Origin of the sequence: Acinetobacter sp. FDAARGOS_494 (assembly GCF_003812225.1) — a bacterium.
GTDB classification, from domain to species: domain Bacteria; phylum Pseudomonadota; class Gammaproteobacteria; order Pseudomonadales; family Moraxellaceae; genus Acinetobacter; species Acinetobacter baumannii.
The window spans coordinates 688328-745998 of the sequence record NZ_CP033866.1 but is presented as its reverse complement, the minus strand read 5'-3'; the positions used below and the strand labels follow the sequence as shown (position 1 = coordinate 745998).

Annotated in this window: 63 protein-coding genes and 1 tRNA gene (2 of these 64 running past the window's edge); 30 read left to right on the top strand and 34 right to left on the bottom strand. The window is 38.8% G+C overall.

Going from position 1 to position 57671, the window contains the following annotated elements; all coding sequences use genetic code 11:
• From hda to EG365_RS03765, 3 genes are all read left to right on the top strand, one after another.
• Positions 1-695, top strand: the 3' portion of a protein-coding gene (gene hda, locus EG365_RS03775) for a DnaA regulatory inactivator Hda (RefSeq protein ID WP_001249535.1). The gene continues 4 nt to the left of window position 1, outside the view; only the last 695 of its 699 coding nucleotides appear in the window; its start codon lies beyond the left edge, outside the window; its stop codon occupies positions 693-695.
• A gap of 316 nt (positions 696-1011) precedes the next feature.
• Positions 1012-2862, top strand: a complete 1851-nt coding sequence (rbtA, locus tag EG365_RS03770; protein WP_000920012.1) for a rhombotarget A — start codon at positions 1012-1014, stop codon at positions 2860-2862.
• Between the two features lie 15 nt (positions 2863-2877).
• Positions 2878-5313 carry a CSLREA domain-containing protein gene (locus tag EG365_RS03765; RefSeq protein WP_000800962.1) on the top strand — a complete coding sequence of 812 codons (2436 nt, stop codon included), beginning with the start codon at positions 2878-2880 and terminating at the stop codon, positions 5311-5313.
• Between the two features lie 90 nt (positions 5314-5403).
• On the opposite strand, the gene EG365_RS03760 is transcribed toward EG365_RS03765, so the two are convergent.
• The 5 genes from EG365_RS03760 to EG365_RS03740 form a co-directional block, all read right to left on the bottom strand.
• Entirely contained in the window at positions 5404-5793 is a 390-nt protein-coding gene (locus tag EG365_RS03760) for a DUF3106 domain-containing protein (protein WP_000225919.1), read from the bottom strand.
• On the bottom strand, positions 5783-6103 hold the full coding sequence (locus EG365_RS03755; RefSeq protein ID WP_001015073.1) for a hypothetical protein: 321 nt from the start codon (positions 6101-6103) through the stop codon (positions 5783-5785). Before EG365_RS03755 ends, EG365_RS03760 begins: the two co-directional genes overlap by 11 nt.
• Entirely contained in the window at positions 6093-6707 is a 615-nt protein-coding gene (locus EG365_RS03750; RefSeq protein WP_000362312.1) for an RNA polymerase sigma factor, read from the bottom strand. Before EG365_RS03750 ends, EG365_RS03755 begins: the two co-directional genes overlap by 11 nt.
• A gap of 159 nt (positions 6708-6866) precedes the next feature.
• A complete protein-coding gene (locus EG365_RS03745) occupies positions 6867-7643 on the bottom strand; it encodes a TrmH family RNA methyltransferase (RefSeq protein WP_000268346.1) in 777 nt (258 codons plus the stop codon).
• Positions 7644-7699: 56 nt separating this feature from the next.
• Positions 7700-8671: a class 1 fructose-bisphosphatase gene (locus tag EG365_RS03740; protein WP_000067971.1), complete on the bottom strand. Its 972-nt coding sequence runs from the start codon at positions 8669-8671 to the stop codon at positions 7700-7702.
• 182 nt (positions 8672-8853) lie between these two features.
• Between EG365_RS03740 and EG365_RS03735 the strand changes: the two genes are divergently transcribed.
• Positions 8854-9042 carry an NF038105 family protein gene (locus EG365_RS03735; protein WP_000208542.1) on the top strand — a complete coding sequence of 63 codons (189 nt, stop codon included), beginning with the start codon at positions 8854-8856 and terminating at the stop codon, positions 9040-9042.
• Positions 9043-9096: 54 nt separating this feature from the next.
• Here the strand turns inward: EG365_RS03735 and pal are convergent, their stop codons facing one another.
• The 10 genes from pal to EG365_RS03685 form a co-directional block, all read right to left on the bottom strand.
• Entirely contained in the window at positions 9097-9660 is a 564-nt protein-coding gene (gene pal, locus EG365_RS03730) for a peptidoglycan-associated lipoprotein Pal (RefSeq protein WP_000836015.1), read from the bottom strand.
• A gap of 27 nt (positions 9661-9687) precedes the next feature.
• Entirely contained in the window at positions 9688-10968 is a 1281-nt protein-coding gene (tolB, locus tag EG365_RS03725) for a Tol-Pal system beta propeller repeat protein TolB (protein WP_000858386.1), read from the bottom strand.
• 93 nt (positions 10969-11061) lie between these two features.
• The gene (tolA, locus tag EG365_RS03720; RefSeq protein WP_001039143.1) at positions 11062-12408 is read right to left on the bottom strand and encodes a cell envelope integrity protein TolA; all 1347 of its coding nucleotides are present in this window, start codon (positions 12406-12408) and stop codon (positions 11062-11064) included.
• Positions 12409-12411: 3 nt separating this feature from the next.
• Positions 12412-12864, bottom strand: a complete 453-nt coding sequence (gene tolR, locus EG365_RS03715; RefSeq protein ID WP_001007562.1) for a protein TolR — start codon at positions 12862-12864, stop codon at positions 12412-12414.
• Positions 12864-13562 carry a protein TolQ gene (gene tolQ / locus EG365_RS03710; RefSeq protein WP_000224630.1) on the bottom strand — a complete coding sequence of 233 codons (699 nt, stop codon included), beginning with the start codon at positions 13560-13562 and terminating at the stop codon, positions 12864-12866. The genes tolR and tolQ overlap by 1 nt, the downstream gene beginning before the upstream one ends.
• A gap of 23 nt (positions 13563-13585) precedes the next feature.
• On the bottom strand, positions 13586-13993 hold the full coding sequence (gene ybgC / locus EG365_RS03705) for a tol-pal system-associated acyl-CoA thioesterase (RefSeq protein ID WP_001273591.1): 408 nt from the start codon (positions 13991-13993) through the stop codon (positions 13586-13588).
• A 210-nt stretch (positions 13994-14203) separates the two neighbouring features.
• Entirely contained in the window at positions 14204-15538 is a 1335-nt protein-coding gene (locus EG365_RS03700) for a M20 family metallopeptidase (protein ID WP_000276834.1), read from the bottom strand.
• Between the two features lie 205 nt (positions 15539-15743).
• A complete protein-coding gene (gene ruvB, locus EG365_RS03695) occupies positions 15744-16748 on the bottom strand; it encodes a Holliday junction branch migration DNA helicase RuvB (RefSeq protein ID WP_001154002.1) in 1005 nt (334 codons plus the stop codon).
• Between the two features lie 8 nt (positions 16749-16756).
• Complete coding sequence (gene ruvA, locus EG365_RS03690; protein ID WP_000578663.1) at positions 16757-17356, bottom strand: Holliday junction branch migration protein RuvA; 600 nt, start codon at positions 17354-17356, stop codon at positions 16757-16759.
• A 91-nt stretch (positions 17357-17447) separates the two neighbouring features.
• Positions 17448-18788, bottom strand: a complete 1341-nt coding sequence (locus tag EG365_RS03685; protein ID WP_000437078.1) for a deoxyguanosinetriphosphate triphosphohydrolase — start codon at positions 18786-18788, stop codon at positions 17448-17450.
• Between the two features lie 309 nt (positions 18789-19097).
• On the opposite strand from EG365_RS03685, the gene purL reads away from it, so the two are divergent.
• The 4 genes from purL (at position 19098) to EG365_RS03670 (ending at position 24932) form a co-directional block, all read left to right on the top strand.
• Positions 19098-22931, top strand: coding sequence for a phosphoribosylformylglycinamidine synthase (gene purL / locus EG365_RS03680; protein WP_000471068.1), 3834 nt, complete (start codon positions 19098-19100; stop codon positions 22929-22931).
• An 82-nt stretch (positions 22932-23013) separates the two neighbouring features.
• Positions 23014-24219: a multidrug effflux MFS transporter gene (locus EG365_RS03675; RefSeq protein ID WP_000836944.1), complete on the top strand. Its 1206-nt coding sequence runs from the start codon at positions 23014-23016 to the stop codon at positions 24217-24219.
• A gap of 201 nt (positions 24220-24420) precedes the next feature.
• Positions 24421-24546, top strand: coding sequence for a KGW motif small protein (locus EG365_RS19540; RefSeq protein WP_000977276.1), 126 nt, complete (start codon positions 24421-24423; stop codon positions 24544-24546).
• 68 nt (positions 24547-24614) lie between these two features.
• Positions 24615-24932: an NIF3 1 gene (locus EG365_RS03670; RefSeq protein WP_000916029.1), complete on the top strand. Its 318-nt coding sequence runs from the start codon at positions 24615-24617 to the stop codon at positions 24930-24932.
• On the opposite strand, the gene EG365_RS03665 is transcribed toward EG365_RS03670, so the two are convergent.
• The gene (locus EG365_RS03665; protein WP_000175542.1) at positions 24929-25729 is read right to left on the bottom strand and encodes an enoyl-CoA hydratase-related protein; all 801 of its coding nucleotides are present in this window, start codon (positions 25727-25729) and stop codon (positions 24929-24931) included. The genes EG365_RS03670 and EG365_RS03665 overlap by 4 nt on opposite strands.
• Positions 25730-25838: 109 nt before the next feature.
• On the opposite strand from EG365_RS03665, the gene EG365_RS03660 reads away from it, so the two are divergent.
• Positions 25839-26429, top strand: a complete 591-nt coding sequence (locus tag EG365_RS03660; RefSeq protein WP_162304011.1) for a nicotinate-nicotinamide nucleotide adenylyltransferase — start codon at positions 25839-25841, stop codon at positions 26427-26429.
• 70 nt (positions 26430-26499) lie between these two features.
• Here EG365_RS03660 and EG365_RS03655 read toward each other — a convergent pair whose 3' ends face one another.
• From EG365_RS03655 to dapD, 7 genes are all read right to left on the bottom strand, one after another.
• Positions 26500-27069, bottom strand: coding sequence for a CAP domain-containing protein (locus EG365_RS03655; RefSeq protein WP_001050703.1), 570 nt, complete (start codon positions 27067-27069; stop codon positions 26500-26502).
• Between the two features lie 121 nt (positions 27070-27190).
• Entirely contained in the window at positions 27191-27652 is a 462-nt protein-coding gene (locus EG365_RS03650; protein ID WP_001293530.1) for a peroxiredoxin, read from the bottom strand.
• Between the two features lie 17 nt (positions 27653-27669).
• Complete coding sequence (locus EG365_RS03645) at positions 27670-28356, bottom strand: diphthine--ammonia ligase (RefSeq protein ID WP_001157856.1); 687 nt, start codon at positions 28354-28356, stop codon at positions 27670-27672.
• Between the two features lie 90 nt (positions 28357-28446).
• On the bottom strand, positions 28447-28863 hold the full coding sequence (locus tag EG365_RS03640; RefSeq protein WP_000771345.1) for a hypothetical protein: 417 nt from the start codon (positions 28861-28863) through the stop codon (positions 28447-28449).
• 13 nt (positions 28864-28876) lie between these two features.
• Positions 28877-29548, bottom strand: a complete 672-nt coding sequence (gene queC / locus EG365_RS03635) for a 7-cyano-7-deazaguanine synthase QueC (protein WP_001247780.1) — start codon at positions 29546-29548, stop codon at positions 28877-28879.
• A 40-nt stretch (positions 29549-29588) separates the two neighbouring features.
• A complete protein-coding gene (gene queE, locus EG365_RS03630) occupies positions 29589-30299 on the bottom strand; it encodes a 7-carboxy-7-deazaguanine synthase QueE (RefSeq protein WP_000157724.1) in 711 nt (236 codons plus the stop codon).
• A 78-nt stretch (positions 30300-30377) separates the two neighbouring features.
• Positions 30378-31199: a 2,3,4,5-tetrahydropyridine-2,6-dicarboxylate N-succinyltransferase gene (gene dapD, locus EG365_RS03625; RefSeq protein WP_000080867.1), complete on the bottom strand. Its 822-nt coding sequence runs from the start codon at positions 31197-31199 to the stop codon at positions 30378-30380.
• Between the two features lie 294 nt (positions 31200-31493).
• Here dapD and carO point away from each other — a divergent pair, with 294 nt between their 5' ends.
• Entirely contained in the window at positions 31494-32237 is a 744-nt protein-coding gene (gene carO / locus EG365_RS03620; protein ID WP_000866523.1) for an ornithine uptake porin CarO type 2, read from the top strand.
• 90 nt (positions 32238-32327) lie between these two features.
• Here the strand turns inward: carO and EG365_RS03615 are convergent, their stop codons facing one another.
• From EG365_RS03615 to EG365_RS03590, 6 genes are all read right to left on the bottom strand, one after another.
• The gene (locus EG365_RS03615; protein WP_001011052.1) at positions 32328-33251 is read right to left on the bottom strand and encodes a CysB family HTH-type transcriptional regulator; all 924 of its coding nucleotides are present in this window, start codon (positions 33249-33251) and stop codon (positions 32328-32330) included.
• A 71-nt stretch (positions 33252-33322) separates the two neighbouring features.
• A complete protein-coding gene (locus EG365_RS03610; RefSeq protein WP_000027499.1) occupies positions 33323-34384 on the bottom strand; it encodes a sulfate/molybdate ABC transporter ATP-binding protein in 1062 nt (353 codons plus the stop codon).
• An 11-nt stretch (positions 34385-34395) separates the two neighbouring features.
• Entirely contained in the window at positions 34396-35280 is an 885-nt protein-coding gene (cysW, locus tag EG365_RS03605) for a sulfate ABC transporter permease subunit CysW (protein WP_001048807.1), read from the bottom strand.
• A complete protein-coding gene (gene cysT, locus EG365_RS03600; RefSeq protein ID WP_000083115.1) occupies positions 35277-36110 on the bottom strand; it encodes a sulfate ABC transporter permease subunit CysT in 834 nt (277 codons plus the stop codon). The genes cysW and cysT overlap by 4 nt, the downstream gene beginning before the upstream one ends.
• Before the next feature lie 80 nt (positions 36111-36190).
• Positions 36191-36799, bottom strand: a complete 609-nt coding sequence (locus EG365_RS03595; RefSeq protein ID WP_000149914.1) for an RBBP9/YdeN family alpha/beta hydrolase — start codon at positions 36797-36799, stop codon at positions 36191-36193.
• Between the two features lie 30 nt (positions 36800-36829).
• Complete coding sequence (locus EG365_RS03590; protein ID WP_001212600.1) at positions 36830-37837, bottom strand: sulfate ABC transporter substrate-binding protein; 1008 nt, start codon at positions 37835-37837, stop codon at positions 36830-36832.
• Positions 37838-38100: 263 nt separating this feature from the next.
• Between EG365_RS03590 and pabC the strand changes: the two genes are divergently transcribed.
• The 4 genes from pabC (at position 38101) to EG365_RS03570 (ending at position 41148) form a co-directional block, all read left to right on the top strand.
• Positions 38101-38913 carry an aminodeoxychorismate lyase gene (gene pabC, locus EG365_RS03585; RefSeq protein ID WP_000263425.1) on the top strand — a complete coding sequence of 271 codons (813 nt, stop codon included), beginning with the start codon at positions 38101-38103 and terminating at the stop codon, positions 38911-38913.
• Between the two features lies 1 nt (position 38914).
• Positions 38915-39985 (top strand): endolytic transglycosylase MltG, encoded by a 1071-nt coding sequence (mltG, locus tag EG365_RS03580; RefSeq protein ID WP_001125860.1) that lies wholly within the window; start codon positions 38915-38917, stop codon positions 39983-39985.
• Positions 39986-39994: 9 nt separating this feature from the next.
• Positions 39995-40594, top strand: a complete 600-nt coding sequence (tmk, locus tag EG365_RS03575) for a dTMP kinase (RefSeq protein WP_000470763.1) — start codon at positions 39995-39997, stop codon at positions 40592-40594.
• 137 nt (positions 40595-40731) lie between these two features.
• Complete coding sequence (locus EG365_RS03570; RefSeq protein WP_000842540.1) at positions 40732-41148, top strand: PaaI family thioesterase; 417 nt, start codon at positions 40732-40734, stop codon at positions 41146-41148.
• A gap of 54 nt (positions 41149-41202) precedes the next feature.
• Here EG365_RS03570 and nadB read toward each other — a convergent pair whose 3' ends face one another.
• Positions 41203-42846 carry an L-aspartate oxidase gene (nadB, locus tag EG365_RS03565; RefSeq protein ID WP_000367539.1) on the bottom strand — a complete coding sequence of 548 codons (1644 nt, stop codon included), beginning with the start codon at positions 42844-42846 and terminating at the stop codon, positions 41203-41205.
• Between the two features lie 230 nt (positions 42847-43076).
• Between nadB and EG365_RS03560 the strand changes: the two genes are divergently transcribed.
• The 12 genes from EG365_RS03560 (at position 43077) to EG365_RS03505 (ending at position 53396) form a co-directional block, all read left to right on the top strand.
• The gene (locus EG365_RS03560) at positions 43077-44453 is read left to right on the top strand and encodes a Do family serine endopeptidase (protein ID WP_000842416.1); all 1377 of its coding nucleotides are present in this window, start codon (positions 43077-43079) and stop codon (positions 44451-44453) included.
• 120 nt (positions 44454-44573) lie between these two features.
• Positions 44574-45026 (top strand): acyl-CoA thioesterase, encoded by a 453-nt coding sequence (locus EG365_RS03555; protein ID WP_000094834.1) that lies wholly within the window; start codon positions 44574-44576, stop codon positions 45024-45026.
• A 174-nt stretch (positions 45027-45200) separates the two neighbouring features.
• Positions 45201-47018, top strand: a complete 1818-nt coding sequence (lepA, locus tag EG365_RS03550; RefSeq protein WP_000035781.1) for a translation elongation factor 4 — start codon at positions 45201-45203, stop codon at positions 47016-47018.
• Positions 47019-47088: 70 nt separating this feature from the next.
• The gene (gene lepB, locus EG365_RS03545) at positions 47089-47916 is read left to right on the top strand and encodes a signal peptidase I (protein WP_000344900.1); all 828 of its coding nucleotides are present in this window, start codon (positions 47089-47091) and stop codon (positions 47914-47916) included.
• A gap of 23 nt (positions 47917-47939) precedes the next feature.
• Entirely contained in the window at positions 47940-48314 is a 375-nt protein-coding gene (locus EG365_RS03540) for a DUF4845 domain-containing protein (protein WP_001224039.1), read from the top strand.
• Entirely contained in the window at positions 48286-48978 is a 693-nt protein-coding gene (gene rnc, locus EG365_RS03535; RefSeq protein ID WP_000160699.1) for a ribonuclease III, read from the top strand. The genes EG365_RS03540 and rnc overlap by 29 nt, the downstream gene beginning before the upstream one ends.
• An 11-nt stretch (positions 48979-48989) precedes the next feature.
• The gene (gene era / locus EG365_RS03530; protein ID WP_001989841.1) at positions 48990-50012 is read left to right on the top strand and encodes a GTPase Era; all 1023 of its coding nucleotides are present in this window, start codon (positions 48990-48992) and stop codon (positions 50010-50012) included.
• Between the two features lie 18 nt (positions 50013-50030).
• Complete coding sequence (locus tag EG365_RS03525) at positions 50031-50231, top strand: NF038104 family lipoprotein (protein ID WP_000644486.1); 201 nt, start codon at positions 50031-50033, stop codon at positions 50229-50231.
• Between the two features lie 9 nt (positions 50232-50240).
• Complete coding sequence (gene recO, locus EG365_RS03520; RefSeq protein ID WP_000985105.1) at positions 50241-50954, top strand: DNA repair protein RecO; 714 nt, start codon at positions 50241-50243, stop codon at positions 50952-50954.
• Between the two features lie 13 nt (positions 50955-50967).
• Positions 50968-51693 (top strand): pyridoxine 5'-phosphate synthase, encoded by a 726-nt coding sequence (pdxJ, locus tag EG365_RS03515; protein WP_000729410.1) that lies wholly within the window; start codon positions 50968-50970, stop codon positions 51691-51693.
• A gap of 6 nt (positions 51694-51699) precedes the next feature.
• Positions 51700-52344 (top strand): tRNA-(ms[2]io[6]A)-hydroxylase, encoded by a 645-nt coding sequence (locus EG365_RS03510; protein WP_000095056.1) that lies wholly within the window; start codon positions 51700-51702, stop codon positions 52342-52344.
• A gap of 293 nt (positions 52345-52637) precedes the next feature.
• Positions 52638-53396, top strand: coding sequence for an SDR family oxidoreductase (locus EG365_RS03505; RefSeq protein WP_000880601.1), 759 nt, complete (start codon positions 52638-52640; stop codon positions 53394-53396).
• Between the two features lie 183 nt (positions 53397-53579).
• Here EG365_RS03505 and EG365_RS03500 read toward each other — a convergent pair.
• Positions 53580-53655, bottom strand: a tRNA-Asn gene (locus EG365_RS03500).
• Between the two features lie 58 nt (positions 53656-53713).
• Here EG365_RS03500 and EG365_RS03495 point away from each other — a divergent pair.
• Both EG365_RS03495 and EG365_RS03490 read left to right on the top strand, forming a co-directional pair.
• Positions 53714-53848 carry a hypothetical protein gene (locus EG365_RS03495; protein ID WP_085916973.1) on the top strand — a complete coding sequence of 45 codons (135 nt, stop codon included), beginning with the start codon at positions 53714-53716 and terminating at the stop codon, positions 53846-53848.
• A gap of 41 nt (positions 53849-53889) precedes the next feature.
• The gene (locus EG365_RS03490; protein WP_000855171.1) at positions 53890-54318 is read left to right on the top strand and encodes a hypothetical protein; all 429 of its coding nucleotides are present in this window, start codon (positions 53890-53892) and stop codon (positions 54316-54318) included.
• 14 nt (positions 54319-54332) lie between these two features.
• On the opposite strand, the gene EG365_RS03485 is transcribed toward EG365_RS03490, so the two are convergent.
• Positions 54333-54770 (bottom strand): PaaI family thioesterase, encoded by a 438-nt coding sequence (locus tag EG365_RS03485; RefSeq protein ID WP_000795398.1) that lies wholly within the window; start codon positions 54768-54770, stop codon positions 54333-54335.
• 185 nt (positions 54771-54955) lie between these two features.
• On the opposite strand from EG365_RS03485, the gene EG365_RS03480 reads away from it, so the two are divergent.
• Positions 54956-55366: a GFA family protein gene (locus EG365_RS03480; RefSeq protein ID WP_001014249.1), complete on the top strand. Its 411-nt coding sequence runs from the start codon at positions 54956-54958 to the stop codon at positions 55364-55366.
• Positions 55367-55418: 52 nt separating this feature from the next.
• Here EG365_RS03480 and EG365_RS03475 read toward each other — a convergent pair whose 3' ends face one another.
• Positions 55419-56654 (bottom strand): pyridoxal phosphate-dependent aminotransferase, encoded by a 1236-nt coding sequence (locus tag EG365_RS03475; protein ID WP_000383200.1) that lies wholly within the window; start codon positions 56652-56654, stop codon positions 55419-55421.
• Between the two features lie 207 nt (positions 56655-56861).
• On the opposite strand from EG365_RS03475, the gene EG365_RS03470 reads away from it, so the two are divergent.
• On the top strand, positions 56862-57041 hold the full coding sequence (locus tag EG365_RS03470) for a hypothetical protein (RefSeq protein WP_000139632.1): 180 nt from the start codon (positions 56862-56864) through the stop codon (positions 57039-57041).
• A gap of 34 nt (positions 57042-57075) precedes the next feature.
• Here the strand turns inward: EG365_RS03470 and EG365_RS03465 are convergent, their stop codons facing one another.
• Positions 57076-57671, bottom strand: partial view of a diguanylate cyclase domain-containing protein gene (locus tag EG365_RS03465; protein WP_000448850.1) — the 3' end only. 841 nt of this gene lie beyond the right edge of the window; only the last 596 of its 1437 coding nucleotides appear in the window; the start codon falls outside the window, past its right edge; the stop codon is at positions 57076-57078.

Here is a 57671-nt window from a genome sequence, read left to right as displayed (position 1 = left end):
GTCAACTCCAACTGGATATAGAACCTCAACTTGATGCCCGAATCAGTGATTTTTCGGGACCAGGTTGGGGGCATGTAGTGGATGCAGTGCGACAACTACATGCGGGTCTAGTAAATAGATTTTATATCTATGGTGGCGCAGGAACAGGCAAGAGCCATTTGCTTTCAGCGATTTGTGATTCTTATTTAGAGGTCGGTAAATCTGCAATTAAAGTTTCTTTGCTTGAACTTCTCGATGCTCCAATTGAGGCAATTACTTGCTTAGAGCACTATGATCTGGTGGCTTTAGATGATATTGAGTCAATTAGTGGGGTGCCTCACTGGCAAAAAGCTGTTTTTCATTTAATGAATAACCATGAAGGACAACTTGTTTTCTCTTCACGTGTTGCACCGATTGAATTAAAACTAGAGTTACCAGATTTACAATCGCGACTTACACAAGCAGTGAGTGTAAAAGTGCCGAGCGGAAGTTTATATGCTGACCGCTATGCTTTAGTCACTTCTGTAATGGCTAGACGTGGGATCCATTTTGATCAGCAGATTGTAGACTATTTACTTTTACATGGGCCTCATCAAGCTTCTATTCTATTGCAAACCGTAGCACAATTAGAAAAACTCCTTAAAGGTGAGAAGACTAAACTTTCAAATGCAACGTTAAGACAAATCTATGCTTTAATTGATGAATATCAACAATAATAATTTTCTAGCTTCTGGACTTTTAATTTATTAGCCTAAGTAAACTTTCCTTACTATAAAAATCATGAGCTATTTATTCTTTTAACCTTGAAAAATACTTTTAAATTTTTATAAGTAAAATTTTCATATATCAATAGATCTTTAATTGTACAAATATTTAGAAAGTTCCCTATCGAAAATGACGCTATAGACCGATCAAAACATCTTGAGAAATTCTGATTCCTGTGACAAAGTACGCACAAAGGATGCGTTTGCACAAGTGGAAACTTTGCAATATTGACAAAGAAAAATGAAAAAAATAGGTAAGGAGAAGGGTATGCTCAAACGGAGCATTGCTTTTGCATTATTGGCTGCTGCTGGGCACGCTTATTCTGCTGATATTGAAGTCACAAGTTTAGTGGATGAAGATAAAGATGATACTGTTTGTACTTTACGAGAAGCAGTACAGTTTTTGAATTATCGTGGTTCATCTAATGCAGCTGACGTTGAAAAATATGTGAATGGTTATCATGGCTGCGGAAATAAGGATGCTTCATCAAATATTATTTTACAGCGCGATAAAGAATATACGTTAAATAGCAGAATAACGATTACGGCACCCCTTACAATTAGTACAGCAAAAAACGATTCTACTTTATTAGATGATCAACCAGGTTCTCATAACGCGACAATAAAAATGGTCGGTAAAGATCAGCTATTTAAAATTGATGATGGGAACGTTGAAAAAGCGTCTTTTTCAGTTTCTTTAAGCGATCTTAATTTACAAGGAGCTGGGTCTAACAATACCGTATTAGAAGGAGGATTAATTTATAACCATGAACAATTAACCATTCGAAATTCACGTTTGATAAATGGTTATGCAACCCGAGGAGGTGCAATTTATAATGCAGGTAATTTATCCAACACAACAAATACAGCAGGTACAGTTAGTCTTGTCAATAATTTAATCCAAAATAATAAAGCGGCTCAAGGTGGAATTTTATATAGTGAAATGCCACTTTATTTTATTACTCAATCAGTTTTACGTGATAATGAAGTCACAACAGCAGATAATGCTTTATTTTATACACAGACTAAGTTTTCCGATGAAAGTACTGGAGGGTATTTAACTTCACGGGCTATCGGTATAAGTAATAGTACAATTTTTCATAATAAAGGCGGTTTTATTGCAAATGTTCGGGATGGGATGTTTGTTAATAACATTACTATGATTAAAAATGATAAAGGACTATTTCTTGATGCGCCTCAAGGTAATGCTTCGGTTTCAAATAGTATATTAGTAGGAAATACTATTAACTGTCAGGTAAGTACGACTGATAAAGCAATTATACAAAGTAATTTGGTTACAGCAGAGTGTAATCGTAATGCTACATCGAAGCTCCCTAATATTCTTTATCCTGCTAATGAAAAATTAATTGCCGGTGATAGCGATGAAGGTGCATGTGATATTACCTCTCAAACCGGGTTGTTGTGTCCTTACAATACGCCAAAAGATAGTTTTCTAGGTTTCTTTAGGCCACGCTTACTTGAAAGTTATCAATCTTTATCTGACTCTTTGATTATTAATAAAGGCCGTCTTTATAGTGATGGTTCTTCAATTGGTTTAGCAAGTTGTGAAAGATATGATCAACGCGGTAAAAATCGTAGTGGATATGATGAACTTTGTGATTTAGGTGCGATTGAATATATTTTGGATAGCCAAATTGCTCCTGTTGGCCAAGATATTAAATATGGTCAAGTTGCAAAATTTAGTATTCTGAGTTCTCTAAGTGAAGCAGATCTGGTCACTCCTACAACCTGTAAGCGTTTATTCGGTGAACGTCCTGATGGTAAAGAATGGCAACCTGGATGCCTTAAAGTTACACAAAGTACTGATACACCAACTTCTAAAGGTGTTATTACTTTAGATCAGAATGGAAATGTAGTTTATACGCCAAATGGAAATTGGCATGGTGCGGACATTTTTAGGATTCAAGTTGTTACGAGTGTATCTCGTTTTAATGATGGCATAGAGTTTCAATATGTCACTATCCCTGCAACTGTAGTCCAAGAACCTGTATCTGGTATTGAAGATAAATCTGTGAGTACGGGTGGAGGAGGAAGCGTCGGTAGTGGATTAATTTTAGGATTATTTGGATTAATTGCATTACGCCGTTTCAAGTCATAAACAGGGATGAGGACTATGAAAAACTATCAAAAAGTACTAGGAGTACTTACTGTTATCGCAGCAATGCCTTTAATGGCTCAAACTACTATAAAAGTTACAACATTTAATGATGAAGATAATGAGAACATGAATACATGTTCTTTACGTGAAGCTATTACAGCTGCAGAAATGAGAAAATCTTATGGAGGGTGTGAGGTTCCAGCAATTGATCAAAATTATACAATTCAACTTGATGCTGGTACCTATACCTTAAATAAAGAGTTAACACCTAAAATTGCTTTAAATATTATTGGAAAAGAGGCGACAGATTGGGAGCGTAAAGGAGTTTTAACTAATGACTATCCTGCTCAAAAACCTCTTCAAACTCGTATAAATGCTGGTGGAAAATCACGAATTTTTAATACAGCTGTTTACCAACAATCGTTAACTTTAACCAATATCATTTTGGAAAATGGTAAAAGTGCTGAGCAAGGTGGAGCAATTTACGCTGGTGCTGATGTAACTTTAAAAAATAGCCAGATCTTAAACTCTCAAGCCTCTAAAGGCGGGGCAATTTATCTTGGCGGAAGTACTGCTAGTTTAACAATGAATCATTCATTAGTTCAAGGTAATGGTAAGGCTTCGACTGAAGGTAGTATTTTGGCAATGAGTTGCATGTTTAATAATTCATACAGTGGACGTATCTTTTCATTTGATTCAAATAGTTTTATTGATAATGGTGGAATAAACTCTATAAGTATTTTTGATTTTTGCGGTAGTCCTACGGCGAAATTTACTAATAATACAATTGCTAAAAATTTAGCGAGTCTTACTAATGGTAATATTATTAAATTTACTGGAGATGCTGATCCATTAAAAAATCAAACTAGTAAGTTAAGCTCATCTAGTAGTTTAACATTGCAAAATAATACAATCGTTGAGAACTCTGCATACACCACATTTTTATACGATAAATTAGGTACAAAAGAATTAAATTTTAATATATTAGCGTTTAATACAGGTTCTTATGCATGTAAATATTTATTAGGAGCAGCGGCGGCTGAAAAAGATACTGGACTAAATTTGAAATTTAATGCATTAAACTTAAATGGTAATACTCCTAAATGTGATATACCGACAGAAGTAATTTCTACAGGCAATACGAATATTGATATAAAAAATGAAGTTTTTAGTAATTTATTAGAACCTTTAAAAGAAGCTAATGAAAATAATGGTTTTTTACCAATTTACTATCCTAAAAATAATTTTTCAGCGACAGATTTAATTGATGTTGATTTGGAAAATAAGGGTACATGCCAAACTCAGGACCAACGTGGATTATCGAGATTAGTAAGTAATACGTACTATTATCAAACTCTAGAAAAGAGTAAAAATAGTTGTGATATTGGTTCAGTTGAATTAATGAAGCTTACAGCAGGTGACCTAGAAGGTTTAAGTAATATTTCATTTACAACATTATTAGAAACCTATCAAAAAAGTTACGACTTATATGATAGTTTGCTCAAAGATCCAACAACTCCATCAAATTTTATTGTTTATTATAAAGTCCGTTTAGCTGAATTTAAGGATTTACTTGATAAATTTAAGAATGACAGCGCGCATATAAATACAAAATATCGAGCTATTTATATTGATTTAAAAAACTATGGTTTTCCACTACCAACTGAAGATTCAAATCATGTATTAAAGTTTTTTAATACGACGGATTATAGTGTTAAAGCAGAGCCATTAGGTGTGGGGCAGAAAGTAGAAGATTTAACTTCAGATACTGAGACTAAGAAAAATCAAAGATGCGAATGGAATCCTACGGTACAGCAAATTCTTTTTTATCGTGTTGATGATGATATTACTTCGAGTACGACATATGAGTTTTGTAAATATACAATTACCACTAAAACAGGTGTAGAGCTTAGTAGTGGCCTAATTAAGGCGAAATTTGGAAATATAACTCCTGTTTCAGGGGATGGCACGATAACATTCAAATATTTAGCTAATGAAATTATCCCATTAAATTTACTTAAATATGCAAATGATGATGGTGATGGTCCTGTTGGTACGCTTGTTACTAAACCGAATAAACCTCCATTTTGGGTAAATGACAAAGGTGTAGAGTTACCAATTTATTTACCAAGTAAAAACTCAAAAGATGGAATTTTTACAGTAGTAAAAGCAGATCGCGAAGGTCCATGCCCTGGTAAAGATAGTAAAAATACATGTTATGGTGGCAATATCTATATTCAAGCGAAAAATGTATTTAATACCTTTAATGATACACTAACATATTATGTATATGATGCAGATGGAACTATCTCAGCTAAGGCCGGAACAATTAACTTAGTAAGTACAGCAACTACAACTGATGATTCACGTGGTGGTGGGGGTGGAAGTATTGGAATTCTTTCTATCGCATCACTACTAAGTTTAATTGCTTATAGACGTTATCGTAAGTGATGATAAAAATAAAAAAGCCTCCACTAGGAGGCTTTTTTATTTGTTAGTAACTTTTTAATTTCAAAAAAAGATAAATATTAAATACGGTTTTTAGTGCTCTAAATATTTATTTATATATTCTTCACGTATAGCAGTTCTTTCATCAGCACTTGCTTTGAGCATCCGTTGACGTAAATCATTGCGTTCTTGTGTACTCATTTTTTGCCAAGCTTCACGCATTTTTTGCTTTTCTGCATCTGGAAGCTGGTTAAACCAATCCATACGTTGTTGCAAGTTAGCACTTTGGTTGGATGGTAATTCCTTTAAGGTTTGATAACGTTTAATTACAGCTCGTTGCTCTTCTTCAGATAGAGCATTCCAAGTATCATCTACTTGCGTATTGGCATCTTTCGAAAAAATCCAGAAACGTTCGAAACCTGCAAAACTTGTTTGCAAGAAACTTAATGAACAAAGGATAAGTGCTAACTTTTTAGCTACCATGTTGAACTTTATCCTCACCCAACACCATGAGCATTTCTAAATCTTCTACCATTTGTGGCGATAATTTAGGATTTACAACGACTTGATTTTGTGGCTTATCAAGCATATCTATTGAGTTTGGTAAAATAACAAAACCAGTAATCGCTGCTGCAAGTGCAAAACCAGTCATTTTCCAGACACTATAATAAGAGGCCGGTTTTTGTTGGATATGGTCAAGCACATGATTCATCACCACTGTTTTATTTTTATGGTGATGGGCCAAACTATCGAGTTTGGATGTCACCTTTTTAGTGAAATCATCATGATTCATTGGAACCTCCCATGGGATTTAAATGCGCTAAATACTCTCTAAGTCCCTGAATTGCTCGATGATAATGGGTTTTTACACTACCTTCGGTACAGTTCATAATTTGCGCTGTAGTATGGGTATCAAAACCTTCCCACGCACGTAACATAAAAGCTTGTTGTTGACGAACAGGTAGTTTTGCAATCGCTTCCTGGATCTCTTCTATGGTCACTGCTTGATCTAGAAAATCTGCTGGATTGATTGCTTTTTCATCGACAATATCAATGATTTCTTCATCATCATTGTCTAGACTAACTTTCTTGAAGAATGAAAATGGGTTTGCCCGACGTGCTTCTTTGCGGCGCCAATCCTGAAGTTTATTATTTAGAATAGTATAAAATAGGGGATACCATTCTTCAGTACTTCGATCGGCGTAAGACTTGTGTAAAGCAATAAATGCTTCTTGAACCAAGTCCATAGCAATGCCTTGTTGTCCTTGGGTAGCACTTTCCATCATCACTAAAGCACGACCAGTAACATCTTGCATGAAAACCTTTAGGCGTTGCTCAGCCGTGCTGGCATGAGCACTAGATGCTTCCGATCGAGACTTTTTCGGTGCTAAATCCATGGAGATGGAAAATCCTGTCATTGGACGTACCCACCTTATCTTCAATATATCTCTTATATAACGTTGAAAAGAGGTGGGAGGTTGACAACAATCGGCTATTTTTTAGTAGTGTAAATGATTTTTTTCACAAATATGAGCGATGTAAAATAAATTAACGTTTTATTGGCGTTGGCGAACCATTTCAAAAAAACAAATTGATCCTGCAATGGCTACATTTAATGACTCTTGACCACCTGGCTGCGGTATAGTCACTGATTGTGCATGTTCTAAAGCATAATCACTTGCACCTTGTCCTTCATTGCCTAAAATCCAAACACATGGTTTTGAAAGGTCTTTTGAATAAAGACTAGTCGAGCGATGAGAGCTTGTAACGAAAACAGGAATATCGAATTTAGGAAGAATATCGGTTAATTGAAAGTTTTCAAAACAAGACAGGCTAAAATGTGCCCCCATACCTGCTCTTAAAACTCGTGGAGACCAAAGTGAGGCAGAGCCTTGTGTGCAAATAATCTGTTTTATATTTGCTGCTGCCGCTGAACGTAACAATGTACCTACGTTACCCGGATCTTGTACATTTTCTAGAATTAACGTATCTACGCTATAGTCAATGGTTGATGCAGTTTTCGGTAAATCGATAATAGCCAAGCAAGGAAGAGTATTACCTAAAGTACTTAAGTCTTTATATAAAACTTCGCTAATAATAAAGACATGACCTTGGTGAAGTTCAATGATTTTCTTTAAATCGGGATGTTCTAAGGCTTGTTCAGTCGTAAACAATGAAAAGAGTTTTTTCTGTTGTTGTAACCAAGCTAGACAAAGGTGGGTACCTTCAAGAACTGTTTGTTGATGCTTTTTTCGGGCGCTATTGAGTTCAATTAAACCACGCAAATGTTTAATTTTTGCATTGTCTTTTGATTCTAAAAAAATAACCGCCATAAGGGAATATCCAAAAGGGCGTCATCATACTATGACGCCCTGTGTAATTTAAATTATTAATGATAGCTTGTTACACGTTCAACTTCATTCTTAGAACCGATAATCACAGGAACACGTTGATGAAGTTCTGTAGGTTCAATCTCTAGAATGCGTACACGGCCAGTAGTTGATGCGCCGCCTGCTTGTTCAATGAGCATACTCATTGGGTTAGCTTCATACATTAAACGTAAACGACCAGCTTTTTTCGGGTCTTTCAAGTCATATGGATAAAGGAAAATACCGCCACGACATAAAATACGGTGAACATCACCCACCATACATGCGACCCAACGCATATTGAAGTCTTTTTCACGTACAGATGTTTTACCTGCAAGTAACTCTTCAATATATTGTTTTACTGGTTGTTCCCAATGGCGTTGGTTAGATGCATTAATAGCAAATTCTTGAGTATCTGCTGATACTTGAACATTCTCTGTAGTAAGTAAGAATGTTTGAGTTTCTGGATCTAACGTAAAGAAAGCTACACCGTTTCCGACTGTTAAAGCCATCATAGTTGATGGGCCATATAACACATAGCCAGCAGCAACTTGTTGAGTACCTGCCTGCATGAAATCTTGTGCTTGTGTAACCGCATTTTTGGCAGGAAGAATCGAGAAGATTGTTCCGACACACATGTTGATATCAATGTTGCTTGAACCATCTAATGGATCAAATAGAACCAAGTATTCGCCGTTTTCTTGTGCTGGTGTAAAATCATCAAGTTCTTCAGATGCAAGACCACCGACGTGAGGATGGACTTTTAAAGCATCGATTAAATAGTCATTAGAAATCACATCAAGTTTTTTCTGTGTTTCACCTTGAACATTTTCGTTACCTGCGCTACCCAAAATTCCAGCCAAGGCACCTTTTTGTAAGGCTTGATCAATGGTTTTACAAGTCGCAGCAATTGTGTCGATGACTTGAGCCAACTCAGGTGTAAGATTCCCTTTTTCTTGTTGTAAAAATTGGGACAATGTGAGGTTGGACATAAAAAAACGCTCCTGTGCGCAAGCATCAAAATGAGTCAGATAAATACGTGGCATATTCTAGATGAGAATGCCGAAAAATAAAAATTATCTTACTTTATTTGTGTTGCATTTATGCTTACAAGCCCCATTTTACGTGGTATGTTGTTTGCATAACAAAGGAATGTAGATTTAGGAGAATCGAAATGACAACTAAGAAGTTTGATGCGACCCCAACAGCAGGTGAACCAATCAATTTAGAAGAAATTTCGAAAGAAAGTGTTCAGGAAGCTTGGAAAGATTATGAGGCAAAACCTGAATATAAAGCTTTTAATAAGCATGATTTGATTGAGTCAATGCAACATTCAGAAGAAGAGCAAAACAAATCTTCTTAAAGTAAGAATGTAAAAATAAACGCCCATATTTGGGCGTTTATTTTTGGGGATGTTTTATTTTAATAGAGGAGGAACCGCTTCATAGTTAATTTCAACGCGGCGGTTTTCTTTCCAAGCTGATTCATCATGGCCAGGATTAACAGGCGCTTCTTTACCATAACTTACAGCTTCAAGTTGCTGAGGATTTACACCACTGGTAATAAGATAATTCTGAACTGCTTTTGCACGGCGCTCACCCAAGGCCATGTTGTATTCGCGTGTACCGCGCTCGTCTGTATGACCAGTTAATGCAACTTTTGAGTTTGCATTTGCCATGAGGAACTGAGCATGAGCCTGAAGTGTTTGGTAATCTTCAGTAGATAAATCACTACTGTCATAATCGAAGTGAACGACACGTTTCGCTAGGGCAGCCTTGTTTGCCTCAGTTACACCTTTTGAAGAAGCACCTGCTAGATTTTGAGCATTTAATGCAGCATCTTCACTTAAGCCTGTCGTATTTACTGTGCTTGGGTTAGTTGTACCTGTAGTTGCCGTTGTTGCTGGCTTACGACTTGCACAACCTGTCATGACAAGTGCCGCACTAAGTAGAGGAAAGGCCAAATATTTAATTGATTTCATCATCATCTCCATCAATGGAATAAAAAGTTATTTAGGTGCCCAGGCTGGTTCACGTACTTCACCTTGTTCACTCGGTAAATTCATACGGAAACGACCATCAGTGGACATGATAGACAGTAAACCACGGTTCCCTTCACGAGTTGCATAAACCACCATTTGCCCATTTGGTGAGAAACTTGGTGATTCATCTAAACTGGTTGGGGTAAGAATATTGACAATGCCTGTATTAATATCTTGGATCGCAACTTTATAGTTACTACCACTTGGTCGATGCACGAGTGCAATTTTTTTACCATCTGCACTTAAAGTGCCACGAGCATTAAATGACCCTTTAAATGTTAAGCGTTTTACTGAGCCATTCCCAAAATCATAGCGATAAATTTGAGGAGAGCCTCCACGGTCAGATGTAAAAATAAAAGCTTTTCCATCTGGTGTGTAACGCGCTTCAGTATCAATTCCCGAGTCATTTGTCATGCGTTTGACTTGGCGAGTTGATAAATCCATTTGATAAATTTCAGGGTTACCATTCATCGATGCTGTAAATAGCATTGATTTGCCATCTGGTGAAAAGCTTGGTGCACCATTTAAGCCTTTAAAACTCGTAAGTACTTCACGTGTTCCAGTAGAGAGATCTTGTAAATAAATGGCTGGACGTTTAGTTTCAAAAGAAACATAAGCAATTTTTTTAGCGTCAGGAGTCCATGCCGGAGACAAAATCGGGTCACGTGAAGAGAGAACAGTTTTCGGTTGTTCACCATCTGTATCGGCGATTTGTAAGGTATAACGTTCAGCAGGAGTGGCAGGATTACGTAATACATAAGCGATACGACCACTAAAATCGCCTGGAATTCCGGTTAAGGCCTGATAAATAGCGTCACTTACCATATGTCCTGCTTGACGTATGCGTGAAGCAGGAACATTTAACAACTCATTCAGAAGATATTGCTGTTTTTGTACATCATAAAGTTGGTAATGGACTTCAAACCCGTCAGCTGTTTGCTTAATTTGTCCAGTAACAACATAAGGAATACCCGCAGCTTGCCAATCAGATGCTTGAATCTGGTTAATAGCGGCATTCGCAGGTAAATTTTTTGATGAACTTGTGAAACGTCCTGAGCGGTTTAAGTCAGTTTCAACAATAGGATAAAGTCCATTGTCGTTATTAAAAGGCACAATAGCGATTTTAGGCGCCTGATCAGGTGCTTTTGCAATCTCTAAATGTAATTGAGCAAAGGCAGCTGTTGGTGCAAGAGGACTTAATGCTGTAAGTAGCGTTAAGGCTAGAAGGTGTTTGCGGCTCGTTTTCATAGGTTTAAAGTCATTGAAGGTATTTTTGTGACTGGTGATTTTGTAGCATAGTTACATGCTTCAAACTATTTAAAGCATGTAACTCTTACAAAATTATTGTGCTCTGAAAGTAGAGGTAACGCTTCGCGCTTCTCGTCTTGCATCAGGATCCGATGGCATTGGGTAGGGAGCAGACGCCTGAATTGCAGCTTTGATACTTGCATCCAATGCATCATCTCCACTTGACCGTGTAATAACAATCGAGCTAACACTACCTGAGTCAGACAGGGTAAATCTAACGCTAACAGTTTTACCACTGCTTCCTGTAGGAACATCCCAAGCACGACGAATTTTCTGCTCAAAATCACGTTTAGCCGAAGATGCAATTTTTTTAGCTTCACCTTTTTTCTGGGCAGCTTCTTCTTGAGCTTTTTTAGCAGATGCAGCTTTTTCTTCGGCCTCAATTTCGGCTTTACGTCTAGCATCTTCTGCTGCTTTTTGTTGTTTGGCTTTTGCATCAGCCTCAGCTTTGCGTTTAGCGTCTTCAGCCGCTTTTTGCTGTTTAGCTTTCGCATCAGCCTCAGCTTTGCGCTTAGCATCTTCAGCTGCTTTTTGCTGCTTGGCTTTTGCATCAGCCTCAGCTTTACGTTTAGCATCTTCAGCTGCTTTTTGCTGTTTAGCTTTCGCATCGGCCTCGGCTTTACGTTTAGCGTTATCAGCTGCTTGTTGCTTAGCCTTAGCATCTGCTTCAGCCTTACGTTTGGCGTCTTCGGCAGCTTTTTGTTGTTTGGCTTTAGCATCTGCTTCGGCTTTTCGTTTAGCTTCTTGTTGTGCTTGAAGTTTAGCGTTTTCAGCCTTTTGAGCTTCACGTTTTAGTCTTGCTTCAGTCTCCGCTTTACGTTTAGCTTCCTCAGTTGCTTTTTGTCTAGCTTTCGCATCCGCCTCAGCTTTTGCATTTTGTTCGGCTTTTCGTTTTTGTTCAGCTTCAGCTCTCGCTTTAGCCTCCGCTTGACGCTTAGCTTCGGCCTGTTGCTTCTGTGCTTCCTCTAAACGTTGTTGCTCTGCAGCTTGCTTTGCTTTAGCAGCTTCTTCAGCTTTACGCTTTTCCTCAGCTAATTTTGCTTGTTGTGCCTGCTCAGCTTTTTGCTTTTGAGCAGCAAGTTGTTGTGCTGTTGGAGGAGGAGGGGCAGCTGGAAGATTTTGAGGAAGAGTTTCATCCACAATCGGGCTTAGAACTTCTTCAGCCTGATTTTCTGCTACGGTTGGTTGCTCAACTTCTTTTGCCAAAGGGGGTGGTAAATCTTCTGGTTTAACTAAAACAGTGGTCAGCTTTTTTGGTTGTTCAGGTGGTTTACTCAAGCCTAAAAAAAGCAAGCCAACAATGGCAATTGCATGAACTCCAAGGGTGAAGCTCAATGCTATTGCATTTTGTTTAAAAGGAGGCTTTTGATTTTTATTCATAGCTTATTTTAAAGGCTCTGTCAGAAGGCCAACTTGAGTTAAACCTGCTTCTTGTAAACTTGCCATCAATGATACGACTTCTCCATAAGGGCGGGTCTTATCACCATTCACTAAAACTGTAAGTTGTTTATTTTCCTGCTCAGCTTGTTTTTGTGCTTCACTTAAAACAGACTCAAGTTTTTCAAGAGAAAGTGGCTCATTATCTTTGTAATCTTCATATTGAAGATAAATATTGCCATCTTTACCAATCGTGACCATGGCTGGCATATCTTTTGATTCAATTGGATGATTATTTGCCTGAGGTAAATCGACTTTAATACCACTGGTAATCATGGGAGCAGTCACCATGAAAATCACTAAAAGTACCAGCATTACATCGATATAAGGCACGACGTTCATGTCACTTTTTAATGGTTTTTTTATGCGCTCAAAGCGCCCTGAACGTTGAATGGCCATTATGCATCTTCCTGTGACGAACCCACAGATTGACGTTGCAATAAAGCAATCATCTCTTCGGCAAATAATGCACGATCAGAGTAGACACTTTCGCTTTTAGCCGTAAAGTGGTTAAAAGCCAATACCGCAGGAATTGCAGCAAATAGACCAATTGCAGTTGCAATAAGGGCCTCGGCAATACCTGGCGCAACTGTCGCTAACGTCACTTGGTCAACAGCAGCCAAACCAATAAAAGCATTCATGATTCCCCAAACAGTACCGAATAAACCGATATATGGGGCAACCGAACCGATACTTGCTAAAGTACCTAAACCATATTCCAGACTACCCTGATCACGACTTAAACCTACACGTAAAATACGTTCTGTTCCTTCGATCATTTGTGAGGTAGGAGCTTGGCGTTTTTTGAGTTTAAAAAACTCACTTAATCCTTGATAAAAGATATCTTCAAGGCCTGAGCGTTTTGAATTGAGTTGTGCGTTGTTGTAAAGCGTATTGAGTTCAGCACCAGACCAGAACATTTTTTGGAAATGTTCATCATCTTGGCGTGCTTTTTTATAACTCATATGTAACTTGGCAATCAGGTACCAACTAAAAATTGATGCTAACAATAAAATCAGCATGACCAACTGGACGACTGGACTTGCTTGTAAAATAAGGTCAGAAATATGCAGGGTTGATTCAATGTTTGTTGCCATAGTTACATATGCCGGTTGTTTTTTTAGTCTTGTTCCAATTCTTTACGAATAAGATCACGTATTTCTTCCGGAAGACGACGTGGCATTAGATCTTTACTTAAACATGCCAACTCAACCTCACCAGAAGCAAGCAAGATTTCACCACGATAAATATTTTGTTGCAACACAAATGACGCAGCTTTACATGAAACTACACGTGCTGTAACAGTAATTAAGTCATCCATTAAAATAGGACGCATATATTTTACGTCAATTTTATATACTACAAAGTTGTAGTCTTTTTGATGCCAGTAATGGTCAACGCCAGCAGCGCGGAGCCATTCTGTACGGGTACGTTCCATATAGCGAATGTGGTTGGCATGGTAAACAATACCACCTGCGTCCGTATCTTCAATATAAACACGAATGTTGAATTCAAAATGATTCGCCATGAGAGTATTCCGTTTTAGTTCACTATAGAGCTTTATATTTAAAATATGACTGTTGAATAAAATATCAGTTCTATCCAAAGCCATACATCTGCTTTTAAATACGGGGCAGTTTAGCAGATTGCATACTAAGTCCTATGGCACAACCTTTCAATCGCGACTGCTGTCTTTCTTCTTTAAAATGGAACACTCTATGGTGAACATATTGTTAAGTTACGACTGTTTCCATGCAGCCTGAACTTGTTTAGCAATATTTGGATAGTCTAAAACGAATCTTATATGCAGCTCGGTTCCTGTCTTTAAGGCCTTATCATCTACTATAAAAGAAGGGTTATGATTCGGTGCAGCTTGGCTTAAGTCCTGATTTTCAGGTGTTGCTCCTAAGAAAACGAAGAAAGAGGGCATTAATTTCCCATAATAGGCAAAATCTTCACTTGCACTTGCATTATGGTCCAAAACATGAAGATTCGAATCTCCAACAGTTTTGGCTAATGTTGGCTGGATAAGTTGAGTAAGAGCTTTATTATTCATGGTTACTGGAGCATAAGGCGCAATTTCAACTTTTGCTGTTACATCATTGGCTTGAGCGTTATTTTCCACCAGAGTTGGTAAGCTCTTTAGGATATTTTCTCGGATCTGTTCGTTATTGGATCGAATAGTACCGATCATATTGACCTGTTCAGGAATCACATTTCCAGCTGTACCGCCTTGAATATTGCCAATACTAATAACGCCCATACCTTGGGTTAGGTCGGTTCTTCGGCTAATAAGACTTTGTAAATTATTAATCATTTGAGCTGATGCATAAATTGGATCTCTGCCTAACCAAGGGGTAGAGCCATGAACCTGTTTGCCGTTAACTTGAATACGTAAGTGATCGGCACTGTTTAAAATAGCACCATCTTTATAATATAGATGTCCGCTTTTCATGCCGGACATGACATGCATGCCAAAAATAGCTTCTGGTTTGTAGTCTTTAAATGCACCATCCGCAATCATTTTTCTTGAGCCGATTTGATCACCATGCGTGAAGTTATCTATATCTGCTCCACCTTCTTCAGCTGGCTGAAATACAAAAACTACAGTGCCTGATATTTTATCTTTATTGGCCGCCAATATCTTTGCTGCACCTAATAACATTGCAGTGTGCGCATCGTGTCCACAAGCATGCATCACATAAGTTTCTTTACCTTGATAAATTGCCTTATGTTTACTAGCAAATGGCACACCACTTTTTTCTTCCATAGGTAGCGCATCCATATCTGCTCTAAGCGCAATAATAGGGCCGGGGTTATTCCCTTTTAAAATGCCGATTACCCCTGTTTTTGCATAACCTGTTTTGACTTGAATGCCATAAGACTTTAATTCTTTTTGAACCAATGCAGATGTTTTAAATTCCATATTGCCTAGTTCAGGGTACTCATGGATGTGTTGTCTTAATTGAATGACCTGATTTTCATTTTGTTGTGTAGCATCTTTTACCCAATCCGCTAGGCTCAATTGACTTATTAGGGCAAGTGGAAAAATTAAAGCGGCTTTTTTGTACATATCCTTATCCTAAAAATATTATTGTTCAGAAGATTTAATATCTAGATTTCTTATAATTCAGTTTTTAAAAATATTAAAAAATCAATAAGGTATAACGAAAGACTTAAAAGGTATAGAGTGGCTAATTTATTGATAAGACAATTTTTATTTGAGTTAAAAAGAATAGTTAAATAAAAAAAAGGAAGAGAAAATTCTCTTCCTTTGATTAGTTTTTAGGCTCAGGTGGCGTCATGCCAAACTGCAAATAAGATTGGTTGGTTGCAATGCGACCTCGTGCAGTACGCATAACATAACCTTGCTGAATTAAATAAGGTTCAATAACATCTTCAAGTGTTCCGCTATCTTCAGCCATAGCAGCTGCAAGGGCTTCAACACCAGCAGGTCCACCATCAAAACGTTCTAACAACATACTTAAATAACGTCGGTCTAAGGTATCTAAACCAGCTTTATCGACATTAAGCATATCAAGCGCACGTTGTGCCATTTCATGGTTAACTTCGCCTGTACCTTTTACTTGTGCATAGTCACGTACACGGCGTAATAAACGATTGGCAATACGCGGTGTTCCGCGTGAACGGCGTGCAACTTCTTCTGCACCCTCAACTGTAATGGGTACATCCATGAGGTTTGCAGATCGTGACACGATGTGAGTTAGGTCTTCTACAGAATAGAATTCAAGACGTTGCACAATACCGAAACGGTCACGTAGAGGCGAGGTGAGTAAGCCGGCACGTGTGGTCGCAGCAACGAGCGTAAAAGGTGGTAAATCGAGTTTAATTGAACGAGCAGCAGGACCTTCACCAATCATGATATCAAGTTGGTAATCTTCCATTGCCGGATAAAGAATTTCTTCAATCACTGGTGAAAGACGGTGAATTTCATCAATAAATAAAACATCGCCTTCTTCAAGGTTAGTCAGCATTGCAGCCAAATCACCCGCACGCTCTAAAACAGGCCCTGAAGTGGATTTGAGATTGCCACCCATTTCACGCGCAATAATATTGGCAAGCGTGGTTTTTCCTAAGCCCGGTGGACCGAAAATCAGTGTGTGATCGAGTGCTTCACCACGACCACGAGCCGCACCGATGAAAATTTCCATTTGCTCGCGTACGACTGGTTGCCCGATATAATCGGCAAGTGAAGTCGGTCGAATAGCCCGATCAAAATGATCTTCAGGTTTTTCTGTTCCACTGATTAGACGGTCTTGCATAGGTGTGTTTACTTCATCATTGATTTAAGTGCAGCACGAATAATATCGGCTGATTCAGTGTAATCGGCTTTAACCGCCGCAACAGCTTTTTGTGCCTCAAGAGGTTTATAACCTAGTGACTGTAAGGCTGCTTCTGCTTCTGCAACAGGTGAGTTCGAAACAAATTGAATCTGAGGCAGGGCCGCAGCGCTAGAAGTTCCTTGTGCCAAAGTTTTAAAACGGTCACGAAGTTCAATCATTAAACGTTCAGCCGTTTTTTTGCCTACACCCGGAACTTTGACCAAAGTATTCACATCGTCATGTTCAATTGTGTGTACCAGCAATTCAACACTTAACGTAGAAAGAATACCTAGTGCCATTTTCGGGCCAACACCATTTACTTTTAGTAAGGTGCGGAAAATAGTTTTCTCTTGAGCATCACTAAAACCATAAAGCTGCTGAGCATCTTCACGGACGACCAAATGCGTCCATAACGTAACTTTCTGGCCTTTTTGTAATTGGCAAAATGTTGAAAGCGGTGTATCAATTTCATAGCCCACACCATTTACATTCAGTAAGACAGTTGGGGCTTCTAGGGCAAACACTTCGCCAATTAAACATCCGATCATAGCGTAATTTCACTTATTCATAACTGTAAATCTGGTCGTTCTAAATGTATTAAAACGACACTAGCTGTATTTCTTTCTATATTAAGGCAGCTTAAAACAAGCCGATTTTATTACCTTGTAGCTCTTGAGCCAAGCTATAAGCCTGATGATCTGAAAACTTACTGATAATATCGAGTACCTGCATGATATTGCTGTAGTGGTTATTACTAAAGCGAGCACCGTACAAATTAAGAATAGACATCAAGCGCTGTTCTTTAAAGCTTAAAGATTTATGCGGCATCGTTAAGGGAACAAATGCATCAAGAATAGTTTGCAAACTTTGGTGAGCAATAATTTCTAAACCAGACTTTTGTGGGTGTTCAAAGATTTTTTCACGTGCCAGATTTTTGGCTGTTTCAATACCTGCCGCAATATCAGGCGAACAGTACTGTAAAAGACTACCTTTGAGCTGACCAGTAATAATTTCATAATGATGTTTGGCAAAAGCTGTAGTGACTTCATCAACCAGACGCTTCATAACACGACCACGCAATGCCGAAATTTTTTGTTGCCATGTACTGCTTGGAAGTGATAGCTCTTCAGGTTGGCCATAATCTGCAATCAAGTTGAGAAAAATTGGTTCAACCTCTTGGTAATTCAGCATATTTAGAATAATGCCATCTTCTAAATCGATGAGGGCATAGCAAATATCATCGGCAGCTTCTAACAAATAGGTAAGTGGATGACGGCAGTAGTGATATTCACCTAATTGAATAAGTCCGAGCTGCTCAGCAATTTGTTTTAAAATTTCTTTTTCAGATTGATAACAACCAAATTTCGCTCGTTGGTGTGATGGACGATCACCTTGAGACGCGATTGTTTTTGAAAGCCAAGGATATTTTAAATAAGCGCCTAAGGTTGCGTAAGTTAAACGCATGCCTCCATCATCTGGATGATAGTCAATACGGGTTAATAGGCGTAATCCTTGGGCGTTGCCTTCAAACTGACGGACATCGGCTTCTTCTTCGGGAGTTAATTTTTTTAAAAAATCATTATGTGAGGCATCGTCAAACCATTCACGAATTGCATATTCACCTGCATGCCCGAAGGGTGGGTTGCCAATATCATGAGCAAGGCAGGCCGCTTGAATAATTGCGCCGACATCGGCGGGAGAAATCCAGACAGGCAATTCATCTTTAATTTTTTCGGCTGCCAGCATGCCCATGGAACGGCCAATACAGGAAACTTCAAGCGAGTGAGTTAAACGGGTATGAATGCCATCATGCTGTGCTAAAGGATGAACTTGAGTCTTGCGGTTTAACTGACGAAAACTTTGTGAAAATATAATGCGGTCATAATCTTTATGAAATGGGCTTCGAGCCAGCTCTGTACTGCTTTTTTTACTACCTAAACGAACTGCAGACAGCAGTTCTAACCAACGCATTTGTTCCATTTATCATTATTCAAAACTATAAAGCCTGATCATGCCAAAAAAATGCTAAAAGCACTAGCTTGGTGCGACATAGTTTGTCTTAGTTCAGGTTTTATTATGTTATTGAATAAACATGAAACAATTTATTTTGAGCGAGAATGATTAAAAAAATGATTTTGAACAAAAAACACATCACTTCTTGCAGAATTAGGTTACAGAATACTGATTCTACATCTAGCTGATTTTAGCAAGACACAGTAGAATATGCGCTCTCTCTAAAGTCACATTGCGGTAAGGTTCACAAGACCTGCCCGTGGAGCCAAAATCAACATGTTTATCGTGGCCGGTGCAGCAGCACATTCTTCTTTTAAGAAAGCTCAACTATTAACACGTTTATCGTCAATTAGTTCTGTTCAATCTTTTGACAGCCAATGGGTCTATTTGTTTGATCAAGCGCTCAACGAGCAGCAACATCAATCTGCTTTGCAATTATTAAATGACGGTGAGTCTTTTGAACTTCGTCAACCTGCAAGTGATGAGATTCAGATTTTAGTAACACCACGTGTGGGTACGATTTCACCTTGGTCATCTAAAGCGACTGACATTTTCAAAAACTGTAATACTCCAGTTCACCGTTTAGAACGTGGTCTTTTATTTACCTTAAAAGGTGTTTCTGAAATTTCTAATGAAGTAAAACAAGTACTTCATGACCGTATGACTGAAACTGTTTTTGCACAAATTGAAGATGCAAAAGCACTGTTTTCAGAAACAGCACCAAAACCTTTAAATTCAATTGATATTTTAGGTCAAGGTAAAGAAGCATTAGTAAAAGCCAACAACGAATTTGGTTTTGCGTTATCTGAACAAGAAATTGATTATTTAACTGAAGCATTTACTCGACTTGGTCGTAACCCAAATGACATCGAGTTGATGATGTTTGCACAAGCAAACTCTGAACACTGTCGTCATAAAATCTTCGGTTCTGAATGGACAATTGATGGTGAAAAACAACCATTATCATTGTTCCAAATGATTAAAAACACTTATAAAGAATCTCCAACTGACGTGTTATCAGCATATAAAGATAACGCATCTGTAATTGTTGGTTATGACACGATGCGTTTTTATCCGAAAGCAGATGAAAACGGTCATTTTGTTTACAAATATAAGAGCCAAGCTGCTCACATTTTAATGAAGGTTGAAACTCACAACCATCCAACGGCAATTTCTCCATTTGCTGGTGCAGCAACAGGTTCAGGCGGTGAAATCCGTGATGAAGGTGCAACTGGTCGTGGTGGTAAACCGAAAGCAGGTTTAACAGGCTTTACAGTTTCTAACTTAAATATTCCTGGTTTTGAACAACCTTGGGAAGAAAACTACGGTAAACCTTCACGTATGGCATCGCCATTACAAATTATGATTGAAGGTCCATTAGGTGGCGCGGCATTTAACAATGAATTCGGCCGTCCTGCATTAAATGGCTATTTCCGTACTTTCGAACAAAACGTAAATGGTGAAGTGAAGGGCTTCCATAAGCCAATCATGATCGCGGGTGGTTACGGTAACATTCGTCCTGACCATGTAGAAAAAGATGCGATTCAACCGGGTGACTTGCTCATTGTATTGGGTGGCCCTGCGATGTTAATCGGTCTTGGTGGTGGCGCAGCCTCTTCTGTAGACAGCGGTACAATGGGTGAAAGCCTTGATTTCGCATCTGTACAACGTGAAAACCCAGAAATGGAACGCCGTTGTCAGGAAGTGATTGATACTTGCTGGCGTTTAGAAGACTTCAACCCAATCGTGTCTATTCATGACGTAGGTGCTGGTGGTTTATCAAATGCAATGCCTGAGCTTGTAAACGATCATGAGTTAGGTGCAGTTCTTAACCTTCGTAAGATTCCTTCATTAGAGCCGGGCATGAGCCCAATGGAAATCTGGTCAAATGAAGCACAAGAGCGTTATGTTCTTGCAATTCGTCCAGAGTCTTTAGAACAGTTCGAATCAATCTGTGCTCGTGAACGTTGTCCATTTGCCGTGTTAGGTGAAGCAACTGAAGCTCGTCACTTAACTGTTGAAGATCCATTGTTCCAAAACAACGCAGTTGATATCCCAATGCAAGTGATGCTTGGTGGTACACCGCGTATGCAACGTTCTTATGAAACAATTGAACGTAAAGGCAACGAATTTGACGCTTCAAAAGTTGATTTGAAAGATGCGATTTTCCGTGTATTGAAAAATCCTACAGTTGCGTCTAAATCATTCTTGATCACCATTGGTGACCGTTCAATTACAGGTATGGTTGCACGTGACCAAATGGTTGGTCGTTGGCAGATTCCTGTTGCAGATGCAGCAGTAACGACTACAAGCCTACAAGGCTTCACTGGTGAAGCAATGGCAATGGGTGAACGTCCACCAGTTGCATTGTTAAATCCAGCAGCGTCTGCTCGCTTGGCAGTTGCTGAAGCAATTACCAATATTGCATGTGCAAACATTGAACAAATTAGCGATATCAAACTTTCTGCAAACTGGATGGCTGCTGCTGGTCAAAAAGGTGAAGACCAAGCATTGTTTGAAGGTGTGAAAGCGATTGGTATGGAAATGTGTCCTGCTTTGGGAATTGCGATTCCTGTAGGTAAAGACTCACTTTCAATGCGTACGACTTGGAATGATAACGGTGAAGATAAAGCTGTAACATCTCCAATGACTGGTGTAATTACTGCATTTGCTCCAGTAGCTGATGTTCGTAAGACTTTAACACCTGAACTTAAGAATTTAGAAGACTCAGTACTTGTCCGTATTGATTTATCTAAAGGACAATTCCGTTTAGGTGGTTCGATTCTTGCGCAAGTATATAAAGCAATTGGTTCAGTCACTCCAGATGTTGATAGTTTTGATGACTTCAAAGCGTTCTTTGCTTTAATTCAAGACTGGAATAACCGTGGCTTGATTCAGGCTTACCATGACATCGGTGATGGTGGTTTACTCGCAACTGTAGCTGAAATGATGTTCGCTTCGCGTTTAGGTGTAGCATTAGAAGATCAGACTACTGCTGGTTTATTTGCAGAAGAAATTGGTGCCCTGGTTCAAATCAAAGCGGCTGATTGGGAAGCTTTACAAGCAGAAGTTGCTGCTTCTAGCTTAAAAGATGCAATTGCAGTAGTTGGTCGCGTAAATAATACTGATCAATTATTTGTAAATGGCTTAACTTTAGAGCGTGCAGAGTTACAACAGGCTTGGTCTGAAGTATCTCATCAGATCCAACGTTTACGTGATAACGTTGAAACTGCTGACCAAGAATTTGCTTTAATTACTGATAAATCACATCAGGGTTTAATTGCAAAACCTACATTTGACTTAAATGAACCTATCGAAGCACCGTTTATTAATAGCCGTCGTCCGAATATGGCAATCTTGCGTGAGCAGGGTGTAAATGGTCATATTGAAATGGCAGCAGCTTTCGATAAAGTTGGCTTTAACACAATTGACGTACACATGAGCGACTTACTTGCTGGTCGTGTGAGCCTAAGTGATTTCGAAGGTTTAGTGACTTGTGGCGGTTTCTCTTACGGTGACGTAATGGGTGCAGGCGGTGGCTGGGCAAAATCAGTTCTGTTCAATGCGAAGTTACGTGATCAGTTTGAACAATTCTTCCATCGTGAAGGTACATTTAGCTTAGGTATCTGTAATGGTTGCCAAATGTTGTCACAATTAGCGCCACTTATTCCGGGTGCTGAACACTGGCCACGTTTCCACCGCAATATGTCAGAAGTTTTTGAAGCACGTAGCGTAAACGTTCGTGTTGAAAAATCAGTTTCTGTATTACTTGATGGTATGGAAGGTTCGATTTTACCGATTGCAGTAGCACATGGTGAAGGCCGTGCAGTTGCTAGCGAAGCTGATATTGCAAGCTTAAATGCAGCGAATCAGGTTGCATTGCGTTATGTTGACGGCCACGGTAACCCGACTCAACATTATCCATTGAACCCAAATGGTTCACCGGAAGCGATTACGGGCGTAACGTCTAAAGATGGTCGTGCAACGATTATGATGCCGCACCCTGAGCGTACTTTCCGTGCTATCCAGCATTCTTGGAAACCAGAAGAGTGGACTGAAGACGGTGCTTGGTTACGTATGTTCCGTAACGCACGTAAGTTTATTGGTTAATATAAAAATTGAAATAAGCCACCGTAAGGTGGCTTATTTGTATGTAGTACAATGTAAGTAGAATAAATAGTAGAGAAGAAAAATGAAGTCAAAAATCCATTTCCGTGAGTTTGCACTTTTGATGGCATTACTCATGTCTATCGTGTCTTTTTCGATAGATGCAGTGTTGCCTGCTTTAGGTGAGGTTGGACGAGTTTTTGAATTAAAGAATAATAATCAGACCCAGTGGGTCATTATTGGTATTTTCTCCGGCATGACAATAGGGCAGTTGATTGCAGGACCACTTTCCGATGCGATTGGACGAAAACGTATTTTATTTACCGGTATTATCATCTACTTTTTGGGAAGTTTATTGTGCTTTACCACACAAAGTTTTGAATGGTTTTTAGTAGGTCGCTTTATTCAGGGTATTGGGGTTTCAGGTCCTTATGTCGCCTCAATTTCCATTGTGCGAGATAAATACAGCGGTGCTCAGATGGCCCGTATTATGTCCTTAATCATGATGGTATTTATGGTCGCTCCAGCGATTGCACCAAGTCTGGGACAACTCATTATTCACTTCTTTGGTTGGCGTGATATTTTTGTTTTATACATGATCTATGCAACTGTCGTTGGAGCGTGGGTCGCTTTACGATTAGAAGAGACGTTACTTCCTGAAAATCGTTTACCTATGCGGTTACAAGCATTTCAAGATGGGTTCAAAGAAGTTGTAAGTAATAAGACCACCATGAGCTATTTGTTATGTGCAGGCTTTTGCTTTGGTGGATTTATTGGTTACTTAGGTACTTCTCAGCAAATTTTTATGCAGCAGTTTGGTAAAACAGGGCAAGAGTTTAGTGCTTATTTTGCTGTGCTTGCTGGTGTAATGGGCATTGCTTCATTTACCAATTCTAAAATTGTCATGAAGTTTGGTATGCGTCCAATCTGTATTTATGGCTTTCTCGGTTTGTGCTTAATTTCATTAATTTTCTTAGGGATTCAACTTATAGGTGTGACTGTAGCATTTTGGATGTTTATGCTTTATGCCTGTATTTTATTTTTATTATTTGGAACTTTATTTGGTAATTTAAACGCGATTGCAATGGAACCTATGGGACATGTAGCTGGTATGGCATCAGCTATTATTGGTGCAGCTTCGTCCGTATTGTCGCTTATTCTTGCCTCTATTATTGGGCAATTATATAACGGCACACTAATTCCAATGACTTGCGGTTTTGTCATTTTATGTGGTTTAGCATTTATGATGACAGTATATGAGAACAGATATTTAAAGAAATCGAATGTTTAAAATGATCCAGAATAATGATAGCTCACTGAATTAGAAAAATTTTCTTTAAACTTAAAGTAAAGGTAAGAAAATACGTTTTTTAAGTACTTTAAGAAAATCTATAAGAGTATAGACATAAGTATATTTAACCCCCTTATGCTTGGATTGCTGTTGGTTCAATTTTTGCTTTCTCTGTAACAACGATAAAAATCGGAGATCAAAATGATGAAAAACAAAAATCATATAAGAACGATGTACACAAGAGATAAAGGTTGGCGCTTATTTGGCTTGGCGCTTGCCATACAAATACTTTTTATTGGAGCAAATTATTTAGCAATGATGAGCTGACTTTGATTCGGAGTCTTCTTAAAGGGTATGATTTAAAGCAAATTTACTAGTTTTGAGTCATTCTATTCATGTTAAAGCTGATTTATTACGTACCTGAGTCACATCTTGAGTCGACTAAACAGTCTATATTTGCGGCCGGAGCAGGTGGGATAGGGAACTATGAACAATGTGCTTGGCAAGTTAAAGGAATAGGGCAATTCAAGCCAGTTAAAGGAGCTGACCCTTATATAGGAGAGCTAGGTGAACTTGAGCAAGTTGACGAATGGCGTGTTGAAACGATTGTGCTTGAAGAAAAGGCAAGTGCAGTGGCAAAAGCATTAAAGGCAAGCCATCCTTACGAAGAGCCTGCCTTTGAGTTTATTCAAATCATAGAAGTTGATTTTTAATTAAACTGTGAAAAGTCCGGTTTACGTTTTTGCATAAATGCCTGCACAGCTTCTAGCATTTCTGGTGATTGAACGCGTTGCATAAAGATTTCTGCTTCATGGTCAATACATTCAATAATCTGATCTAAATCATGTTTCATTAATGCTTTGGTTTGTTTTAATGAAGCAAGCGGTAAAGCTGTTAAGTGTTGGGCAGTTGCCTGAGCAGTGGCATAAGCATCTTCAACGATTTCATTAACTAAACCAGCTTGTACAGCAGTTTCTGCATTGAACTTTTTGGCAGTAAACAGTAGTTCAGCTGCTTTGTGATAACCAGCTTGTTTAACCAATAATTGACTTGCACCACCTTCAGGAGAAAGCCCAAGGCTAACAAAAGGAATTTGAAAGAGGGCCGTATTGTCGGCAAAAACGAGGTCTGCCTGTAATAAAATCGTGACACCAATACCAATTGCCACGCCTTTTACTGCAATAATAAGCGGCTTCGATAATCTGGCAGCAGATTTAAGGAGTACAAATGGAGGAACTTGACCTGCTGGACCAGCATTCGGATTTTGTACAAAACCCATAAAATCTTTCATGTCATTACCAGCGGTAAAGTCATGTTCGGCACCACGTAGAATGATTACTCGTACATCTTTATTTTGGTCGGCTTCATCAAGTGCTTTGGCAATCCATAAGTAAAGTTCGCCATATAATGCATTTTTTGCTTCTGGGCGATTTATGGCTAAGGTGAGTACGCCACCTTCTAAATTTGCTTGTAAATGTTGATGAGGTTGTTGAATACAGCTAAGTGTCATCGTACTATCCTTGCTTTAAACCACGTTGTTGATTTTTAGGTTCTCATTATGGCGCATATTTTTTGTAATGAGCGTAACTGGTGAGTTCATAAAAAGTGAAAAACTAATTATGTATACATTTGACTATCTCGTTTTTATAGGTCGTTTTCAGCCATTTCATTTGGCACATATGCAAACGATTGAAATTGCACTGCAACAAAGTCGCTATGTGATTTTGGCTTTAGGTTCTGCCCAAATGGAACGTAATATAAAAAATCCGTTTCTTGCAATTGAACGAGAACAAATGATTTTATCTAATTTTTCATTAGATGAGCAAAAGCGCATTCGTTTTGTACATGTGGTTGATGTTTATAATGATGAGAAGTGGGTAAAACAGGTTAAATCATTAGTAAATGGTGTAATAGAACCGAACTCAAAAGTTGGTTTGATTGGCCATTTCAAGGATGAGTCATCTTATTATTTACGACTATTTCCAGAATGGGTGATGGTCGAACTTGATAGCTTAAAAGATTCGATTTCTGCCACTCCAATGCGTGAAGCCTACTATCAGGGCAAAATTAAAACGGATGCATTTCCCAAAGGCACCATTCAATTTTTGGAAGAATTCCAAAATACACCGTTATATTTACAGCTACAGCAAAAGTTTTTACAGGCAGACCATTCAAATATTGAGGAAAACGTGTCGTCTCATAAAGAATGAGTCGATCTAACTAAAGAATCTCTGGTTTTTAAAAGTAGATTGAATTTTTTGATGCTTTTTTGAGTCTACTTTAAAAACCTGCAAATTGTTGTGTCCAATAGCTTTTTTGTTTAGCAGACTGGTCAGAAGCACATGCAATGGCATATTCGGTATATCTAGGGTTCATAATATTACTGCAATGCAGAGGACTGGCGATCCATTTAGCCATGACCTCATTTAAAGTTTTTTGTCCACTCGCGACATTCTCACCATTGGCTTTACTCAGCATATGATATTTTTTCAATCTCGCTCTTAAATCTAAACCTGTTGAGCCAACATGCCCAAGAAAGTTGTTATTTGCCATATCTTTAGAATGAGCACTTGCACCTTGATATAAATTATTATTCCAGCTTAAAGGTTTAGCTGCAGAAAAATACTGCTGACCACATTGACGAGGATGTTGTCGAATTTCATTAATTGCATTAAGCACAGCTTGTCGGTAAGCAGGATTTTGTAAATCTTGGCAGCTTATTTCTATCGATGATTTTTGAACTTGTGGTGTAGAAGAGCTCAGTGTAGGAGGAGTGCTTGATGAATTAACGGAGCAGGCAGCAATAACAAGGCTACAAGGCAATAAAGTACAAACTTTTAGTAGATTCATAGCAATGCCTGAGTTCGAGTTATTTTAATATTTTTATCATACGCCAAATTAAAATGGCTGAGCAATTTATGTGCGTGTAAAAAAGCGAGTATTCAACTCGCTTTTTTGTTACTCAAGCTTATTAAGCTGTTTGTAATGCTTTTAAATCTTCTAAAACCTGTTCAGCATGGCCGGCCGCTTTTACCTTACGGTAACTTTTAACTAAGGTTTTATTATGGAAAATAAAAGTAGAGCGTTCGATCCCCATTACTTTTTTCCCATACATATTCTTTTCTTTAATCACATCAAAGTGTTTGCAAAGTACTTCTTCTTTGTCACTAATTAAATCGATCGTTAGCGCCTGCTTTTCTGTAAAGTTTTGGTGGGCTTTCACTGAGTCGCGCGAAACACCGTAAATACGAGCACCTAAAGCATCAAACTGATCTTTTAAACAAGAAAAACCGACAGCTTGTGTAGTACAGCCTGGCGTTGAGTCTTTAGGGTAGAAGTAAATAATCAGCCATTCATTATCGACTTCAGCCAAATTAACTTCGCCGTGTGTGGTTGGGAAAACCTGATTTGGCAGTTGAATATTCTCAGACATTTCTTATCCTTTAAAAGTTAAATTTGATCTAATTCAAGTGGTAAAAAAGCATATTCTTCATGATAAACAATATCGAGCTTTCTTACAGGAATAGCTTTGTTAAAAATTGGACCATCAATCACAGTGGTATGAAATTCACCGCCTTCTCCACATGGATCAATTCCACGGTTTTCAAGTTCCTGTATATATTCTAACGATAACACTTGACCTAAATCTTCCACCTTCATTCCGAGTTTAAGGTTTACAGTCACAACTACACTCTGAAATCCAAGTTGAATAAATTCTTCAACAACTTCACGATGGGGGCGTAGCCAGAGCGGCATTCCTAATGTAAGGCCCACTGTTTGAGTAACGCGATCATGCCAACAACCATGTTCCGGCATATCTAAATCACCTGTAACCAGTACCTCAGCACCTTTTTGTTTGGCTTCATTTAATAAGTTGATGAATTTATTTTCATAGTCATTCCAGCTAGAAGATGCCATAAATACAGGTAAGCCAATTGCTTGTGCTTGCGCCCGAATAATATCAAGTGGCATTGCATGTGAACGGGAGCGTTGTCCTTGCTCTTCTAGCATAACGATTAAACCAATTACGTTACCAGTTTGCATGGCATGATAAAGTGCAAGAGAGCTATCTTTACCTCCACTAAAGGAGACAATTGACGGTCTGTTATGTGCGTTAGTTTTCCATTGTTCTTGCATGACTTATTTCGAATGAAGAGATCGGTGTCATTTTAACAGAGCTATAAAAAAGCCTGCATAAATGCAGGCTTAATTTGGAGCAACAAAAGCTTATTTTTTAGGAGCTTGTTGTTGAGCTGCTTTCATTGCTTCTTCAGTTAATTTCTCAAGCTTAGTTGTTAACTGAGGACCGAAACATGCTTTAAGGTCACGGTTTTGCTGTTGTACAAAAGCTAAAGAGCTTGGGCTTTTCTTCGCATTGATTGCGCTTTGAATTTCCCATTTTTGTGCTTCAGTCACTTTACCTTGCGCTTCAACTTGGCAGCTACAGAATTTGCTTACTTCAGCTGAACTTAATTTACCGCCTTTTGCAGTTTGGTCTTTACAAACGTTGATTAATGCACCTTTAACGTTAGTGCTTTTATATGCTGCTTGAACTGGGTTTTCAGCTGCTTGAGCTGAACCAGCCATAAGTGCAGCTGCTGAGAATAAAGATGAAAGAATAAGATTTGATTTTAACAACTTCATAAATTTTACCTACTTATTGCGGTATATAGCGTGTTGGATCGGTAACACCAGCATCGATAAAGCCTTCTTTACGCAAACGGCAACTGTCACATTTACCACACGCACGTCCTTGAGCATCTGCTTGGTAGCAAGATACCGTTTGACTATAGTCTACGCCATGTTCAATCCCTAAACGTATAATATTCGCTTTGGATAAATGTAACAGGGGTGTTTCAAATTTAAGAGGTTTTCCTTCTACGCCAGCTTTAGTTGCTAAACGAGCCATATTGGCAAAAGCATCAATAAATTCTGGGCGACAGTCAGGATATCCTGAATAATCAACAGCATTGATGCCGATAACAATCGCTTCAGCATTGAAAACTTCTGCTGCTGCTAAGGCATAAGAGAGGAAAATTGTGTTACGTGCTGGTACATAAGTTACAGGAATACCTTCTTGTAATTGTTCTGGTACAGCAATGTTATGATCTGTAAGTGCAGACCCGCCTAAATTGGCTAAATCGATATTAATTACACGATGTTCAACACCTGCACGCTGAGCTAATGCTTTTGCAGCATCAAGTTCAGTGGTTGAGCGTTGACCATACATAAAACTAATAGCAATACATTCATAGCGCGCTTGTGCCCAAGCTAGGCAAGTGGTTGAGTCTAAGCCGCCTGAAAGTAAAACAATGGCACGAGGGCGCATATTTTTCTCCATATTCGGAATGATTTATTTTATTGAACGATTATCGACCTGATTCATCGTTCCAGAGCAGTTTATGTAACTGAAGCTGGAAACGTACAGGCAGTTTGTCGTCCAGTATCCACTGTGCCAGATCACGTGCTAAACGTGGCAGGCCAACAGCACCTTTTTCAACTGCAAAAGCAGGGGAGAACCAGACAGTACTGACTTTGGTTTGCAGTTGATATTGTTCAACTTGTTGTTTTGACCATTCATAGTCTTCACGATTACAAATCACAAATTTGATTTGGTCACGCGGTGTTAAATGGTCAAGATTACTGATGAGATTACGGTGTTCTTCACCAGAAGTTGGGGTCTTTAAGTCGAGGACTTTTGAAACACGCGGATCCACTCTTGATACATCAAGAGCACCACTGGTTTCTAGGGAAACGTCAAAACCGGCGTCACACAAACGTTGTAATAAAATTAAGCAATTGGGTTGTGCAAGTGGTTCACCGCCTGTTACACAAATATAAGGCGTTTGATATTTTTCAGCCGTTTCAATAATGTGCTCAAGTGATAGGCGTTCGCCACCTTCAAAAGAATAGGTGGTGTCGCAATAACTACAACGTAAAGGGCAACCTGTGAGACGAATAAATACAGTCGGTAGGCCAGAGGCATTTGCTTCACCCTGCAAGGAGTAAAAAATCTCGGTAATGCGTAGACCGGACGCAGGGTCAGAGACAGGAATTGCAGAGGAACGTAAGGAAGCCATTCTAGAAATACCACACTATATAAAAAATAAAATCTCTACGATCAGTGTTGATCGTAGAGATGTTTGATCAAACTGAAATTAGTCAGCGCGTAACAAATCGTTCAAACTTGTTTTTGCACGTGTTTGTGCATCAACTTTTTTCACGATAATTGCAGCGTATAAGCTGTATTTACCATCAGCTGACGGTAAGTTACCTGGTACAACAACTGAGCCAGCAGGAACACGGCCATAATGGATTTCACCAGTCTCACGATCATAAATACGTGTAGATTGACCGATATAAACACCCATAGAAATAACAGAGCCTTCTTCGACAATAACACCTTCAACGATTTCAGAACGTGCGCCGATAAAACAGTTGTCTTCAATAATGGTTGGGTTAGCTTGTAATGGTTCTAAAACACCACCGATACCAACACCACCTGATAAGTGAACGTTTTTACCGATTTGAGCACATGAACCTACAGTTGCCCATGTATCAACCATTGTACCTTCATCTACGTAAGCACCAATGTTGACATAAGATGGCATTAACACCACATTTTTAGCTTGGAAACTACCACGACGAGCAACAGCAGGAGGAACAACACGAACACCCGCAGCTTTAAATTGCTCTTCAGTCCAACCAGAGAATTTAGTTTCAACTTTGTCGTAGAAACGAAGATCACATGACTCGATTGGTTTATTGTCATTAAGTTTAAATGATAATAAAACAGCTTTTTTTAACCATTGATGAACAACCCATTCACCATTGATTTTTTCTGCAACTCGAAGTGTACCGTTATCTAAACCAGCAATTGCTTCTTCAACAGCTTGGCGAATTTCGCTTGGGCAATCTGCTGCAGTGAAATTTGCGCGGTCTTCAAATGCTTGCTCAATGATCGTAGAAAGCTGAGACATGATCTTCCTTCCATAAAAAATTTTAAAGATTTTACACTAATTTGTGACAAGAATCTTTGAAAAAACGTGTTACGTTTAATTGAGGTATAAATGAGTTAAATCAAAATAAGCTTATTAGATAATCAAGTGTTTTTTACACAAAAATGATTTGAAAATAAAAATTTAACTCAATTTGTATCAAAAAATAACAGAAATCTAGCAGTTTTTGTATAAAAAAGAATCTATGCTCTTGAATATAATTTTTGTCACAAGCTGAATAAATTAAAAACAGAGCCTTTTCTTAAGGAGAAAACGATGAAAGTATTACGTGTTTTAGTGACAACTACAGCTTTACTTGCTGCTGGTGCTGCAATGGCGGATGAAGCTGTTGTTCATGACAGCTATGCATTCGATAAAAACCAATTAATTCCAGTAGGCGCTCGTGCTGAAGTAGGTACTACAGGTTACGGTGGTGCTTTGTTATGGCAAGCAAACCCATATGTAGGTTTAGCATTGGGTTATAACGGCGGTGACATTTCTTGGTCTGATGATTTATCAATCAATGGTACCAAGTATGATATGGATATGGACAATAAATTAGCATATCTGAATGCTGAAATTCGCCCTTGGGGTGCTAGCACGAATCCATGGGCTCAAGGTTTATATGTAGCTGCAGGTGCAGCTTATGTTGATAACCAATATGATTTAACAAAAAATGTAGGTACAAACGCTTCCGTTGAAATTGATGGAAACCGTTTTAATGGTGGTGCTAACGGAGTGAGCATTGCCGGTAATTTAAAATATGATAATGATATTGCTCCATATATTGGTTTTGGTTTTGCTCCAAAATTCAGTAAAAATTGGGGTGTATTTGGTGAGGTAGGTGCTTATTATAGTGGTAATCCTAAAGTAAGTTTAGCTTCAAATAATGATGCATTGATTGGTAGTGATGGGCGTACTCTAGGGCAAACCTTAGATGATCAAGAACGTAAAATTGCTAACGATGATAAATACAAATGGTTGCCAGTTGGTAAAGTTGGTGTAAACTTCTACTGGTAATAAATAGTAAAAAAACGAGCTTCGGCTCGTTTTTTTATATCTAAAAATAAAAGAGCTACCTAAGTAGCTCTTTTATTTTGTTCTTAAACTTTACTCATCTGGATAGGCAATTTTTTTCAATGCTTTAATGTCAGCATCAGGTGAGCATAAAGAAATAAACTCATAACCATAACCACGTAATAAATGGCCTTTGCGAACAGCAATCCATGTGGTGTTGACACCAAAGATATCAGTTTTAATTTGTTTTAAACGATAGTCACGCTCTGCATCGTAAGCGACATCATTGACAATTCCGACGCCCATGCCGAGTTCAACGTAAGTCTTGATAACATCGGCATCAAGCGCAGACATTACAATATCGGCATCAATTTGTGCATCTTCAAATGCTTTATCAATCTTTGAACGACCTGTAAAACCGCCGTGATAAGTAATCAGTGGGTATTCAGATAAAGCATCAAGATCAATTTTATCGAGCTGTGTAAGTGGGTGATCTTGAGGAGTAATAATGCTGTGCTGCCATTGATAGTACGGAATGCTTGCTAAATTTTCTTCAGTTGTTAAAGACTCTGTCGCGATACCAATATCAGCTTCACCTTGTAAAAGCATTTCTGCAATTTCGACAGGGCTTGCTTGTTGCAAAATCAAATGAACTTTTGGAAATAGTTTCTTAAATTGATTGACGATTGGTGGTAATACATAACGTGCTTGAGTATGTGTTGTTGCAATCGTTAAAGTACCTTCGTCCACTTTATTAAAGTCATCGGCAAGACGTTTAATATTTTCAGCATCTACAAGCATGCGTTCTACAATGCTAAGGAGTGATTGACCGGGTTCAGTTAAACCCAGCAGACGTTTACCTTTACGGACGAAAAGTTGTACGCCTAATTCATCTTCTAAATCTTTAATATGTTTACTTACACCTGATTGAGAGGTGTATAACGCGGCAGATGCTTCCGTTAAATTAAAGTTTTGGCGTACTGTTTCTCGGATAATTCTTAATTGTTGAAAGTTCATTTACACTTTTCCTCAAAAGAGGTGAGGAACGGCTTTAAATACCGCGAGATGGCTCCTCACCAAATAATTCCTTAAGCAACTTGATCTGCAAATAGGTGAAGTTGAGATGCACTTACCCAAACAGTTTGATTTGGTTTAAATGCATGTTGTTTTGCAGCTTCACTGCTCAGAGCAATCTCAATTAAACGTCCATTACGATCTTGTAATTCCGCCACTACTTTTCCAGCAATCCAGACTTCACGTACAAAAGTTGCTTCAATTGTATTTGCCTGTGGTTGCGCATGAATATGTAACTCATCCGGACGGGCAAAAGCAATTACTTTTCCTTGCGGTGCCTGAACTGTGGTCGGTAATTCGATACGATCATTGCCAATACGGATAATACCGCTTGCATGTTCACCTTCAAAACGATTTGCTTGACCCAAGAAATCAAATACAAATGGTGTTGCAGGTTTTTCGTAAACTTCGCGCGGAGAACCAATTTGTTCGACGTTACCTTTATTCATCACAATAATTTGATCGGCTACTTCAAGTGCCTCTTCTTGGTCATGGGTTACGAAAATTGAAGTGATATGCAGCTCATCATGCAAGTTACGTAACCAGCGGCGTAATTCTTTACGAACCTTAGCATCTAGTGCACCAAATGGTTCATCAAGCAATAACACACGAGGTTCTACGGCAAGTGCACGAGCTAAGGCAATACGTTGGCGTTGACCACCAGAAAGCTGGGCTGGGTAACGGTCTGCTAAAAAGCCCAATTGAACCAAATCAAGCAGACGAGTCACACGTTTTTTAATTTCGGCTTCCGATGGGCGTGTGGCACGAGGACGGACACGTAAACCAAAAGCAATATTGTCAAATACGGTCATATGACGGAATAAAGCATAGTGCTGAAAAACAAAACCGACCTGACGTTCACGGACATGTACATTGGTTGCATCTTCGCCTTCTAGTAAGACTTGACCACCATCTGCTGATTCTAAACCCGCAATAATACGAAGTAGCGTCGTTTTACCGCAGCCAGATGGGCCGAGTAAGGCAACCAGTTCACCCTCTGGGAAATCGAGTGAAATATTTTTAAGCGCATGGAATGCACCAAAGTGTTTTTCAATATTTTTAACTTGAATACTCATGATTTCATTCCTTACGAATCAGTTGAATGCGGTTCTGGTTTGTCTTGATGTAGTTCTAACCAGGTTTTTAAAATCAGTGTTAATAGTGCCAAGAAAGCAAGTAGTGAGGACACCGCAAAAGCTGCACTAAAGGTGTACTCGTTATATAAAATTTCGACATGAAGAGGTAGGGTATTGGTCTCACCACGGATGTGGCCGGAAACTACTGATACTGCTCCAAACTCACCCATTGCACGGGCATTACACAAAATCACGCCGTAAATCAGACCCCATTTAATGTTAGGGAGTGTGACTTTCCAAAAGGTTTGCCAACCTGATGCACCGAGTACAATCGCTGCTTCCTCTTCTTCAGTTCCTTGCGCTTCCATAAGTGGAATTAACTCACGCGCCACAAATGGAACTGTAATAAAGATGGTCGCTAAAACAATGGCAGGTACGGCATATAGAATCTTGATGTCATGTTCCATGAGCCAGCCGCCTAACCAGCCTTGAGCACCGAAAATCAGTACAATCATTAAACCTGCAATAACAGGTGAGACCGAAAAAGGCATATCAATAATGGTGGTTAAAATTGCTTTACCTTTAAACTGAAATTTGGAAACAGCCCATGCAGCGGCAACACCAAATATCACATTAATCGGAACGGCAATTGCTGCGGTCAATAGTGTTAATTTCACTGCTGATAACGTATCTGGATCAATTAAAGCTTGAACATAGACTTCAAGGCCTTGTTTAAATGCTTCAACAAAAACCAGAATAAGTGGCAACATGAGGCAGCTAAGGAAAAAAATCAGTGCAATTGTAATGAGCGTATAACGTACCCAAGTTGGTTCACGTGTCGCGTCACGAGATTGCAATTTCAAGGCAAGTGCATTGCTGTCGGTATGTAGGTTCATGTGACATTTCTCCCTGTACGACGGTTTGCCCATGCTTGAAGTAAGTTAATGACAAATAAAATAATGAAAGAGAGAACCAACATCACTGCTGCAATAGTCGTTGCACCTGCATAGTCATATTCTTCGAGGCGAGAAATGATCATAAGCGGAGCAATTTCAGTTTTAAACGGCTGGTTACCTGCAATGAAAATTACAGAACCATATTCACCTACACCGCGAGCAAACGCTAAAGCAAAGCCTGTAAATAGGGCAGGGAGTAATATTGGTAAAATAATTTTGGTAATGGTCTGCCAACGATTTGCACCGAGTGCGGAAGCCGCCTCTTCAAGTTCAGTTTCAATATCGCTTAATACTGGTTGAACGGTTCGAACAATAAAAGGAATGCCGATAAACACTAAAGCTAGCGTAATCCCGATGGGGGTATATGCAACCTGAATACCAAGGGGTTCTAAATATTGACCGATCCAGCCTGTAGGGGCATAGAGTGAGGTCAACGCAATACCTGCAACTGCTGTTGGAAGTGCAAAAGGTAAGTCCACTAAGGCATCAACCAGACGCTTTCCGGGAAAGTTATAACGGACAAGGCACCAAGCTAAAAGTAGTCCGAAAACAACATTAATAAACGCCGCAATTAAGGCTGAACTAAAGCTGAGTTGAAGCGATTTTAAAATACGCTCAGAGGTTAAAATTTCCCATAGTCCGTCCCATCCGATTCCAAATGATTTGATAAAGACTGCGGCTAATGGAATAAGCACAATAAAAGAAACGTAAGCGAGGGTGAAGCCCAATGATAGACCAAACCCAGGCAGCACTCGGGATCGCTGCGACATGATATTTCCTCAAAGAGAAAAGCCTGCTGAAACCAGTAAGCGAATAAATAAAGATAAACGGCGCGGTATAAAGCTAGGTATTAAGCAAATTTCAAAGAGAAATGTGTCTTTACCGGATCAATAGATGAGTGGCTACACATCGAGTCTTCAGGAAGTAGATGATTCAGTAAATCAGGAAACGGACCAAAGCCTGAAGCAACATTAATATGACCGACTTGTCCAAGGTTAATCGGGGTTAATTGCCAAGATTTCGCAAGCTGTAAAGCATCAAAAAAGTCTAACCATGGATCATTTTCACTAATGAGTAGCGTTGCAGGCACATTAATTTTTAGCTGATGAAAATAATCTTTGTAGTCAGTCAAACTATGACGGGCAAATCCCGCTTCGCCAAAACGTGCCGGATTTGCAGGAGCAACCAAAATCAGTTTTTTAACTTGAAGTTGTAACTCTGGATGCTCTGCTAAGGCAGCAACACTAGTTAGGCAGCCGAAACTATGCGCAACAATTTGGACTGGTGTTTGTACTGCTTGAACTGTGTTAACGAATTGCTCAATCCATTCGCTTAATACGGGTCTATCCCAGTTCTTTTGCTCAACGCGAGAACTAGACATGAGTTGACGCTGCAACCAAGATTGCCAATGTTGATGTTCACTTCCACCTACACCCGGAACAATTACAGTGTGTGTCATGTCTGTTCTCCTTATCGTTAGAACAAAGAATTACTTCTCTGCACTATTGATTTTCACGATTTGATCGAAAACACCACCATTATCAAAGTGTTGCTTTTGTACTTTTGTCCAACCGCCAAACTCTTTATCAATGGTGACAAGTTTCAATGGCTTAAATACATTGCTGTATTTTTTGAGTACAGCTGCATTACGAGGACGGTAGAAATTACGTGCTGCAATTTCTTGACCAGCAGGTGAGTACAAATAGTTGAGGTAACCTTTTGCAATAGTTAAGTTGCCTTTTTTCGCTGCATTTTTTTCAACAATTGCAACTGGCGGCTCAGCCAAAATAGATAAAGATGGCGTCACAATCTCAAACTTGCCTGGTTGTTCACGGATAGCTAAATGTGCTTCATTTTCCCAAGCCAGTAATACGTCACCAATTCCGCGTTCAGCAAATGTAGTGGTTGCACCACGGGCGCCTGAATCTAAAACTTTGGTGTGTTTATAAATTTGGCGAACAAATTCTTGTGCTTTTGCATCGTTACCACCTGCTTGATGTTTTGCCCAAGCCCAAGCTGCAAGATAGTTCCAACGTGCACCACCAGAAGTTTTCGGGTTTGGCGTAATAATTTCCACGCCTGGCTTGATTAAGTCACCCCAATCTTTAATTTGTTTAGGGTTACCCTTACGAACTAAAAACACGATAGTTGATGTGTACGGAGTAGAGTTTTGCGGTAACTTTTTCTGCCAGTCTGTTGGAAGCAATTTTGCTTTTTCAGCAATTTCATCAATATCAGCAGCAAGTGCTAATGTCACAACATCTGCATTTAAGCCGTCGATTACAGCGCGGGCCTGTTTACCAGAACCACCGTGTGACTGTTTAAACTCAATATCTTGACCGGTACGCTGTTTCCAGTAAGTACCGAACTGTTTGTTGAAATCTGTATATAACTCGCGAGTTGGATCGTAAGAAACGTTTAAGAATTCTTGAGCTGCAAACGATGAAACAGAAAGTAATGCAGCAATAACCCCGACTTTTAACTGAGAAAAACGCATGAGATAACCCCTCAAAAAATACGAAATGTTCAAAACATGAACGCAGAATAGCGCTAGTCTTTATTCTAAAAAAATAATAAAAAACGAATTTAATATGAAAAATATAGAAATAATAAAAATGGATAAGTTATTCTTAAATCTTGATATATAACAAGTTTCAAAAGTTTCTCTTAAATCGGTATAATTTTTTAAAATCAGTCATTTATTAATTAAATGAAAGGTGTTGTATTGTTGGGTGGTTTTAAATAAAGGACGGATTAAGCATGTGGTGTTTTAAAAATGGACAACCTGTAGAGACCATTCCTTTATTGGACCGGGCATTTCATTATGGGGATGGCTGCTTTACCACAATTCGTGTTTTTCAAAATAAGATTGAGCTTAAAGCACGGCACTGGGAACGTCTAAAACTTGCTTGCCAAAAATTATCTTTGGTTGCAGATTTTGAGTTAATCGAACAAAGTTTGCAGCATCTACAAAATCAGAATCTCGTGCTCAACGGGACTTTAAAAATTGTGATTAGCCGTGGTGAAGGTGATCGTGGCTATAGTTTGCCAAAGCATGCGGCAGATATTTATATCTGGTTTTATCCAAAAGCATTGGAGCAGTTCCAACCAGATTTTATTGAGTGTGGAGTTTTAAATCAGGCTTTAGGTTTAACCATGCCGAGTTTAGTTGGGCTTAAATCCTTAAACCGTCTTGAGCAGGTATTGCTAAAAAAAGAAGCAGATCAACAAGGCTGGGTTGAAGCTTTAGTAACTGATGTACAAGGTTATATTGTTGAAGGGGTAAGCAGTAATTGTTTTATTCGTTTAAATGATAGATGGATTACTCCGGAACTTCGCTATAATGGCGTCCACGGTGTGATGCGTGCAGAAATTTTGGCGCGTATGCAGCACTACGGAATTGCCTGTGAAGTCAGAATAATTGAGCTAGATGAAGTACCACAAATACAGAGTCTATTCTTTTGTAATGCTTTACATCCAATGCGAGTAGTTACTCAAATCAGTGAACAAATTCTAGAGTCACAGGCGTGCCTAAATTTATTTCATACTCTTAACTTGAATCAGATTCATTAATATGCCGAAGCCACCTGTGAATGCGAAAGCAAAAAATGCTAAAAAAAAGGGCAAGAAAACAGCATCTAATTTTCCAAAAAAGTTAGTGCTGATTGGCTGTTTTATCGTTTTAATTTCTATTTTTGCTATTTTATGGTCAAGTTTATTTAAAGCTTATCCTATTGAAGGGAAAAAGCAGATGCTATCGATCACATCAGGTGAGACCTATTCTGGTTTTATTGATCGCTTAGCCAAAGAAAATAAAATCCATTTCCCAATTGTACTTAAGCTTTATCAAAAGTTTATGATTCATGACAGTATGAAAGCTGGTGTATATGAGATAGAGCAGGGAATGAGCGTAAGACAAGTATTAGAGATGTTATCTGATGCTGATAATGCCCAGATGAACCGTGTTCTAGTGATTGAAGGAACAACTTTTAAGCAGCTGATTACAGCACTAAAAAACGATAAAAATGTAAAAAATACGATATTGGATTTACCAGATGACCAGCTTATGAAGGCTTTAGGTATTCCTTATCATCATCCTGAAGGTCTGTTTGCACCCAACACTTATTTCTTTGCTAAAGGTGAGACCGATAAGAAAATCCTGACTGATTTATACCATCGTCAAATGAAAGCCTTAGATGCGGCTTGGGCAAAGCGGGCACCGAATTTACCTTATAAAGATAAGTATGAAGCTTTAATCATGGCTTCTATTGTTGAAAAAGAAACGAGCCTCGATAGCGAACTTACACAAGTTTCAGGGGTTTTCGTGCGCCGTTTAAAACTCGGTATGCGTTTACAGACTGATCCAACCGTAATTTATGGTATGGGTGCAAACTATAAGGGTAATATTACCCGCGAAGACTTACGTACACCAACACCATATAATACCTATACAATTAATGGGTTACCGCCAACTCCAATTGCGCTGCCAAGCCAAAAAGCCATTGAGGCTGCGTTACATCCAGATGATTCAAATAACATCTATTTTGTAGCGACTGGTAATGGTGGACATAAATTTACGGCAGACTTGCAAGCACATAACCAAGCAGTGCAAGAGTATTTATCCGTGTTGAGATCGAAGAAATAAGGAAAAGAGATGTTTATTAGCTTTGAAGGCACGGAAGGGGTAGGAAAAACTACACTCATTCGAAAAATTCATCAGCATTTTGAAGAACAAGGTAAACAAGTTGTTTTAACTCGAGAGCCGGGTGGAACACCACTCGCAGAACAAATCCGTTCGATGCTTTTGGCAGTGAATCATGATGAAAATATGAGTCATGATACTGAGTTGCTCTTAATTTATGCGGCACGAGCTCAACACTTACAACAAGTTATTTTGCCAGCATTAGAGTCTAATAAAATTGTATTAAGTGATCGTTTTACCGATGCGAGTTTTGCTTATCAATGTTCCGGTCGTGGTTTAAGCCAAGACAAATTACAGCTTTTAAACCAGAACTTCGTTTCACGCATGCCAGAAGTGACTTTCTGGTTAGATGCACCAATTGAACTTGGTATGAACCGTGCACGTGAACGCGGAGCTTTAGACCGTTTTGAACAGGAAAAGTTAAGCTTCTTTACTAAGGTTCGTGAAGGATATGAAACTTTATGGAAAGCTGAGCCTGAGCGTATTAAACGTTTAGATGCTACACAAAGCCCTGATCAGGTGTTCGAGCAAGCTCTACAATATTTAGCATAAGCCATGGGATTACCCACTCTCATATTTTTTTGGGAGTGGTGAAAAATGACAAGAAATCTGGTTTTAAACGTCATAGAAAATATTGGGCAGTATCTTATGCTATTTTAATTACTGTTTAAAATTGAAGAATAACAAGGATGAAAAGCTCAAAAGAAGAAATTGTGGCATTTCTTGAAAAGGAATTCCCACAAAGTTTGGAACATTGCACGATTGAATCAGTCACTTCTAAAGCTGCCGTTGTTTATTATCATGTTGACCAAAGACATCAACGTCCGGGCGGTACTATATCTGGCCCGACTATGATGACTTTGGCAGACTTTGCTTTATATATTGCAATACTCGGTGAAATTGGAATTATTGGTTTAGCTGTAACCACCAATTTTAATATTAATTTCCTGAGAAAACCCGCAGGTGATCAAGACTTACGCAGTGAATGTAAGCTCATGAAAGTAGGAAAGAGCTTAGTCGTAGGTGAGGTCTGGATTTATTCAGTAGGGCAAGAGGAACCCGTGGCACATGTGACCGCGACTTACTCAATTCCTCCTAGACCATAAATCTTAAGTAATAAAAAAGCACGGCATGAACCGTGCTTTTTTATAAAAAACTATTTATACACTCGTATTCACCAAAGGTTGCTCTACTGCAAAGTTTGGAGGCGTCAGAACCGTTTTACGAATCTCACTCGAAGTTTCCGGATAATCAAGTGTGTAATGTAAGCCACGTGATTCTTTACGGTGCATAGCACAACGAACAATCATTTCGGAAACAAGTACAAGATTACGCAGTTCAATCAGGTTCTTGCTGACACGATAATCTTGATAATATTCAGTAATTTCGCGCTTTAGCATTTCAATACGGTGTAACGCACGTTCTAAACGTTTTGTGGTTCTTACAATACCAACGTAGTTCCACATGGTCGAACGTAACTCATCCCAGTTTTGTAAAATCACGACATCTTCATCTGGATTGGTTACTTGAGAATCGTCCCAAGTGGGTACTTCCGGTAATTTGAAGTTTATATCAAACTTACTTTCGATATCTTTTGCTGCACTCATGCCATAAACGAAGCATTCAAGTAATGAGTTGCTCGCCATACGGTTTGCACCATGCAAACCCGTATAAGAGGTTTCACCAATTGCATATAGACCTTCAATATCAGTCTGGCTATTTGAGTCAACCACAACACCACCACAAGTATAGTGTGCAGCTGGCACCACCGGAATCATGTCTTTAGTGATGTCGATACCTAACTCAAGCAATCGTGCATAAAGTGTAGGGAAGTGCTCTTTAATAAACTCAGGTGATTTGTGTGTAATGTCTAACCACACATGGCGAATACCGAGACGCTTGATTTCATGGTCAATGGTACGTGCCACGATATCGCGAGGAGCCAACTCTGCACGATCGTCAAAACGTAGCATAAAACGTTCGCCATCTGGTAAACGTAAGTAAGCACCTTCACCACGCATGGCTTCAGTAATTAAGAAAGAACGTGCTTGTGGGTGGTAAAGGCAGGTTGGATGGAACTGGTTAAATTCCATATTGGCAACACGGCAACCTGCACGGTATGCCATCGCAATACCGTCACCAGTAGCAATATCCGGATTAGATGTATAAAGGTAAGCTTTCATTGCGCCGCCGCAAGCAAGTGCGGTAAATGGGGCAAGGAAGGTATGAACTTTTTCAGTACTTTCATCTAGTGCATACAAACCAATAGCACGATTTGCCTGCTCTGTATGACCTAACTTATGCGACGTGATTAAATCAATCGCAATATAGTTTTCAAAAATAGTGATGTTTTTACGTTCTTTGGCGCGTTCAACCAAAGTGGTTGAAATAGCTTTGCCAGTTGCATCAGCAGAATGAATAATACGGCGCTGCGAATGGCCACCTTCACGAGTCAAATGAAGCTGTTCATCTTCATCTAAGGTAAACTGCACACCTTGCTTTAAAAGGAAATCAACAGAAGGACGGCCGCCTTCTACAGTATGCTGGACTGCATCCATTTCACATAAATGAGCACCTGCAATCATAGTGTCATTAATGTGTTGTTGAATAGAGTCAGTTTCATCAAGTACTGCAGCAACACCACCTTGTGCATAGAAGGTACTTGCTTCAGTTAAAGCAGCTTTAGCTAAAACTGCAATATTAAAATGACTTGGTAACGATAAAGCCAGACTTAAACCAGCACCGCCACTGCCCACAATAATCACATCAAAGTGGTGAATTGTCTGTTGATTAGGCATGTCCATTCGCATCAATTTAAAACGTCCGCTAATGACACCCCTTTTTACCTAAAAAGGCAAGAGCTTAAGCGCTCTAAGTCACAGAAAAATTGCAATTAGCTTTAAAAATTGCAATGTGTAAAATAAACGTGATGAGGATGCCTTACAAATAAACATATTGTTACGCACAATTCCAAGGCATTGTGATACAAAAGTTTTATTCTTATTCTCGTAGACCAATTGTGGGTGAGCACCGAATGAAATCTCGCTATTTACAACAAGGAATGTATGCAGCGGTATTTACAGTTGCTGCTGTTCAAGCAAATGCTGCTGTTGATTTTTCAAACCTCGTTGAACAAGTTAGTCCGGCTGTGGTGAGTGTAAACGTTGTAAAAAAAATGACTCAGGATGAACTGTTACAACAGCAAGTTCCTGAAATTTTAAAACGTTTCTTTGGTAATCAGGTCATCATTCCACAGCAACAAGGTCCTCAAGAGAAAACCGCATATGGTAGTGCGTTCTTTATTAGTAAAGATGGTTATTTACTTACGAACCACCATGTAATTGAAAATGCTTCCCGCATCAGTATTACTTTAAATGACCGTCGTGAAATTGATGCAACGGTGGTCGGTAGTGATGAGCGGACAGACGTTGCATTATTAAAGGTAAACGGAACTAACTATCCTGCTTTACGAGTAGGAAATGTTGACCGTTTACGTGTAGGAGAGCCGGTTTTAGCAATTGGTTCACCATTTGGTTTTGATTATTCAGCTTCGGCAGGTATTGTTAGCGCTAAATCACGTAACATGAGCGGTGAAACCTCTGTACCATTTATTCAAACCGATGTGGCGTTGAACCCTGGTAACTCAGGCGGTCCATTGTTTAACCAGAATGGTGAAGTTGTCGGGGTGAACTCACGTATCTTTAGTGGTACGGGTGGCTATATGGGCTTATCTTTCTCTATTCCAATTGATGTTGCGATGGATGTAGCTGAACAGCTTAAAACGAAAGGGAAAGTGACTCGTTCATACTTGGGTGTCATGATGCAAGATATTGACCGTAACCTTGCAGATGCCTATAAATTACCTAAACCGGAAGGTGCTCTGATTACTCAGGTTTCTCCAAATTCACCTGCTCAAAAAGCAGGGCTTAGAGCTGGCGATGTTATTCTAAAATTAAATGGTGCTTCTGTACTGCGTACTAGTGATTTGCTTTATGCATTAAATAAAGTACAACCAAACCAAACTGTTCAGTTTGAAGTTTTACGTGATGATAAAACCCGAAATATCTCGGCAACACTAGCAACTGCACCTGATGAAACACCAGCTACCGGTAATCAAGCCTCTGCTTCTAAAGGTCCAGTATTGGGAATGAGTATTCGTGATCTCGCTGTGCCAGAGAAAAATGCTTTAGGTATAAAAGGTGGTATTTATGTACAAGATGTCCGCCGTGGTGGATTAGCATCATTGTCAAATATCATTCCTGGCGATGTGATTATTCAGGTTAATAATACTCAGATTTTGAACAGTCAGGATTTTGCAAAAGTTGTTTCGAATTTGCCGAAAAATACAGTTGCGCGAGTTGGGATTATTCGTCAAGGACAACGAGCAATGCTTGGTTTACGTATTCAGTAAAATATTATAAAAATGAACCACCCTGAAAATGGGTGGTTTTTTATTATTTGTATTCGGCATAATGTTCGATCTAGCTAATTAAATTTTAGCTTTGAATTTAATGATTAAAGTGGGTGTTTTGTGAGCAGTATTTTCGATTTACATATTCAGGTTCAGCCACAGCATATTGATGCTTTAGGGCATGTTAACAATGTAATGTATGTCCAGTGGATGCAAGACGTCGCTGCTGCTCATGTGGAAACATTAGGGGTAGGAGTAACCAAATATCTAGAGCTAAAACATGCAATGGTTGCGGTTGAACACCATGTGCAATACCGTAAAGCTGCGTTTGAAGGGGAAGAAATTGTGCTGCGGACATGGCTAGATGATATTAATGCTCTATATTCATTTCGTCAGTATGCTTTTTTCCGTCCTTCTGATCAGGCAATTTTGTTCGTTGGAAATACCAAATGGGCATGTATTGAAATTGCTTCAGGTCGACCTAAACGTATGTCGCCGACTTTTACACAGGCTTATAAACCTCTTGATTCAAGTATAAATCCTTTAGATTTTACTGTTTCATATGCCCGATAATCAGAAGCATTACTTGTACTTTGAATTATCATTTTTTAAAACATAAGTACAAAGCTCATGAATTTTGGATACTTTAAAATATCCATCTGCTATAATCTCTCGCAATTTGTTAAACCGCTTTGGCTATGTATTAAAACAAGCTACATAGCACTTTATATTTTCTCAAGGTAGCCCATGGCGCAAGCTAAAAAATCCGTTGATATCAAAAATATCCGAAATTTCTCGATTATCGCTCATATTGATCATGGTAAGTCTACTTTGGCTGACCGTTTTATTCAGATGTGTGGTGGCCTGCAAGATCGTGAGATGCAAGCTCAGGTCTTGGACTCAATGGAGCTCGAGCGTGAACGTGGGATTACCATTAAAGCTGCTTCGGTGACGTTGTACTATACTCATCCAAACGGGCAGGAATATCAGCTTAACTTTATTGATACTCCGGGACACGTTGATTTCTCTTATGAAGTATCTCGTTCATTAGCTGCTTGTGAAGGTGCGTTATTGGTTGTGGATGCTGCACAAGGGGTAGAAGCACAATCAGTTGCAAACTGTTATACCGCTATTGAGCAAGGTCTCGAAGTTCTTCCAATTTTAAATAAAATTGATTTGCCGCAAGCAGAGCCTGAGCGCGTTATTCATGAAATTGAAGAAATTATCGGTATTGAAGCAACCAATGCACCTACATGTTCTGCAAAAACAGGCTTAGGCGTTGAAGGTGTTTTAGAAACATTAGTTGATGTTATTCCTGCTCCAACAGGTGACCGTGAGGCTCCTTTACAAGCATTAATCATTGACTCATGGTTTGATAACTATTTAGGTGTTGTCTCTTTAGTTCGTATTAAAGATGGTCGTATCCGCAAGGGCGACAAAATGTTGGTTAAATCTACCGGTCAGACTCATATTGTTACATCGGTAGGTGTATTCAACCCTAAACATACTGAAACTGGCGTGCTTGAAGCTGGTGAAGTAGGCTTTGTTATCGCGGGTATTAAAGATATTTTTGGTGCGCCGGTAGGTGATACCATCACGCTTTCAACAACCCCTGAAGTAGCTTCACTTCCTGGTTTTAAAAAGGTTAAACCTCAGGTTTACGCAGGCCTTTTCCCAATTGATGCAAGCGATTTTGAACCATTCCGCGAAGCCTTACAAAAACTACAGATCAATGACTCGGCTTTATTCTTTGAACCTGAAAGTTCAGATGCGCTTGGTTTTGGTTTCCGTTGTGGTTTCTTGGGCATGTTGCACATGGAAATCGTACAAGAGCGTTTAGAGCGCGAGTATGACCTTGATTTGATCAGCTCAGCGCCAACGGTAGTGTATGAAGCTGTCACTAAAAAAGGCGATACGATCTATATCGATAGTCCATCTAAAATGCCGGATGGTTCTGTTGTTGAAGATTTGCGTGAGCCAATTGCAGAGTGTCATATTCTTGTACCGCAAGAGTACTTAGGTAACGTCATGACCCTATGTATTGAGCGCCGTGGTGTACAAAAAGACATGAAATTCTTAGGTAATCAAGTTTCAATTACTTTTGAAATTCCTATGGCTGAAGTGGTTATGGACTTCTTTGATAAGCTTAAATCATGTTCACGTGGTTTTGCTTCACTTGACTATAACTTTATTCGTTTTGAGAGTTCATCTTTAGTTAAGGTTGACGTGTTAATTAATGGTGAGAAGGTCGATGCGCTTGCAATGATTTGTCACCGTAATGATGCTCGTCATCGTGGTATTGCTTTAGTTGAGAAAATGAAAGATTTGATTCCACGTCAAATGTTCGATGTCGCAATTCAGGCTGCTATTGGTGCACAAATTATTGCTCGTTCGACCGTGAAGGCGATGCGTAAAAACGTTTTAGCAAAATGTTATGGCGGTGACGTGTCTCGTAAGAAGAAACTACTTGCGAAACAAAAAGAAGGTAAGAAACGTATGAAACAAGTGGGTAGTGTAGAAATCCCACAAGAAGCGTTCTTAGCTGTTTTGAAAGTAGAAAGATAAGAGAAAAGGCTGGGATGAACTTATATTCTCCCAGCCGCAAGGCAAGCAGCTAAGCTGCGAGTGAGGTCCTGTGGATTTTGATTTTAATTTAATTCTTGTTCCTGTTACGCTGATTTTATTTGCAGTGTGGTTGCTAGATAAGCTTGTTTTTAAACAGCGTGCAAATAAAGGGCGAGAGAACGAAAATTTTGTTATTACATGGGCCTATGACTTTTGGCCGGTTTTAGCTGTTGTGCTTGTACTTCGCTCATTTCTTTATGAACCATTTAATATTCCATCAGACTCTATGGTTCCGACCTTAGAGACTGGCGATTTTATTTTAGTTAATAAATTTGACTATGGTGTCCGTTTACCTATCGTCAATAAAAAAGTGATTGATATCGGTGAACCGAAACGTGGTGACGTCATTGTATTCCGTTATCCGCCACAACCTACTATTAGTTATATTAAACGTGTAATTGGCTTACCTGGTGACCATATTGTTTATGATCATGGACAATTGATTATTAATGGTCAAAAAATTCCTAAAGTACCAACACAGTTTAGTCGCGAAAAAGATGCTTTAGATACACCAACTTCTATTTATCATAAAGAAACAATTGGTGATCATACTTTTACGATGCGTGAGCTTGAAGGCGTAAATGTTGCGCGTCAGGCACCATTTATCAACTATGTTGATAATGGTAAATATGCAAACCAAGACGGTTTATATTGGGAAGTAACAGTTCCGAAAGGACATTACTTTGCAATGGGGGATAACCGTGATCAAAGTGCTGACAGTCGTTTCTGGGGCTTTGTACCTGAAGAAAATTTAACAGGCCGAGCTTTCTATGTCTGGATGCATAAAGAACCTGGTTTCCACCTGCCAAGCTTTAACCGAAATGGGAAAATAGATTAAAAACAACCATTAGGAAAACAAAAATGCGTAAGGCACAACAGGGTACTTCGTATTTAGCAATTTTATTTGGGGTGGTCATATTTGCAATTGCGGTGAAAGCCGTACTTGCAGTTTGGCCAGCATATTGGGATGATCGTGTGATTAATAATCAGATTACAGAGCTTATGCAACAAAGCTCGGCTGATATCACACCCCAAAAGTTTATGACACAGATGGACCAACGACTGGAAATGAACAACATTCGTGATCTGCATTTTAAAGAGATTGCTGAAGTGTTTAACCAGCCAAGTCTAACAGTCAAAAAGAAATATGAGGTAAGAAAGCCTTTCTTACTGAATATTGATTTAGTTTTAACATTTGAGAAGAGTTTTGACAAAACATCAGTTCAAGCTAAGTGATCCTCGCTTACTCAGTCGAATCGGTTATCAATTTAAGCAGCCTGAATTGCTACAGTTGGCTTTGACTCATCGTTCGGTGAGTCATAAGTATAACTACGAACGTCTGGAATTTTTGGGCGATTCACTGTTGGGGATGATTATCGCCAATTATTTATACCATGCGTACCCTCATGAAAATGAGGGGCGACTAACGCGTATGCGCGCGACTTTAGTACGTCAGGAAGCATTAGGTAAAATTGCAACCGATTTGCAACTTAGTCGGTGTTTAATATTAAGCACAGGTGAGTTGAAATCTGGTGGTCATCATCGTGAGTCAATATTGGCTGACACAGTGGAAGCCATTATTGGTGCAATTTATCTTGATAGTAGTGATCTGAACCTACTCAAAGATATTGTGTTAAAATGGTATACGCCTTATTTAGATCATATTGAGCCAACAGATCAACTCAAGGATCCAAAATCACGTTTACAAGAGTATCTACAAGCACGTAAAAAACCTCTCCCTGTTTACGAGGTTGTAGATATTCAGGGTGATGCGCCTCATCAGCACTTTAAAGTCGAATGTTTGGTAGATGGTTTATCAAAAATTCATGGTGAGGGGTCAAGTCGTCGTTTTGCCGAGCAGGCAGCAGCGGCGGAAATTTTAAAGTTATTGGAGCAATAACCTGCATGTCGATGCATTCTGATCAAATCAATCCAGATTCAAACGAAAACCAAGATCCAAACAATCTGATTGATCAATTTTTTAGTTCCAAAGGCGTTACAATTCCTTCGGATTTTAAGAGCGGATTTGTGGCGATTGTAGGACGTCCAAATGTGGGTAAATCTACCCTCATGAACCATTTATTGGGCCAAAAACTCTCTATTACTTCACGTAAACCTCAAACAACACGCCATAAAATTATCGGTATTGATTCGCGTGAAAAAATGCAAGCGGTTTATGTCGATACCCCAGGTATGCATAAGAAAGAAGTACGTGCAATCAATAAAATGATGAACCGTGCTGCGCATTCTGCGTTACGTGACGTGAATTTAGTCTTATTTGTTATTGATGCCCAGAAGTGGACTCAAAATGACGATTTAGTTCTTGAGAAACTCAAGAATGCTGATATGCCAGTTATTTTGGTGATTAATAAAGCTGATACTTTTGGAGATAAGAGAGAGATTCTCCCTTTAATTCAAGAACGTGCCAAACTTATGAATTTTGCGGAGATTGTTCCTGTTTCTGCACTCCGTGGAGCAAACTTAGAGCACTTAAGTGAAACGATTGAAAAATATCTTCCTTATCAGCCACCTTTATATTCAATCGATCAAATTACGGACCGTTCAGAGCGCTTCTTGGCAAGTGAAATCATCCGTGAAAAAATCATGCGTCAGTTGGGTGAAGAGCTACCTTATGATTTAACAGTACAAATTGAATCTTTCAAAACGGAAGAGGCAACTGTTAATGAAAAAACTGGTCGTTTAAAACCAGCATGTACCTATATTGATGCAACTATTTTTGTGGATCGTCCTGGTCAAAAAGCGATTGTAATTGGTGAAAAAGGTGCCAAGCTTAAAACAATTGGCATGGATGCACGTAAAGACATGGAAAAAATGTTCGAACAAAAGATCATGCTTACCTTATGGGTTAAGGTCAAAGGTGGTTGGTCTGATGATGAACGTGCTTTAAAAAGTTTAGGATATAGTGATATCTAAAAAGTAGGGAATACTGGTATGAAAGCAATTACATCAATATTGATTATCGTTGGATGTACATTGATGTTGCAAGGTTGTGTATATAAGCTTGTAACCGTACCAGTAGGTATTGCTTATAAAACGACTAAAGGTGTAGTGAAGGGTACAGCTGCTGTTGTAGGGGCTGTAATTCCTGATGGTGATGACGACGATAAAAAAGAAAAAGAATCTGAGGAATAGTTTCTTTTTATGATGCGCAATGAAGTCCTACATGGATATATGATTCACCATCGTAAATATCGTGAAAAAAGCCATATTGTGCATCTCTTCACTCAAGAATATGGGCGGGTTGATGGTATTTTAAGACAGACTCCGCCTCCTCAATATCAGCCAATCCGTTTGCAAGCCACAGGCAAAAGTGAACTCAAAAATTTTACAAAGCTGGAAATACTAAATCAGCCGGTTTTCTTTTTTGGCGATGCTTTTTTTGCAGGGTTCTATTTAAACGAAATTGTTCTTAGACTTTGCCCACTAGAAGAGGCAATGCCACAAACTTTTGAACAATACCAGTTAACGCTGCTTCAACTCCAGCAGCTATCTTCTCATGAAAATCCGGATTTATTTCTTAGACAGATCTTGAGGCAATTTGAGCATATCTTGCTTGCAGAGCTAGGCTATGCGATTGATTTTTCAATTGATAGCTCACAAAAAGAAATTTTGTCTCAACAGTTTTATCAGTTTCAAGTGAATGAAGGATTTGCCCCCGTTGTTCAGGCAAGTCGCTCATCGTTGTCAGGAAAAGCAATTTTATCCATGCTGAATTATGAGCAGGGACAGGATTTTTCTCACGAACAATTGCAATTATTAGGTAAACTATACCGTCAAATGATTACATCGCTTTTAGGTGACCGTCCCCTAAAAAGTCGACAATTGTGGATTCAAAATACTCAAACTCAATCGTAATTAGGATTTTTTTATGGCTGCATTGCTTGGTGTAAACATAGACCATGTTGCTACTTTAAGACAGGCGCGCGGTACTGCTTACCCAGACCCTGTAGAAGCTGCTCTTATTTGTGAACAAGCGGGTGCAGAGGGGATTACTTTGCATTTGCGTGAAGATCGCAGACATATTCAAGATGATGACGTACGTCGTATGCGTCCATTATTGAAAACACGTATGAATCTTGAAATGGCCGTAACTGATGAAATGGTTGAGTTTGCGAAAGAAATTCAACCGCAACATGTGTGTTTTGTACCAGAACGACGCCAAGAAGTTACAACAGAAGGCGGTTTAGATGTAGTAGGTAACTTTGAAAAAGTTAAAGCTGCAACTCAAGCCTTAGCTGCCATTGGTTGTGATGTTTCACTCTTTATTGATGCTGATTTTGCTCAAATTGATGCAGCAATTGCTTGTGGAGCACCAACTATTGAATTACATACCGGGGCTTATGCAGATGCCACAACAGATCAAGAACAACAAGAAGAACTTGCTCGCATTGTCAAAGGTGTGGAATACGCAGCTTCAAAAGGTTTGGTTGTAAATGCTGGTCACGGTTTGAATCTGAAAAATATTGCTCCAATTGCGGCAATTCCACAAATTCATGAGTTAAATATTGGTCACTCAATTATTGCGGAAAGTGTTTTTGTTGGACTAGCACAGGCGGTGAAAGACATGAAAACAGCGATTCAGGCAGCAGGATAAGTAGTAATGTCGAGTATCAATTACGATGAATTAATGCAGCCTGTATTAGCATTTTTAGGGTGCCAAACCCCAAAAGAATGGTTGGATGAGGCCGTTAATAATTTAGACATCTTGATGCAAGATCATGCTAACTGTGAGAAAAAGGCAGCGGGTACGGCCATGAACTTAATGTTCCGCTATAGTTTTTTCACGGACTTACAAGTTAAGCTTGCCCAGCTTGTACGTGAAGAAATGCTTCACTATGAACAAGTTCTAGAATTTATGACGAAACGTGGGCAAGAGTGGAAAGGTTTAAGTGCTGGACGCTATGCAGGTGGCTTACGAAAAGAAATCCGCACATATGAACCAGAAGCTCTAATTGATGTACTCGTGATTGGGGCTTTTGTAGAAGCACGTTCATGTGAACGTTTTTATGCGCTTGCTCCGCGTGTTGATGATGAGTTAGGACGTTATTACCGTTACTTGCTTAAGTCAGAATCTCGTCATTTTGAAGACTATTTAGCACTAGCGCTTGACGTCGCAAAAACTGCCAAAATGAAAGATCCTGAAGAAGATATTCAACAGCGTATTGAACATATCCGTGAAGTTGAAAAGAATCTGATTTTGACTCCAGATGATACTTTCCGTTTTCATAGTGGTATCCCTGCATAAGCTTGGATACCTCAAGTTAAAAAGTTTACCTTTCACGGTAAACTTTTTTATTAAGTAGCTCTAACTTCTAAATAGTTTGAGTCGATATTTAAGGTTAAGTAAGGACCATTTTTTAGTTTTTTAATGCATATCATTATTTAATAAATATATTTTTTACAGATTTAAATTTCTCTTAAAATTTTTAAAAAAACTTTTATTTTTTTAGGCTAATAATAAATATTGTGTAAATATAAAGGCTGATATGTTTATCATGAGTTCAACTGAAGCAGTTGATTATTTCTAAGGATATAAGAATGTTAGCATTAGTTACAGGCGCATCAGCAGGTTTTGGTTATAGTATTTCAAAGAAACTGATTGAGTCAGGCTATAAAGTTATTGGATGTGGAAGACGCGCAGAAAAATTAGAAGAACTACAAAAACAGCTTGGCGAAAATTTCTACCCACTCGTATTTGATATGACTGATACGGCAGAAAATATAAATAAGTTATTTAAAGAATTACCAAATGAATTTCAAATCGATCAAATTGACTTACTAGTGAATAATGCAGGCTTGGCATTGGGTCTAGAGCCAGCAGATAAAGCGGATTTAGATGATTGGTACACCATGATTGATACCAATGTTAAAGGCCTTGTTACGGTTACCCGATTAATTTTACCAAGTATGGTAAAGAAGAAATCAGGCTTAATCATTAATATGGGTTCAATTGCAGGTACATACCCATATCCAGGTGGTAATGTGTATGGGGCAACAAAAGCTTTTGTAGAGCAGTTTAGTTTAAATCTACGTGCAGATTTGGCTGGTACTGGCGTGCGAGTAACGAATATTGAGCCAGGGTTGTGTGGTGGTACCGAATTTTCTCTTGTACGTTTTAAGGGGGATCAGGAGAAAGCTAATAGTCTATACGATAAGAAAAATCCAATTTTGCCGGAAGATATTGCAAATACAGTAGCATGGATCGCATCACAACCACCGCATATTAATATTAACCGTATAGAAATGATGCCAACGACTCAGACTTTTAACCCTTTAAAAGTTGTAGAAGTGGAATAATGTAATTTTAAAAAGATCTAAGCGTAGAAGATCACCTAAGTTTAGAACTGATGATTCGATCTGGTAAATATTCGAATTATGAAAAGCAAATCCTCTACAGGCAGCAGGGGATTTTTTTTATAGGTATACTGTAATAGAGAGCAATAAAAAAGCCCGCTTTAATGCTGCGGGCTTTTTAGTATTTGGCTCTCCCACCTGGGCTCGAACCAGGGACCTGCGGATTAACAGTCCGTCGCTCTACCGACTGAGCTATGGGAGAATCTGCATGCGATTATAAGGAGATTTTGACAAGGGTCAAGTAAAAATCGTCATGTTTCATTCATTTTTGTGTTGTATGCTTTTTATTTGATCAGTTGAAAGGTGAGACCATAAATTACTTGCACTTTGAAAATTCAATTGCTAGATTCAGAAAAGAACAAGCGTTTGGAGTAATCCAAACAGTGTGGATTTAAACCAACTTGCCAGCACTAAAATGGCTAAATCGGAGATAAGTATGAAAACACTTACTGTTGCTTCTATTTTTTCTAATTTTGATTTTTATCAACGCAATTATCTCAATATTTTAAATCAACCAGAATCTTATTACACACCTGTAGAAGATGCATGGATCGATGCTTTTCCATTTAAAAAACAAGATTTGTACTTAGGTGACTTACTACAACTCTGGTTTAGTTCAAAATGGGATGTGCATACTTCGTTGAAAGTTTTAAAGTGTTCCAAGGTAGTAGATCAATCTAAACCTCTCTATATTTTCCAGCTCGAAGGAGAATTATTCCTAGGTAAAAATAAAGTTTTAGCCTGGTCTACTCAGCATCATAAAGTGATAGAGCTTCAACTTAAGAATATTTGGGCGCCTTATGTGGTTGCGAAAACTTGTGACCGCCCAGATATTCCTTACTTAATGAAAAAGGCAGCCGTTTAAAGCTGCCTTGGTTTTTATGGTCGAATAATCATGCAGGTTGCTGTTGCATAAGCATAAAGTTTGCCTTCTTCATCAGTAATTTTTCCTTCGGAAATACCTAAATTTTTACTTAAATTGATCACTTTACCTGTAGCAATTAAAACCTGATTTTGTGAAAGAGGACGGCACATTTTCACATTAAGATCTATGGTTCCATAACCCACACCGGCAGGTAGCATTGTATGTACAGCGCAGCCAGTCACTGAATCTAGAACAGTTGCAGCAAAACCACCATGTACACCACCTAAAGGATTTAGGTGATTATGATCTGCTTGTGCTTTGAAAGTTACAGATCCTTCTGAAATCTCAGTAGGTTGCATCGGAATAGTTTTGCTAATACTGGCAGGTGGAATATGACCTTCAATCATGGCTTGTAAAAATTCGAGGCCTGTCATTTCCATAGGATTTTTCATTTTTTGAGTCCTTCAGTTATTAAAGTTCTAAAATGGAACTTGATGTTAAATTAGGCGTTAAATTAACTATTGTCAAGTTGGAGTGAATAGAAAGATAGGTCACTTATAGTTTATAAACTTGTAAAATTTGGTTGAGCAGAATATTTTATAACTCTAAAAATATAAACTTTTTGTGGAAAATAATAATGAACGGACAGTGTTTATGTGGTGAAACAGCTTTCGAAGTTGAGTTAAAAAATCATGATGTACATGTTTGCCATTGCTCGATGTGTCGTAGACAAACCAGTGGTGTCATTATGACAGTTGATGTAGTTAAAGGTAGTTTAAAGTTTATTCAGCAAAAGCATCTTAGTGTATTTAACTCTTCTGAATGGGGTGAAAGAGGCTTTTGTAACGCTTGTGGAACAATAATTTTTTGGAGAACAAAAGATCAAAGTTACTGCAATATCAATGTGTTTTCTTTAAATGAACCAGTAAAAGACTTGAAATTAGATATGGAAATTTTTATTGATTCAAAACCTGATTTTTATAATTTTCAGAATGATACAAAAAAACTGACTGAGGCTGAGGTGGCAGCTTTATTTAATTTAGAATAATTTTAATTATAAAAAAGGCCTCAATTTTGAGGCCTTTTTTTATATTTTCAAATTATTTAGCAGCTTTTTCAGCTTCGATAGATGCAATCGCAGCATCAACGCCTTCGATTGATTCAGCAGCTTTTTTGATACGTGCTAACGCATCAACAAGTACTTCGTCAGCTGTTGCATATGAAATACGCATGAAACCACCTAAACCAAATGCATCACCAGGAACGACCGCTACGCCAGTTTCTTCAAGTAACCATTCAGAGAATTCTGTGCAAGATTTTAAGCCTTTTGCACGAATAAGAGGGCGAATGTTTGCATACGCGTAGAAAGCGCCATCAGCAGGTAAGCAAGAGATCCCTTTGATGTCGTTTAAGCCATTAACCACTAAGTCATGACGACGTTTAAACGCTTCAATCATTGGTTTTAAAACATCTTGTGGACCATTCAACGCAGCTTCAGCAGCAACTTGCGAAATTGAAGTCGGGTTAGAAGTTGATTGAGACTGGATTTTTTTCATTGCACCAATGATTTTTGCTGGGCCGGCTGCATAGCCAATACGCCAACCTGTCATTGCATATGCTTTAGAAACACCATTTAAAACAATCGTGCGGTCATATAAATCAGGTGCAACAGTTGCAATATTGTAGAACTCATCTTCCCAACGAATTGGTTCATACATGTCGTCAGATGCAACAAATACTTGTGGATGACGACGTAAAACTTCAGCTAAAGCTTCTAATTCAGCTTTGCTGTAAATCATACCTGTCGGGTTAGATGGGCTGTTTAATACCACTAAACGAGTGTTAGGAGTAATTGCTGCTTCTAATTGTTCAGGTGTAATTTTGAAACGTTGCTCTTCGCCACATTTCACGATAACAGGCGTACCTTCAGCAATAATGACCATATCTGGATAGCTTACCCAGAATGGCGCAGGGATGATCACTTCATCACCCTTGTTTAATAATGCTAGTGCCAAGTTAAAGAAGCTTTGCTTACCGCCACAAGAAACCAAAATCTGGTTAGGTTGGTAATCAAGATTATTATCACGCTTTAATTTAGCAATAATTGCTTTTTTTAACCCAGGAGTACCATCTACAGCCGTATATTTGGTGAAACCATTATTAATCGCTTCAATTGCAGCATCTTTGATGTGTTGAGGGGTATCAAAATCTGGCTCGCCAGCACCCAAACCAATCACGTTCTTACCAGCAGCTTTAAGCTCAGCAGCTTTATTAGTTACAGCAAGTGTAGGGGACGGTTTGATAGCATTGACACGATCAGAAAGACGTACGTCCACGGCAATATTCCTCTTATGGGATTAAAAATAAAAAGCACACTATCTTATCGCAAAAATTAAGCAATTTGCGGATGGGGGGATTTTTAGATGTAAAAAAGTTTAATTTAGGAAAGATCTTGTTGCGGTTTTATTCAATTGAAGCTTTTTTCGAAAGAAACAAGAAAAATCCTTTATAATAAGCCGCAATCGAAATATCGAGAATGAATCATGACTGAGCAACAGCCAAAACAGAAAAAGGCTTTGGTGAAATTGCCATTTCCAATGCCGAATGAAAGTAACCAAGCAGGCGATGCTGTACACAACCAAGTACGTCCGAAACCTGAACAATATGCAGATAGAACTTGGATGCCACCGCGTGGTACTCGTCGTTCTATGGGTAAGCGCTAATTTAAATAAAAAAACAGGCAATATGCCTGTTTTTTTATGGTAGAAGAATTTCTTGATAATAACTTTTTTTCTTTTGATACATATGATGATCTGCGCGTTTTAGCATATCTTCAACTTGTTCATTTTCTTTTGTTGTGGCGTGCCCAATTGCAATACTAATAGGGTGACTTGAATAATATTGATTATCTATATTAAAAAGCTCCTGAATGGTTTGCAGCATCATCAAAACATTCGCTTCATCTGCACCAGGCATTAAAATGACAAATTCGTCGCCACCGATTCGAGAAGCTGTATAAGCAGTATTCATAATTGCCTGATTTAAAATATTACCTACTCGACGTAATAAACCATCACCAATATCATGGCCAAGTTGATCATTGGTTTCCTTTAAGCCGTTCATGTCTAAAAAAATTGAAGAAACAGGGCGGATAATACTGCGATTTAAACGATTAAGCTCTTCTGTAAAAAAAGCTCGGTTATAAAGTTTGGTCAGTACATCATGCTGGCCTAAATATTCTAGATAATTTTCGGCTTTCTTTCGTGCAGTAATATCTGTAAGTGCAACCTGTACCAATCCCCAAGTCTCTTCATAACCGGGGAATACGGTAAATTGCAGTAAGACATTTCTGA

Excerpts from the sequence above, each read along its gene's own strand:
- EG365_RS03590 (WP_001212600.1), bottom strand. The coding sequence starts at position 37,837 with ATGCGTTTTTCTCAGTTAAAAGTCGGGGTTATTGCTGCATTACTTTCT.
- EG365_RS03765 (WP_000800962.1), top strand. The coding sequence starts at position 2,878 with ATGAAAAACTATCAAAAAGTACTAGGAGTACTTACTGTTATCGCAGCA.
- EG365_RS03670 (WP_000916029.1), top strand. The coding sequence starts at position 24,615 with ATGTTAAAGCTGATTTATTACGTACCTGAGTCACATCTTGAGTCGACT.
- tmk (WP_000470763.1), top strand. The coding sequence starts at position 39,995 with ATGTTTATTAGCTTTGAAGGCACGGAAGGGGTAGGAAAAACTACACTC.
- EG365_RS03505 (WP_000880601.1), top strand. The coding sequence starts at position 52,638 with ATGTTAGCATTAGTTACAGGCGCATCAGCAGGTTTTGGTTATAGTATT.
- EG365_RS03540 (WP_001224039.1), top strand. The coding sequence starts at position 47,940 with ATGCGTAAGGCACAACAGGGTACTTCGTATTTAGCAATTTTATTTGGG.
- tolA (WP_001039143.1), bottom strand. The coding sequence starts at position 12,408 with ATGAATAAAAATCAAAAGCCTCCTTTTAAACAAAATGCAATAGCATTG.
- EG365_RS19540 (WP_000977276.1), top strand. The coding sequence starts at position 24,421 with ATGATGAAAAACAAAAATCATATAAGAACGATGTACACAAGAGATAAA.
- EG365_RS03745 (WP_000268346.1), bottom strand. The coding sequence starts at position 7,643 with ATGGCGGTTATTTTTTTAGAATCAAAAGACAATGCAAAAATTAAACAT.
- pal (WP_000836015.1), bottom strand. The coding sequence starts at position 9,660 with ATGAAATCAATTAAATATTTGGCCTTTCCTCTACTTAGTGCGGCACTT.
- EG365_RS03525 (WP_000644486.1), top strand. The coding sequence starts at position 50,031 with ATGAAAGCAATTACATCAATATTGATTATCGTTGGATGTACATTGATG.
- dapD (WP_000080867.1), bottom strand. The coding sequence starts at position 31,199 with ATGTCTCAGCTTTCTACGATCATTGAGCAAGCATTTGAAGACCGCGCA.
- cysT (WP_000083115.1), bottom strand. The coding sequence starts at position 36,110 with ATGTCGCAGCGATCCCGAGTGCTGCCTGGGTTTGGTCTATCATTGGGC.
- recO (WP_000985105.1), top strand. The coding sequence starts at position 50,241 with ATGATGCGCAATGAAGTCCTACATGGATATATGATTCACCATCGTAAA.
- EG365_RS03470 (WP_000139632.1), top strand. The coding sequence starts at position 56,862 with ATGACTGAGCAACAGCCAAAACAGAAAAAGGCTTTGGTGAAATTGCCA.
- tolQ (WP_000224630.1), bottom strand. The coding sequence starts at position 13,562 with ATGGCAACAAACATTGAATCAACCCTGCATATTTCTGACCTTATTTTA.
- queE (WP_000157724.1), bottom strand. The coding sequence starts at position 30,299 with ATGGCTTCCTTACGTTCCTCTGCAATTCCTGTCTCTGACCCTGCGTCC.
- EG365_RS03650 (WP_001293530.1), bottom strand. The coding sequence starts at position 27,652 with ATGTCTGAGAATATTCAACTGCCAAATCAGGTTTTCCCAACCACACAC.
- mltG (WP_001125860.1), top strand. The coding sequence starts at position 38,915 with ATGCCGAAGCCACCTGTGAATGCGAAAGCAAAAAATGCTAAAAAAAAG.
- EG365_RS03675 (WP_000836944.1), top strand. The coding sequence starts at position 23,014 with ATGAAGTCAAAAATCCATTTCCGTGAGTTTGCACTTTTGATGGCATTA.
- EG365_RS03760 (WP_000225919.1), bottom strand. The coding sequence starts at position 5,793 with ATGGTAGCTAAAAAGTTAGCACTTATCCTTTGTTCATTAAGTTTCTTG.
- ybgC (WP_001273591.1), bottom strand. The coding sequence starts at position 13,993 with ATGGCGAATCATTTTGAATTCAACATTCGTGTTTATATTGAAGATACG.
- EG365_RS03750 (WP_000362312.1), bottom strand. The coding sequence starts at position 6,707 with ATGGATTTAGCACCGAAAAAGTCTCGATCGGAAGCATCTAGTGCTCAT.
- era (WP_001989841.1), top strand. The coding sequence starts at position 48,990 with ATGCATTCTGATCAAATCAATCCAGATTCAAACGAAAACCAAGATCCA.
- rbtA (WP_000920012.1), top strand. The coding sequence starts at position 1,012 with ATGCTCAAACGGAGCATTGCTTTTGCATTATTGGCTGCTGCTGGGCAC.
- EG365_RS03735 (WP_000208542.1), top strand. The coding sequence starts at position 8,854 with ATGACAACTAAGAAGTTTGATGCGACCCCAACAGCAGGTGAACCAATC.
- EG365_RS03700 (WP_000276834.1), bottom strand. The coding sequence starts at position 15,538 with ATGTACAAAAAAGCCGCTTTAATTTTTCCACTTGCCCTAATAAGTCAA.
- EG365_RS03755 (WP_001015073.1), bottom strand. The coding sequence starts at position 6,103 with ATGAATCATGATGATTTCACTAAAAAGGTGACATCCAAACTCGATAGT.
- EG365_RS03510 (WP_000095056.1), top strand. The coding sequence starts at position 51,700 with ATGTCGAGTATCAATTACGATGAATTAATGCAGCCTGTATTAGCATTT.
- EG365_RS03685 (WP_000437078.1), bottom strand. The coding sequence starts at position 18,788 with ATGGAACAAATGCGTTGGTTAGAACTGCTGTCTGCAGTTCGTTTAGGT.
- EG365_RS03560 (WP_000842416.1), top strand. The coding sequence starts at position 43,077 with ATGAAATCTCGCTATTTACAACAAGGAATGTATGCAGCGGTATTTACA.
- tolR (WP_001007562.1), bottom strand. The coding sequence starts at position 12,864 with ATGGCCATTCAACGTTCAGGGCGCTTTGAGCGCATAAAAAAACCATTA.
- EG365_RS03615 (WP_001011052.1), bottom strand. The coding sequence starts at position 33,251 with ATGAACTTTCAACAATTAAGAATTATCCGAGAAACAGTACGCCAAAAC.
- EG365_RS03645 (WP_001157856.1), bottom strand. The coding sequence starts at position 28,356 with ATGCAAGAACAATGGAAAACTAACGCACATAACAGACCGTCAATTGTC.
- cysW (WP_001048807.1), bottom strand. The coding sequence starts at position 35,280 with ATGAACCTACATACCGACAGCAATGCACTTGCCTTGAAATTGCAATCT.
- EG365_RS03570 (WP_000842540.1), top strand. The coding sequence starts at position 40,732 with ATGAAAAGCTCAAAAGAAGAAATTGTGGCATTTCTTGAAAAGGAATTC.
- EG365_RS03665 (WP_000175542.1), bottom strand. The coding sequence starts at position 25,729 with ATGACACTTAGCTGTATTCAACAACCTCATCAACATTTACAAGCAAAT.
- pdxJ (WP_000729410.1), top strand. The coding sequence starts at position 50,968 with ATGGCTGCATTGCTTGGTGTAAACATAGACCATGTTGCTACTTTAAGA.
- purL (WP_000471068.1), top strand. The coding sequence starts at position 19,098 with ATGTTTATCGTGGCCGGTGCAGCAGCACATTCTTCTTTTAAGAAAGCT.
- pabC (WP_000263425.1), top strand. The coding sequence starts at position 38,101 with ATGTGGTGTTTTAAAAATGGACAACCTGTAGAGACCATTCCTTTATTG.
- EG365_RS03610 (WP_000027499.1), bottom strand. The coding sequence starts at position 34,384 with ATGAGTATTCAAGTTAAAAATATTGAAAAACACTTTGGTGCATTCCAT.
- EG365_RS03595 (WP_000149914.1), bottom strand. The coding sequence starts at position 36,799 with ATGACACACACTGTAATTGTTCCGGGTGTAGGTGGAAGTGAACATCAA.
- EG365_RS03485 (WP_000795398.1), bottom strand. The coding sequence starts at position 54,770 with ATGAAAAATCCTATGGAAATGACAGGCCTCGAATTTTTACAAGCCATG.
- queC (WP_001247780.1), bottom strand. The coding sequence starts at position 29,548 with ATGCGCCCTCGTGCCATTGTTTTACTTTCAGGCGGCTTAGACTCAACC.
- EG365_RS03655 (WP_001050703.1), bottom strand. The coding sequence starts at position 27,069 with ATGAATCTACTAAAAGTTTGTACTTTATTGCCTTGTAGCCTTGTTATT.
- EG365_RS03740 (WP_000067971.1), bottom strand. The coding sequence starts at position 8,671 with ATGTCCAACCTCACATTGTCCCAATTTTTACAACAAGAAAAAGGGAAT.
- EG365_RS03660 (WP_162304011.1), top strand. The coding sequence starts at position 25,839 with ATGTATACATTTGACTATCTCGTTTTTATAGGTCGTTTTCAGCCATTT.
- ruvB (WP_001154002.1), bottom strand. The coding sequence starts at position 16,748 with ATGCAAGACCGTCTAATCAGTGGAACAGAAAAACCTGAAGATCATTTT.
- nadB (WP_000367539.1), bottom strand. The coding sequence starts at position 42,846 with ATGGACATGCCTAATCAACAGACAATTCACCACTTTGATGTGATTATT.
- lepA (WP_000035781.1), top strand. The coding sequence starts at position 45,201 with ATGGCGCAAGCTAAAAAATCCGTTGATATCAAAAATATCCGAAATTTC.
- EG365_RS03490 (WP_000855171.1), top strand. The coding sequence starts at position 53,890 with ATGAAAACACTTACTGTTGCTTCTATTTTTTCTAATTTTGATTTTTAT.
- EG365_RS03480 (WP_001014249.1), top strand. The coding sequence starts at position 54,956 with ATGAACGGACAGTGTTTATGTGGTGAAACAGCTTTCGAAGTTGAGTTA.
- ruvA (WP_000578663.1), bottom strand. The coding sequence starts at position 17,356 with ATGATCGGATGTTTAATTGGCGAAGTGTTTGCCCTAGAAGCCCCAACT.
- EG365_RS03640 (WP_000771345.1), bottom strand. The coding sequence starts at position 28,863 with ATGAAGTTGTTAAAATCAAATCTTATTCTTTCATCTTTATTCTCAGCA.
- tolB (WP_000858386.1), bottom strand. The coding sequence starts at position 10,968 with ATGAAAACGAGCCGCAAACACCTTCTAGCCTTAACGCTACTTACAGCA.
- carO (WP_000866523.1), top strand. The coding sequence starts at position 31,494 with ATGAAAGTATTACGTGTTTTAGTGACAACTACAGCTTTACTTGCTGCT.